The organism is Streptomyces sp. NPDC050759 (assembly GCF_044456945.1).
Classification (GTDB): domain Bacteria; phylum Actinomycetota; class Actinomycetes; order Streptomycetales; family Streptomycetaceae; genus Streptomyces.
This window is the reverse complement of sequence record NZ_JBITGI010000001.1, coordinates 229,318-286,988: the sequence shown is the minus strand read 5'-3', so window position 1 is coordinate 286,988 and position 57,671 is coordinate 229,318. Positions and strand designations below refer to the sequence as shown.

The 57,671-nt window shown below is 70.9% G+C and carries 49 protein-coding genes (1 of these 49 running past the window's edge); 22 read left to right on the top strand and 27 right to left on the bottom strand.

Annotation, left to right across the window (positions count from 1 at the left end):
• A protein-coding gene (locus tag ACIBJB_RS01285) for a LuxR C-terminal-related transcriptional regulator (protein WP_398925261.1) crosses the window boundary here: on the bottom strand, nt 1-410 show its 5' portion. 334 nt of this gene lie to the left of the window's left edge; the window shows 410 of its 744 coding nt (coding positions 1-410); the start codon lies at nt 408-410; the stop codon falls past the left edge of the window.
• Nucleotides 411-571: 161 nt separating this feature from the next.
• On the opposite strand from ACIBJB_RS01285, the gene ACIBJB_RS01280 reads away from it, so the two are divergent.
• Together ACIBJB_RS01280 and ACIBJB_RS01275 are read left to right on the top strand one after the other, a co-directional pair.
• Nucleotides 572-1,444, top strand: coding sequence for a hypothetical protein (locus ACIBJB_RS01280; RefSeq protein WP_398925259.1), 873 nt, complete (start codon nt 572-574; stop codon nt 1,442-1,444).
• A gap of 266 nt (nt 1,445-1,710) precedes the next feature.
• On the top strand, nt 1,711-4,698 hold the full coding sequence (locus ACIBJB_RS01275) for a bifunctional [glutamine synthetase] adenylyltransferase/[glutamine synthetase]-adenylyl-L-tyrosine phosphorylase (protein ID WP_398925257.1): 2,988 nt from the start codon (nt 1,711-1,713) through the stop codon (nt 4,696-4,698).
• Here the strand turns inward: ACIBJB_RS01275 and ACIBJB_RS01270 are convergent.
• Nucleotides 4,686-5,588, bottom strand: coding sequence for a DMT family transporter (locus tag ACIBJB_RS01270; RefSeq protein WP_398925255.1), 903 nt, complete (start codon nt 5,586-5,588; stop codon nt 4,686-4,688). The genes ACIBJB_RS01275 and ACIBJB_RS01270 overlap by 13 nt on opposite strands.
• 96 nt (nt 5,589-5,684) lie before the next feature.
• Here ACIBJB_RS01270 and ACIBJB_RS01265 point away from each other — a divergent pair, with 96 nt between their 5' ends.
• On the top strand, nt 5,685-6,566 hold the full coding sequence (locus ACIBJB_RS01265; protein ID WP_398925254.1) for a LysR family transcriptional regulator: 882 nt from the start codon (nt 5,685-5,687) through the stop codon (nt 6,564-6,566).
• 347 nt (nt 6,567-6,913) lie between these two features.
• Here the strand turns inward: ACIBJB_RS01265 and ACIBJB_RS01260 are convergent, their stop codons facing one another.
• The gene (locus ACIBJB_RS01260) at nt 6,914-7,774 is read right to left on the bottom strand and encodes a phosphatase PAP2 family protein (protein WP_398925252.1); all 861 of its coding nucleotides are present in this window, start codon (nt 7,772-7,774) and stop codon (nt 6,914-6,916) included.
• A gap of 131 nt (nt 7,775-7,905) precedes the next feature.
• Nucleotides 7,906-8,940, bottom strand: a complete 1,035-nt coding sequence (locus tag ACIBJB_RS01255) for a LacI family DNA-binding transcriptional regulator (RefSeq protein WP_398925250.1) — start codon at nt 8,938-8,940, stop codon at nt 7,906-7,908.
• Nucleotides 8,941-9,301: 361 nt separating this feature from the next.
• Here ACIBJB_RS01255 and ACIBJB_RS01250 point away from each other — a divergent pair, with 361 nt between their 5' ends.
• The 9 genes from ACIBJB_RS01250 (at nt 9,302) to ACIBJB_RS01210 (ending at nt 24,276) form a co-directional block, all read left to right on the top strand.
• A complete protein-coding gene (locus ACIBJB_RS01250) occupies nt 9,302-10,570 on the top strand; it encodes an extracellular solute-binding protein (protein ID WP_398925248.1) in 1,269 nt (422 codons plus the stop codon).
• Between the two features lie 133 nt (nt 10,571-10,703).
• Entirely contained in the window at nt 10,704-11,708 is a 1,005-nt protein-coding gene (locus tag ACIBJB_RS01245; protein WP_398925246.1) for a carbohydrate ABC transporter permease, read from the top strand.
• 13 nt (nt 11,709-11,721) lie between these two features.
• A complete protein-coding gene (locus tag ACIBJB_RS01240) occupies nt 11,722-12,630 on the top strand; it encodes a sugar ABC transporter permease (RefSeq protein WP_398925244.1) in 909 nt (302 codons plus the stop codon).
• 186 nt (nt 12,631-12,816) lie between these two features.
• Nucleotides 12,817-14,478, top strand: a complete 1,662-nt coding sequence (locus ACIBJB_RS01235) for a glycoside hydrolase family 13 protein (protein ID WP_398925242.1) — start codon at nt 12,817-12,819, stop codon at nt 14,476-14,478.
• Between the two features lie 127 nt (nt 14,479-14,605).
• On the top strand, nt 14,606-15,172 hold the full coding sequence (locus ACIBJB_RS01230; protein WP_398925240.1) for a dihydrofolate reductase family protein: 567 nt from the start codon (nt 14,606-14,608) through the stop codon (nt 15,170-15,172).
• A 125-nt stretch (nt 15,173-15,297) separates the two neighbouring features.
• Complete coding sequence (locus ACIBJB_RS01225; protein WP_398926795.1) at nt 15,298-16,677, top strand: alpha-amylase family protein; 1,380 nt, start codon at nt 15,298-15,300, stop codon at nt 16,675-16,677.
• 127 nt (nt 16,678-16,804) lie between these two features.
• Nucleotides 16,805-22,201, top strand: a complete 5,397-nt coding sequence (gene pulA / locus ACIBJB_RS01220; RefSeq protein WP_398925238.1) for a pullulanase-type alpha-1,6-glucosidase — start codon at nt 16,805-16,807, stop codon at nt 22,199-22,201.
• Nucleotides 22,202-22,274: 73 nt separating this feature from the next.
• Entirely contained in the window at nt 22,275-23,894 is a 1,620-nt protein-coding gene (locus tag ACIBJB_RS01215) for a SpoIIE family protein phosphatase (RefSeq protein ID WP_398925236.1), read from the top strand.
• 28 nt (nt 23,895-23,922) lie between these two features.
• Entirely contained in the window at nt 23,923-24,276 is a 354-nt protein-coding gene (locus ACIBJB_RS01210; RefSeq protein WP_352383121.1) for an isomerase, read from the top strand.
• Nucleotides 24,277-24,284: 8 nt separating this feature from the next.
• Here ACIBJB_RS01210 and ACIBJB_RS01205 read toward each other — a convergent pair whose 3' ends face one another.
• From ACIBJB_RS01205 to ACIBJB_RS01195, 3 genes are all read right to left on the bottom strand, one after another.
• A complete protein-coding gene (locus ACIBJB_RS01205) occupies nt 24,285-24,974 on the bottom strand; it encodes a TetR/AcrR family transcriptional regulator (RefSeq protein WP_398925234.1) in 690 nt (229 codons plus the stop codon).
• A gap of 96 nt (nt 24,975-25,070) precedes the next feature.
• Nucleotides 25,071-26,996, bottom strand: coding sequence for a hypothetical protein (locus ACIBJB_RS01200; protein WP_398925232.1), 1,926 nt, complete (start codon nt 26,994-26,996; stop codon nt 25,071-25,073).
• Between the two features lie 48 nt (nt 26,997-27,044).
• Nucleotides 27,045-27,590, bottom strand: a complete 546-nt coding sequence (locus ACIBJB_RS01195) for a tetratricopeptide repeat protein (RefSeq protein WP_398925230.1) — start codon at nt 27,588-27,590, stop codon at nt 27,045-27,047.
• A gap of 92 nt (nt 27,591-27,682) precedes the next feature.
• On the opposite strand from ACIBJB_RS01195, the gene ACIBJB_RS01190 reads away from it, so the two are divergent.
• Nucleotides 27,683-28,117, top strand: coding sequence for a hypothetical protein (locus tag ACIBJB_RS01190; protein ID WP_063803809.1), 435 nt, complete (start codon nt 27,683-27,685; stop codon nt 28,115-28,117).
• Nucleotides 28,118-28,176: 59 nt separating this feature from the next.
• Here the strand turns inward: ACIBJB_RS01190 and ACIBJB_RS01185 are convergent, their stop codons facing one another.
• The 3 genes from ACIBJB_RS01185 to ACIBJB_RS01175 form a co-directional block, all read right to left on the bottom strand.
• Nucleotides 28,177-29,772, bottom strand: a complete 1,596-nt coding sequence (locus ACIBJB_RS01185; RefSeq protein WP_398925228.1) for a DUF1996 domain-containing protein — start codon at nt 29,770-29,772, stop codon at nt 28,177-28,179.
• A gap of 182 nt (nt 29,773-29,954) precedes the next feature.
• A complete protein-coding gene (locus ACIBJB_RS01180; protein WP_398925226.1) occupies nt 29,955-30,608 on the bottom strand; it encodes a response regulator in 654 nt (217 codons plus the stop codon).
• Nucleotides 30,599-31,864: a sensor histidine kinase gene (locus ACIBJB_RS01175; RefSeq protein WP_398925224.1), complete on the bottom strand. Its 1,266-nt coding sequence runs from the start codon at nt 31,862-31,864 to the stop codon at nt 30,599-30,601. Before ACIBJB_RS01175 ends, ACIBJB_RS01180 begins: the two co-directional genes overlap by 10 nt.
• Nucleotides 31,865-32,121: 257 nt before the next feature.
• On the opposite strand from ACIBJB_RS01175, the gene glnII reads away from it, so the two are divergent.
• The 3 genes from glnII to ACIBJB_RS01160 all read left to right on the top strand — a co-directional run bounded on the left by glnII (nt 32,122) and on the right by ACIBJB_RS01160 (nt 35,163).
• Nucleotides 32,122-33,150: a glutamine synthetase gene (glnII, locus tag ACIBJB_RS01170; protein WP_398925222.1), complete on the top strand. Its 1,029-nt coding sequence runs from the start codon at nt 32,122-32,124 to the stop codon at nt 33,148-33,150.
• 345 nt (nt 33,151-33,495) lie between these two features.
• Nucleotides 33,496-34,056 (top strand): winged helix-turn-helix domain-containing protein, encoded by a 561-nt coding sequence (locus tag ACIBJB_RS01165; protein WP_398925220.1) that lies wholly within the window; start codon nt 33,496-33,498, stop codon nt 34,054-34,056.
• Nucleotides 34,057-34,116: 60 nt separating this feature from the next.
• The gene (locus ACIBJB_RS01160; RefSeq protein WP_398925218.1) at nt 34,117-35,163 is read left to right on the top strand and encodes an SDR family oxidoreductase; all 1,047 of its coding nucleotides are present in this window, start codon (nt 34,117-34,119) and stop codon (nt 35,161-35,163) included.
• Here ACIBJB_RS01160 and ACIBJB_RS01155 read toward each other — a convergent pair.
• Together ACIBJB_RS01155 and ACIBJB_RS01150 are read right to left on the bottom strand one after the other, a co-directional pair.
• Complete coding sequence (locus ACIBJB_RS01155) at nt 35,129-35,779, bottom strand: hypothetical protein (protein WP_398925216.1); 651 nt, start codon at nt 35,777-35,779, stop codon at nt 35,129-35,131. The genes ACIBJB_RS01160 and ACIBJB_RS01155 overlap by 35 nt on opposite strands.
• A gap of 107 nt (nt 35,780-35,886) precedes the next feature.
• Nucleotides 35,887-36,249, bottom strand: a complete 363-nt coding sequence (locus tag ACIBJB_RS01150) for an arsenate reductase family protein (RefSeq protein ID WP_398925214.1) — start codon at nt 36,247-36,249, stop codon at nt 35,887-35,889.
• 164 nt (nt 36,250-36,413) lie between these two features.
• Here ACIBJB_RS01150 and ACIBJB_RS01145 point away from each other — a divergent pair, with 164 nt between their 5' ends.
• Nucleotides 36,414-36,728 (top strand): hypothetical protein, encoded by a 315-nt coding sequence (locus tag ACIBJB_RS01145; protein WP_059205955.1) that lies wholly within the window; start codon nt 36,414-36,416, stop codon nt 36,726-36,728.
• A 47-nt stretch (nt 36,729-36,775) separates the two neighbouring features.
• Here ACIBJB_RS01145 and ACIBJB_RS01140 read toward each other — a convergent pair whose 3' ends face one another.
• A complete protein-coding gene (locus ACIBJB_RS01140; RefSeq protein WP_398925212.1) occupies nt 36,776-37,975 on the bottom strand; it encodes a winged helix DNA-binding domain-containing protein in 1,200 nt (399 codons plus the stop codon).
• Nucleotides 37,976-38,205: 230 nt separating this feature from the next.
• Here ACIBJB_RS01140 and ACIBJB_RS01135 point away from each other — a divergent pair, with 230 nt between their 5' ends.
• On the top strand, nt 38,206-39,552 hold the full coding sequence (locus ACIBJB_RS01135) for a DUF2252 domain-containing protein (protein ID WP_398925210.1): 1,347 nt from the start codon (nt 38,206-38,208) through the stop codon (nt 39,550-39,552).
• A gap of 9 nt (nt 39,553-39,561) precedes the next feature.
• Here the strand turns inward: ACIBJB_RS01135 and ACIBJB_RS01130 are convergent, their stop codons facing one another.
• On the bottom strand, nt 39,562-41,196 hold the full coding sequence (locus tag ACIBJB_RS01130; RefSeq protein ID WP_398925209.1) for an alpha/beta fold hydrolase: 1,635 nt from the start codon (nt 41,194-41,196) through the stop codon (nt 39,562-39,564).
• 106 nt (nt 41,197-41,302) lie between these two features.
• Between ACIBJB_RS01130 and ACIBJB_RS01125 the strand changes: the two genes are divergently transcribed.
• Complete coding sequence (locus tag ACIBJB_RS01125; protein WP_398925207.1) at nt 41,303-41,590, top strand: hypothetical protein; 288 nt, start codon at nt 41,303-41,305, stop codon at nt 41,588-41,590.
• Nucleotides 41,591-41,600: 10 nt separating this feature from the next.
• Here the strand turns inward: ACIBJB_RS01125 and ACIBJB_RS01120 are convergent, their stop codons facing one another.
• The 5 genes from ACIBJB_RS01120 to glnA form a co-directional block, all read right to left on the bottom strand.
• Nucleotides 41,601-42,185, bottom strand: coding sequence for a hypothetical protein (locus ACIBJB_RS01120; RefSeq protein WP_398925205.1), 585 nt, complete (start codon nt 42,183-42,185; stop codon nt 41,601-41,603).
• 2 nt (nt 42,186-42,187) lie between these two features.
• Nucleotides 42,188-43,111: a zinc metalloprotease HtpX gene (gene htpX / locus ACIBJB_RS01115; protein WP_398925203.1), complete on the bottom strand. Its 924-nt coding sequence runs from the start codon at nt 43,109-43,111 to the stop codon at nt 42,188-42,190.
• A 97-nt stretch (nt 43,112-43,208) separates the two neighbouring features.
• On the bottom strand, nt 43,209-44,552 hold the full coding sequence (locus ACIBJB_RS01110) for a hypothetical protein (RefSeq protein WP_398926793.1): 1,344 nt from the start codon (nt 44,550-44,552) through the stop codon (nt 43,209-43,211).
• A gap of 97 nt (nt 44,553-44,649) precedes the next feature.
• The gene (locus ACIBJB_RS01105) at nt 44,650-44,904 is read right to left on the bottom strand and encodes a hypothetical protein (protein ID WP_398925201.1); all 255 of its coding nucleotides are present in this window, start codon (nt 44,902-44,904) and stop codon (nt 44,650-44,652) included.
• A 113-nt stretch (nt 44,905-45,017) separates the two neighbouring features.
• A complete protein-coding gene (gene glnA, locus ACIBJB_RS01100; RefSeq protein ID WP_057611742.1) occupies nt 45,018-46,427 on the bottom strand; it encodes a type I glutamate--ammonia ligase in 1,410 nt (469 codons plus the stop codon).
• A 200-nt stretch (nt 46,428-46,627) separates the two neighbouring features.
• Between glnA and ACIBJB_RS01095 the strand changes: the two genes are divergently transcribed.
• Entirely contained in the window at nt 46,628-47,098 is a 471-nt protein-coding gene (locus ACIBJB_RS01095) for an RDD family protein (protein WP_398925199.1), read from the top strand.
• An 85-nt stretch (nt 47,099-47,183) separates the two neighbouring features.
• Here ACIBJB_RS01095 and ACIBJB_RS01090 read toward each other — a convergent pair whose 3' ends face one another.
• The 4 genes from ACIBJB_RS01090 to lipB form a co-directional block, all read right to left on the bottom strand.
• A complete protein-coding gene (locus tag ACIBJB_RS01090) occupies nt 47,184-47,885 on the bottom strand; it encodes a DUF4191 domain-containing protein (protein ID WP_398925197.1) in 702 nt (233 codons plus the stop codon).
• 65 nt (nt 47,886-47,950) lie between these two features.
• Complete coding sequence (locus tag ACIBJB_RS01085; RefSeq protein ID WP_398925195.1) at nt 47,951-48,163, bottom strand: hypothetical protein; 213 nt, start codon at nt 48,161-48,163, stop codon at nt 47,951-47,953.
• 278 nt (nt 48,164-48,441) lie between these two features.
• Nucleotides 48,442-49,407, bottom strand: coding sequence for a lipoyl synthase (gene lipA, locus ACIBJB_RS01080; protein ID WP_057611746.1), 966 nt, complete (start codon nt 49,405-49,407; stop codon nt 48,442-48,444).
• 73 nt (nt 49,408-49,480) lie between these two features.
• Complete coding sequence (gene lipB / locus ACIBJB_RS01075) at nt 49,481-50,281, bottom strand: lipoyl(octanoyl) transferase LipB (RefSeq protein WP_398925193.1); 801 nt, start codon at nt 50,279-50,281, stop codon at nt 49,481-49,483.
• A 243-nt stretch (nt 50,282-50,524) separates the two neighbouring features.
• Between lipB and ACIBJB_RS01070 the strand changes: the two genes are divergently transcribed.
• Nucleotides 50,525-51,958 (top strand): regulator, encoded by a 1,434-nt coding sequence (locus ACIBJB_RS01070; RefSeq protein WP_398925191.1) that lies wholly within the window; start codon nt 50,525-50,527, stop codon nt 51,956-51,958.
• Between the two features lie 97 nt (nt 51,959-52,055).
• Here ACIBJB_RS01070 and ACIBJB_RS01065 read toward each other — a convergent pair whose 3' ends face one another.
• Nucleotides 52,056-53,525, bottom strand: coding sequence for an NAD(P)/FAD-dependent oxidoreductase (locus tag ACIBJB_RS01065; RefSeq protein WP_398925189.1), 1,470 nt, complete (start codon nt 53,523-53,525; stop codon nt 52,056-52,058).
• A 171-nt stretch (nt 53,526-53,696) separates the two neighbouring features.
• Nucleotides 53,697-54,590 (bottom strand): TIGR01777 family oxidoreductase, encoded by an 894-nt coding sequence (locus tag ACIBJB_RS01060; protein ID WP_398925187.1) that lies wholly within the window; start codon nt 54,588-54,590, stop codon nt 53,697-53,699.
• Between the two features lie 71 nt (nt 54,591-54,661).
• Here ACIBJB_RS01060 and ACIBJB_RS01055 point away from each other — a divergent pair, with 71 nt between their 5' ends.
• The gene (locus ACIBJB_RS01055) at nt 54,662-55,150 is read left to right on the top strand and encodes a GNAT family N-acetyltransferase (RefSeq protein WP_398925185.1); all 489 of its coding nucleotides are present in this window, start codon (nt 54,662-54,664) and stop codon (nt 55,148-55,150) included.
• Nucleotides 55,151-55,305: 155 nt separating this feature from the next.
• Here ACIBJB_RS01055 and ACIBJB_RS01050 read toward each other — a convergent pair whose 3' ends face one another.
• Both ACIBJB_RS01050 and ACIBJB_RS01045 read right to left on the bottom strand, forming a co-directional pair.
• Entirely contained in the window at nt 55,306-56,490 is a 1,185-nt protein-coding gene (locus ACIBJB_RS01050) for a MarP family serine protease (RefSeq protein WP_398926791.1), read from the bottom strand.
• 930 nt (nt 56,491-57,420) lie between these two features.
• On the bottom strand, nt 57,421-57,671 hold a 251-nt coding region (locus ACIBJB_RS01045; protein ID WP_398925183.1), incomplete at its 5' end, for a hypothetical protein.

Here is a 57,671-nt window from a genome sequence, read left to right as displayed (position 1 = left end):
GCGGTCGGCAGGGCGATGGCCGCGATGGTCGGGTGCGGGGCGAGGAACTCCGTGTAGATGGGGAGTCTCCGCAGCTCGCGGACCGAGCGGAAGTCGGCCATCTGTGTCGTCTCGGGAGTGTCGTGCGGCCGAGAGACCTGGGTGCACTGGGTATGCTGGTGCCGCCAGCGCCAGTACGCGTCCATGTCGAGGTCCGCGTCCTCGTCGCCTATCTCCTGCGCGTTGAGCTGTCTCCTGGTGGAGATGTCCAGCTCGCTGAAGCTCGCGGCGTCGCACGAGACCAGCCGCATGAGCGCCGGCAGCAGGCACGTCGGCGGCACTCCACCGCTCGCGAGATCCTGCCGGGCTTCCTGCAGCACGTCCGCCATGCGGCGCAGGTGGGCCTCGGCAGTGGTGTGGGGTGGGGTCATGTCGGCCTCCCCGGGCCGATTCGGATGCCTGGACCGACGCTACGCCCGACCCGTCCGGGCCACCCCGGGATTCGCCAAATGACGAATGGGCCACTGGCCCGGAAGCGCGCACGCTCGTCTCGGGTGACCGGTCCGGCCGCCCGCAGACACGGAGGCAGCCCATGCGCTCACATCCGCACCGCCATGACGGCCGTACGCACCGCCCGGCGACCCTGGTCGCGGGCGCGGTCCCCCTGGCCCTCGCCCTGCTGGCCACCGGCTGCGAGGCGTCGACCACGCCTACCGCCACCGACGCACAGGCCGACGACACGTTCTCGTCCGTACGGTTCACGCTGGGCGCCCGCGGTGACATCCAGGTCGCCGGCGCGTCCCGTACGGCGGTCACCCGGGCCGGGGACCGCACGGTGACCGGCGGCCGCGCGTACCCCTTCGACCGGCCCCCGGGCAAACTGCTCGTCGTGCTGCGGCACTGGCCGCCGGGGGAGCGGGCCGCACGCGACGCGGTTCGCATGCTGCCGCCGCCGGACGACGTCGCGATCGAGAGCGCCTACCTCGTCGACACCGGCGACTGGGCGCTGGCCGAGCTCGACGGTCACCCGGTGCAGTGGCTGCGCCGCGACACGATCCGCGTCGACGCCACGAAGGCAGGCGCCGTGGGACGCACCCACCTCACCCTGTCCGGACCGCGCGGGAGCCGGCCCGGACAGGTCACGCCCCCGCCGGACGACCGCGCGTGCGAGGGCGTCGACCCAGCCGTGAACCGGTACGTGGTCCTCCCGGAGCTCGCGTCGGGCGCGGCCGTCCCGGAGGTCCTCGCGCGGCTGCGCGAGCGGTGCCTCGACGTTCAGTACGTCTCCATGCCCGGCGGTGGGCACCGGGGCACCGTGCGGTCGATCGAGATACCGGTCGCCGGCCGCACGGCCCCGGTGGCCGAGCTGCCACCCACCGACGGCAGTCCCGCCCAGGGCCGCCTGCCGGGCGACAAGATCCTCACGGACCCGTCCCGGCCGACCAGGGTGCTGGTGATCCGCTGACGCGCCCGCGCCGGGGCCCCCGGCGGGAGTCCGCCGTGCGTGGCCCTGCGGGGGCGCTGGGTCGGGAACCAGTCGGGCGTGCCCCGCCGGGACGTCCGCCCGGGATGACCATCGCCCCCGCCCAGCCGAAACCCCCACCCAGGATCACCCGCCCGCGCCCCCCGCCGAGACCCGCACCCACAAACCCCCATCCGCTCCCCGGCGCTCATCCCCAACTCTCCGGTTACGCTCAATCGATACGACCTTGATCGGACGGGAGGCCGGGGATGACGGCGGCGCCGGGGCGCAGGAGCAGTACCTTCACGCGGCTTCTGCGGCACGGTTTCACCGATCCGTCGGCCGCCGAGCGGCTGCTGGACAGCGCGGAGCTGAGCGGCGTACGCAATGATCCGGTGCTGCTGGAGGCGCTCGGCGCGACCGCCGACCCCGACCTCGCCCTGCACGGTCTCGTACGGCTCCTGGAGGCGCAGCCCGACCGGGAGCTGCTCGACACCGTGATAGCGGCGAAGCCGTTGCGGGACCGGCTGCTCGGGGTGCTCGGCGCGTCCGCCGCGCTCGCCGAGCATCTCGTCCGGCACCCCGGCGACTGGCACGCCCTCGTCACCTACGAGCCGCGCGATCTGCACCCCGGCGTCGAGGAGTTCCAACGCGGGCTCGCCGAGGCCACCGACCCCGTCGCCCTGCGCGTCGCCTACCGCCGCTGTCTGCTGTCGATCGCCGCCCGTGACGTGTGCGGCACCACCGACCTCGCCGAGACCGCCGCCGAACTCGCCGACCTCGCCACCGCGACCCTGCGCGCCGCGCTCGCCATAGCGCGGGCGGCCGCACCCGATGACGCCGCGCTGTGCCGGCTCGCGGTGATCGCGATGGGCAAGTGCGGGGGCCACGAGCTGAACTACGTCTCCGACGTGGACGTGATCTTCGTCGGTGAAGCCGTCGACGGGGCCGACGAGGGCAAGGCCCTGCGCGCCGCCACCAAGCTCGCCTCGCACATGATGCGGATCTGCTCCGAGACCACCGTCGAGGGGTCCATCTGGCCCGTCGACGCCAACCTGCGGCCCGAGGGGAGAAACGGCCCGCTGGTGCGCACCCTCGCCAGCCACCTCGCCTACTACCAGCGCTGGGCCAAGACCTGGGAGTTCCAGGCCCTCCTCAAGGCCCGCCCGGTCGCCGGCGACCTCGAGCTGGGCGAGGAGTACGTCGCCGCCCTCGAACCCCTGGTCTGGAAGGCCGCCGAGCGCGAGAACTTCGTCGCCGACGTGCAGAAGATGCGGCGCCGGGTCGTGGAGAACATCCCCGTCGCCGAGCTGGACCGGCAACTGAAGCTCGGCCCCGGTGGGCTCAGGGACGTCGAATTCGCCGTACAGCTCCTGCAGTTGGTGCACGGCCGCGAGGACCGTTCGCTGCGCAGCGGCACCACCCTCGACGCCCTGCAGGCCCTCGCCGCCGGCGGCTACGTCGGCCGTACCGACGCGGCACAGCTCGACGAGGCCTACCGCTTCCTGCGTTCCATGGAGCACCGCATCCAGCTCTACCGGCTGCGCCGCACCCACCTGGTCCCCGAGGACGAGGCCGACCTGCGCCGCCTCGGCCGCTCCCTGGGCCTGCGCGCCGACCCGGTGACCGAGCTGAACCGCGAGTGGAAGCGGCACGCCTCCGTCGTACGACGACTGCACGAGAAGCTCTTCTACCGGCCGCTGCTGGACGCCGTGGCCCAACTCGGCCCCGGCGAGATCAAGTTGAGCGCCGGCGCGGCGCGCGAGCGGCTGGTCGCGCTCGGATACGCCGACCCGGCCTCCGCCCTGCGGCACCTGGAGGCCCTGGCCTCCGGCGTCAGCCGCAAGGCCGCCATCCAGCGCACGCTCCTTCCGGTCCTGCTGGGCTGGTTCGCCGAGTCCGCCGACCCGGACGCCGGACTGCTCAACTTCCGCAAGGTGTCGGACGCGTTGGGCAAGACCCCTTGGTACCTACGGCTGTTGAGGGACGAGGGCGCCGCCGCCGAGAACCTCGCACGGGTCCTGTCCGCCGGGCGCCTCGCCCCCGACCTGCTGATGCGCGCACCCGAAGCCGTGGCGCTCCTCGGGGACGGCGACGGCGGCGGACTGGCTCCGCGCGGCCGGGCCGGTCTCGAGCAGGAGATACTCTCCGCGGTCGGCCGCGCGGACGGCGCCGTCCAGGGCGTCACGGCGGCCCGTGGCGTCCGCCGCCGCGAACTCTTCCGTACGGCCGCCGCGGACATCGTCGGCTCCTACGGCACCGAGACCCAGCCCGCCGAGCCGGACCAGGGCGCCCTGGTGGAGCGCGTCGGCGCCGCCGTGTCCGACCTGACCGCCGCGACCCTCGCCGGCACTCTGCGCGCGGTCGTCCGGGAGGGCTGGGGCGACACCCTGCCCACCCGGTTCGCCGTCATCGGCATGGGCCGCTTCGGCGGTCACGAACTCGGCTACGGCTCCGACGCGGACGTCCTGTTCGTGCACGAGCCGCGCGAGGGCGTCGAGGAGCGGGTGGCCTCCGAGGCTGCCAACAAGGTCGTCTCCGAGATGCGCCGCCTGCTCCAGATCCCGAGCGCCGACCCCCCGCTGCTCATCGACGCCGGCCTGCGCCCGGAGGGCAAGTCCGGGCCGCTGGTGCGCACGTTGACGTCGTACGCGGCCTACTACCGCCGCTGGTCGCTGGTCTGGGAGTCACAGGCCCTGCTGCGGGCCGAACCGGTCGCCGGGGACGAGGAGTTGGGCCGCCGGTTCGTCGAACTGATCGACCCCCTACGCTATCCGACGGCGGGCCTCGGCGACGACGCCGTACGCGAGATCCGGCGGCTGAAGGCGCGCATGGAGTCCGAGCGGATGCCTCGCGGCGCCGACCCCAAGCTGCACACCAAGCTCGGGCCCGGCGGGCTGTCCGACGTCGAGTGGACGGTCCAGCTGCTCCAGATGCGGCACGGTGCGGGGGAGCCGGGGCTGCGGACGACTCGCACCCGTGCGGCGCTTTCCGCTGCGCGCGGGGCCGGGCTGATCTCCGCGGAGGACACCCAGGTGCTCGACGAGGCGTGGGTGCTGGCTACGCGGGTGCGGAACGCGGTGATGCTGGTGCGGGGGCGGGCCGGGGACACGTTTCCGTCCGAGACGCGGGAACTTGCCGCGGTGGGGCGGTACTTGGGGTATGAGGCGGGGCATGTGGGGGACATGCTGGATGACTATCGGCGGACTGCTCGGCGGGCTCGGGGTGTGGTGGAGGAGTTGTTCTACGGGGCGTAGTGGGGTTCGGTTTTCGGGTGCGGCGCCGTTGTGGTTGCTCGCGCAGTTCCCCGCGCCCCTTTGGGGCGCGTCAGGGCCACGCCCGTCAGCACGATCGCCATGCCGATGAGCACCCGCAACCCCACCCGCTCGTCCAGCAGTACCGCGCCCAGGGTCACCGAGACGACCGGCAGCAGGTAGCCGACCGTTGCCGCCGTCACCGGGCCCTCGTCGGCGATCAGGCGGTAGTTGAGGTAGAAGGTCACGCCGGTGCCCAGGACGCCCAGGGCCGTCAGCGCTCCCAGCCCGATGAGGTCGGTGTCCACCGGGCCCGCTACCGGCACCGACAGCGTGGTCCACGCCGTCGCCATGAGGAGTTGGGCGGCGGAGTACGCCAACGGGGCCTGCCCGGACGTGAGTTTGCGGGCCATGTACGCGAAGGCCACGGCGTAGCTCGCGGCGGCGGCCAGGAGGGCCAGGGCGCCCCAGGTCAGCAGACCCGAGCGGTGCCAGGGGGCGAAGATCAGCACGGTACCTGCGAAGCCGAGGAGCAGGCCGGTCAGCCGTAGGGGGCGCAGGCCGCGGTCGGTGCCGAGTAGGACGCCGATCAGCAGGGACCACAGCGGGGTCGTCGCGTTCAGGACGCCCGCGACGCCGGAGTCGACGCTCTGCTCACCGACCGCGAACAGGGCGAAGGGGACGGCGTTGCAGAACAGGGCGGCGACGACCAGGTGGCCCCAGGTGGAGCGGGAGCGGGGCAGCCGCTGACCGGCCGCGCGGGCCAGGAGGAACAGCACGGCCGTGCCCAGCACGCACCGCGCGATCGTGATCTGGGCGGGGGAGAGACCGTGGTCGAGGGCGAGCTTGATCCAGAGGAAGCCGGATCCCCAGAGGAGGGCGAGGGCAGCCATACGGAGAGTGGAGGCGGGGGACATGTGATCCACCGTCCCCGACCAGACCCATCAGGACAAGTGAAAGATCCTGGAGTCATCATTAAGCTGGGGTACATGCTTGATGTGCGACGGATGCAGATGCTCGCGGCCGTGGTGAGCAACGGCTCCGTGACGGCGGCCGCGGCCCGGCTCGGCTACACGCCCTCCGCGATCAGCCAGCAAGTGGCCGCACTGGAGAAGGAGGCCGGGACCGAGCTCCTCGAACGGGTCGGGCGGGGTGTGCGGCCCACGGCAGCCGGACTGCTGCTCACGGAGTACGCGGACGCGATCGGCCGGCAGGTCGCCGAGGCGGAGACGGCCCTCGGGGACCTCCTCGCGGGCCGCACGGGCCGGCTCTCGGTGCGCTACTTCGCCACGGCCGGAGCCCGTCTGGTCGCCCCCGCGGTGGCGCGGCTGCGGGCCGAACACCCCGGCGTCCAGATCGATCTGAAGCTGACGGGACCCGACCCGCTGCCGGACGTGCGGGAGGGGCGGGCGGACCTGGCGCTGGTGGTGGGACCGTCGGACGAGGACGGCGTACGACTGCTGCATCTGCTCGACGACCCGTACCTGGCCGTGCTCCCCGCGGCGCATCCCCTCGCGGCCCGCCGATCGATCCACCTGACCGACCTGGCCGACGAACCCTGGGTCGGCAGCGAGTGGCCCGGCCCCTGCCTCGAGGCCCAGCTCACCGCCTGTGCCACGGCAGGGTTCCGCCCGCGCTTCGTCGTGGACAGCGAGGACTACGCCACGGCACAGGGCTTCGTGGCGGCGGGACTCGGGGTGACCCTGATCCCGCGGCTCGGGCTCGGGGGCCGCCATCCGGACGTGGCGGTACGGCAGATCCAGGCCCCGGAGCCGTCCCGGTCGATCCACGCGGCCGTACGCGAGACCGCACTGCCGCAACCGGCACTCGAGGCGTTCGTCGAGGCACTGCGGGAGGCGGCCGTCGGCTAGTGCCCGGGCGGACAGCGCCTGCCCGTGGGGGAGCGGCGAGTGGGGCACCGCCTCGGGTGGAGCGTGCCGGGCGTCGCGACGGGGCGCGCGGTGTCGGCCGGGGTACTGGCCAGGCATGGGCGGGCCGTGGCGTGCGGCCTGTCGGGGAGCGGCGCGCGGTGCGACGAGTGGGTCACCGCCTCGGGTGGAGCGTGCCGGGGGCCGCGACGGGGCGCACGGTGACGGCCAGGGCACTGGCTAGGCATTCACGGGCCGCGGCGTCCGGTGCGGCGAGTGGGAGCACCGCGCGTTCTGGGGGAGCGCCCCGGACGTAGACACGGGGCGCACGGTGTCTGGCGGAGCGGCGGCTAGGCCCTGACAGGCCGCGCAGTGGCCTTCGCCTTCGGCGGTATCACTTTCGGCAACGCGTACGGCAGCGCCCCGTACCAGACCCGCGCCACCAGGAAGCCGAACAGCAGGCACAGGATGCCGCCGACCGCGTCGAGCCAGAAGTGGTTGGCGGTGGCGACGATGACCAGGAGCGTCGCCGTCGGGTAGAGGAGGCCCAGGACGCGTACCCACGGCACCGACGCCAGTGCGAAGATCGTCAGGCCGCACCACACGGACCAGCCGATGTGCATGGAAGGCATCGCGGCGTACTGGTTGGACATGTGCTTCAGGTCGCCGGAGGCCATCGAGCCCCAGGTCTGGTGGACCATGACCGTGTCGACGAAGTGGCTGCCGTTCATCAACCGCGGGGGCGCGAGCGGATACAGGTAGTAACCGACCAGCGCCACACCCGTGGTCGCGAAGAGCACCAGACGCGTCGCCGCGTAACGGCCGGGATGGCTGCGGTAGAGCCAGACCAGGACGCTCAGCGTCACGATGAAGTGCAGCGTCGCGTAGTAGTAGTTCATGCCGACGACGAGCCAAGTCACGGAGTTCACCGCGTGGTTGACGGACTCCTCGACCGCGATCCCCAGATGGTGCTCCATCCGCCAGATCCAGTCGGCGTTGCGCAGCGCCTCCGTCCGCTGCTCCGGCACCGCGTTGCGAACCAGCGAGTACGTCCAGTAACTCACCGCGATCAGCAGGATCTCGAACCAGAGGCGCGGGCGGCGCGGGGTGCGCAGGCGGCGGAGGAGACCCGGCCGGTCCGCGGCCGTGAGGGAGTCCGGAGCGGCCGCGGTCCCGCGGTCTTCCAGGCTGGTCACGGTCGAGTCACCCATAGACACAAAGTCTGCCAGAAATGCCTTACCCCACCGATCATCCCGCGGTCGGGTTCGGGTCGCATGTCCTACGACGGGAAGACTGTCCCGTTCTCCTACCAGCGCACGGGTGAACGCCCGGCGTCTCCGCCCTACGGACGAGTGCGATCCCCGGGTGCCGAAGCCGTCGAACCCCGCACCACCAGCTCCGGCATGAACACGAACTCGCTGTGCGGCGCGGGCGTTCCGCCGATCTCCTCCAGCAACGTCCGTACCGCCGCCTGCCCCATGGCCGGCACCGGCTTGCGGATCGTCGTCAGCGGCGGGTCGGTGAAGGCGATCAGCGGGGAGTCGTCGAAACCCACGACCGAGACGTCCCGCGGCACGTCCAGCCCCCGCTGCCGGGCCGCCCGTATCGCGCCCAGCGCCATCATGTCGCTCGCGCACACCACCGCCGTGCAGTCACGGTCGATGAGAGCGGCGGCGGCCGCCTGTCCGCCCTCCAGGGTGTACAGCGAGTGCTGGACGAGGTCCTCCTCGACGGTCGCCGCGGCCAGCCCGAGCAGGTCCTGCATGGTGCGGACGAAGCCCTCGATCTTGCGCTGGACCGGCACGAAGCGCTTCGGGCCGAGGGCGAGGCCGATCCGCTGGTGCCCCAGCGACACCAGGTGCGTCACCGCCAGCGACATCGCCGCGCGGTCGTCGGGGGAGATGAACGGCGCCTGCACCTTCGGCGAGAACCCGTCCACGAGCACGTACGGCACGCCCTGCGCCCGCAGCTGCTCGTAACGCTGCATGTCCGCGGAGGTGTCCGCGTGCAGTCCGGAGACGAAGATGATGCCCGCCACGCCCCGGTCGACGAGCATCTCCGTGAGCTCGTCCTCCGTGGAGCCGCCCGGGGTCTGGGTGGCGAGGACCGGGGTGTAGCCCTGGCGGGTCAGCGCCTGGCCGATCACCTGGGCCAGGGCCGGGAATATCGGGTTCTCCAGCTCCGGGGTGATCAGGCCCACCAGGCCCTCGCTGCGCTGCCGCAGCCGGACCGGGCGTTCGTAGCCCAGCACGTCGAGTGCGGCCAGCACGGACTGGCGGGTGGTGGCGGCGACACCCGGCTTCCCGTTGAGGACGCGGCTGACGGTCGCTTCGCTCACCCCCGCCTGAACAGCGATGTCGGCTAGCCGTGTGGTCACGGCACCGGACTGTACCGGCCGTATCGTCATCGCGGTCCCTCTGTTCTGATCGGCGCCCCTTGTCCCGCAAGGGGATGATTCCCGCCCGGGACGGGGATGGCAAGAGCTTGCAGAGTCTTGCACACCCGGTAATTGTCCCGCTCAGCCCCGTAAAAGAAGGGTCTCGTGACGGTCGACGAGGGATCACGACGGGGTAACTTCCGCAGTCTCTTGCACTTTTTTGCTGCAAGCTCTTTCGCAAGCCTTGCATCGCTGTTACGTTCCCACTCGCCCGGCGGCCGCAAAGGCGCAGTCGGCAGACGGGGAGGGCAGACGGGACCCCTCCCCGCAGCACACGGGCTTTCACCCTCAAGGAGAACTCATGCGGCGTGGCATAGCGGCCACAGCGCTGGTGGCGTCTTTCGCCCTCGCGGCGACGGCCTGCGGCGGAAGTGACAGCGGCGACAAGGCCGACGGTCCGGTGACCATCACCTGGTGGGACACCTCCAACGCCACCAATGAGGCGCCGACGTACAAGGCCCTGATCAAGGACTTCGAGGCCGCCAACAAGGACGTCAAGGTCAAGTACGTCAACGTCCAGTTCGACCAGGCGCAGAACAAGTTCGACACCGCGGCCGGCGCGAGCGGTGCCCCGGACGTGCTGCGCTCCGAGGTCGGCTGGACCCCGGCCTTCGCCAAGAAGGGCTATTTTCTGCCCCTCGACGGCACCGAGGCGCTCGCCGACCAGGCCAAGTTCAAGCCGAACCTGATCGAGCAGGCCAAGTACGACGGCAAGGTCTACGGCGTCCCGCTGGTCACCGACACCCTGGCCCTGGTCTACAACAAGCAGCTCTTCGAGAAGGCCGGCGTCCAGGCCCCCAAGACCTGGGACGACCTGAAGGCCGCCGCCGCCACGATCAAGTCCAAGACCGGCGTCGACGGCTACTGGGGCTCCACCCAGGCCTACTACGCCCAGACCTTCCTCTACGGCGAGGGCACCGACACCGTCGACGCCGCCGCCAAGAAGATCACGGTGAACTCGGACGCCGCCAAGAAGGGCTACGCCACCTGGCTGAGCCTCTTCTCCGGCAAGGGCCTGCACAAGGCCGACACCACCGCCGACGCCTACGCCCACATCCAGGACGCGTTCGTCAACGGCAAGGTCGCCGCGATCATCCAGGGCCCGTGGGAGATCACCAACTTCTACAAGGGCTCGGCCTTCGCCGACAAGAACAACCTCGGCATCGCCACCGTCCCGGCCGGTTCCACCGGCAAGGCGGGCGCCCCGACCGGCGGCCACAACCTCTCGGTCTACGCCGGTTCGGACTCCGCCCACCAGAAGGCCGCGCTGAAGTTCGTCAACTTCATGACCTCCGCGAAGTCCCAGTCGACCATCGCGCTGAAGAACTCCACGCTGCCCACCCGTGACGACGCCTACACGACCGAGGTCAAGGCCGATCCGGGCATCGCCGGCTACGGCACGGTCCTCGCCGCCGCCCAGCCCCGCCCGGCCCTGCCCGAGTACAGCTCCCTGTGGGGCCCGCTGGACATCGAGCTGCCCAAGGTCGCCGGCGGCAAGGAGTCCCTGGACAAGGGCCTGAGCAACGCCGAGGTCGCGATCGCCAAGCTGGTGCCGGACTTCAGCAAGTGAGCCCGTGTGGCCGCCGGATCTCCCGTGCATGGGGGGAGAGATCCGGCGGCCACCGGCCTGTGCCCGGCCACAGTGGCCGGCCGCTCGGCCCAGCCACTTCTCAGAGCCGCAGAACTTCCAGAAGGTGTCGAACATGACAGTCGCCATCGACCGCGCCACCGGCAAACGCCACGGTGACCGCGCGCCGCGGCCCGGGCCGGGCCAACGCCTGAAACAGAGCTACCAGAAGCACTGGTACGCCTACGCGATGATCACCCCGGTGGCGGTCGTCCTCGGTGTCCTCGTGCTCTATCCCCTGGTCTACGGCGTCTACCTCACGCTCACCGACGCCAACAGCCTCAACACGGCCCGCACGATCGGCGTCAATCACATCGACGCCACCTACAAGTTCATCGGCCTCGACAACTACGCCGACATCCTCTGGGGCGACACCGCCTACGACCGCTTCTGGTCGCACTTCATCTGGACGATCGTCTGGACGGCCCTGTGCGTCGCCCTCCACTACTGCATCGGCCTCGGCCTCGCACTGCTGCTCAACCAGAAGCTGCGGGGACGGACGCTGTACCGGCTGATCCTGGTGCTGCCCTGGGCCGTGCCGACCTTCGTCACCGTCTTCGGCTGGCGTTTCATGCTCGCCGACGGCGGCATCATCAACACCGTGCTGGACGCCCTCCACCTGCCGAGTCCGGCATGGCTGGAGGACACGTTCTGGCAGCGGTTCGCCGCGATCATGGTCAACACCTGGTGCGGTGTGCCGTTCATGATGGTCTCGCTGCTCGGCGGACTCCAGTCCATCGACGCCTCCCTCTACGAGGCCGCCGAGATGGACGGCGCGAGCGCCTGGCAGCGGTTCCGGTACGTCACCCTGCCGGGACTCAGGAGCGTCAGCTCCACCGTCGTCCTGCTCGGCATCATCTGGACGTTCAACCAGTTCGCCGTGATCTTCCTGCTGTTCGGCAACACCGCGCCGGACGCGCAGATCCTCGTCACCTGGGCGTACTACCTGGGCTTCGGACAGCAGCCGCGTGACTTCGCCCAGTCGGCCGCGTACGGCATCCTGCTGCTGGCCATACTGATCGTCTTCACCTCCTTCTACCGCCGCTGGCTGAACCGCAATGACCAGCAGCTCGCGATCTGAGGCAGGAGTCCCCATGAGTACGACCACAGCTGAGAGCTCCGCCACGGTGTCCAGGACCGCCCCCGCGCAGGCACCCGGACGGATCCGCCGCCGCGGTGACCAGAGCCTCGCCGGCTCCCTCGTCTCGCACGGCATCCTGATCGTCGCGAGCCTGATCGCGCTGTTCCCGATCCTCTGGCTGGTCTTCCTGTCCCTCGGCCCGGACAAGGACGACTACCTCCACCCGGGCGGCATCTGGAAGAAGATGACGTTCGACAACTACTCGTTCGTCCTCCAGCACACGGCGTTCTTCGACTGGCTGAAGAGCTCGCTGATCGTCTCGCTCGGCACCACGGTGATCGGCGTGCTGATCGCCGCGACCACCGGGTACGCCGTGTCCCGAATGCGCTTTCCGGGCTACCGGAAGTTCATGTGGGTGCTCCTGGTCACGCAGATGTTCCCGGTAGCCGTACTCATGGTGCCGATGTACCAGATGCTCTCGGACCTCCAGCTCATCGACACCTATCTTGGACTCGTCCTCGTGTACTGCTCGACGGCGGTGCCGTACTGTGCGTGGCTGCTGAAGGGCTACTTCGACACCATCCCGTTCGAGATCGACGAGGCCGGACGCGTCGACGGGCTGACCCCCTTCGGCACGTTCGCGCGGCTGATCCTGCCGCTCGCCAAGCCGGGGCTCGCGGTCGCCGCCTTCTACAGCTTCCTCACCGCGTTCGGTGAGGTCGCGTTCGCCTCGACGTTCATGCTGTCCGACACGAAGTACACGTTCGCGGTCGGTCTGCAGAGCTTCGTGAGCGAGCACGACGCCCAGCGGAACCTGATGGCCGCGACGGCGGTGCTGATCGCGATACCGGTGTCCGTGTTCTTCTACCTCGTGCAGAAGAACCTGGTGACCGGCCTCACCGCGGGCGGCACGAAGGGCTGACGCCGGTTCGACAGCGCCCCTCAGGGGCGCGGGGAACTGCGCGACCAGCCACGACGGCGCCGCACGATACCAACTTGCCCACCGCCCCCATACCCGAGGCGGCCGCAGTGTCCATCCGACCCCGCTGTCACCGCGGCCGCCTCGCCACTTGACGACCCCATGACCCCCTTACGTTTCAAGGACGCCATGAGCCAGCAGCACTACGCCACCGCCCCGGCATCGACCCCCGCCAAAGCCCAGCGCAGCGACTGGTGGCGGGACGCGGTGATCTACCAGGTCTATCCGCGCAGCTTCGCCGACAGCAACGGTGACGGCATGGGCGACCTGGAGGGCATCCGCACCCGACTGCCGTACCTGCGCGACCTCGGCGTGGACGCCGTGTGGCTCAGCCCCTTCTACGCGTCCCCGCAGGCCGACGCCGGCTACGACGTGGCCGACTACCGGGCCGTGGACCCCATGTTCGGCAACCTCCTGGACGCCGACGCGCTGATCCGCGACGCCCGCGGACTGGGCCTCAGGATCATCGTCGACCTGGTGCCCAACCACTCCTCCGACCAGCACGAGTGGTTCAAGCGGGCGGTCGCCGAGGGCCCGGGGTCGCCGCTCCGGGACCGCTACCACTTCCGGCCCGGCAAGGGCGCGAACGGCGAACTCCCGCCCAACGACTGGGAGTCGATCTTCGGCGGCCCCGCCTGGACGCGCGTCGCGGACGGCGAGTGGTACCTGCACCTCTTCGCCCCCGAGCAGCCCGACTTCAACTGGGACCACCCCGCCGTCGGCGACGAGTTCCGCTCGATCCTGCGCTTCTGGCTCGACATGGGCGTGGACGGCTTCCGCATCGACGTGGCACACGGCCTGGTGAAGGCGGAAGGCCTGCCCGACCTGGGATCCCACGACCAGGTGAAGCTCCTGGGCAACGATGTCATGCCGTTCTTCGACCAGGACGGCGTCCACGAGATCTACCGCCAGTGGCGGCTGATCCTCGACGAATACCCCGGCGAGAGGATCTTCGTCGCCGAGGCCTGGACCCCGACCATCGAGCGCACCGCGAACTACGTCCGGCCCGACGAGCTCCACCAGGCCTTCAACTTCCAGTACCTGAGCACCGCATGGGACGCCGAGGAGCTGCGCGAGGTCATCGACCGCACGCTGGAGGCGATGCGTCCGGTCGGCGCCCCGGCCACCTGGGTGCTCTCCAACCACGACGTGACCCGGCACGCCACCCGCTTCGCCAACCCGCCCGGCCTCGGCACCCAGATCCGCACGGCGGGCGACCGGGACCTGGGCCTGCGCCGGGCCCGCGCCGCCACGCTGCTGATGCTGGCCCTGCCGGGATCGGCGTACATCTACCAGGGCGAGGAGCTCGGCCTCCCGGACGTCGTCGACCTGGCCGACGAGGACCGCCAGGATCCGGCGTACTTCCGCGGCGCCGGCCAGGACGGCTTCCGCGACGGCTGCCGGGTGCCGATCCCATGGACGCGCGAGGGATCGTCGTACGGCTTCGGCGCGGGCGGCAGCTGGCTGCCCCAGCCGTCGGAGTGGGCGGAGCTGAGCGTTCAGGCGCAGACCGGCGACCCCGACTCCACCCTGGAGCTGTACCGCACGGCCCTCGCCGTCCGCCGCGCCCAGCCCGGCCTGGGGGCCGGCGACGAGGTGGAGTGGCTCCGGGCGCCCGAGGGCGTTCTCGCCTTCCGGCGCGGCGAGTTCGTCTGCGTCGCGAACACTGGCGGTGAGGCCGTGACGACTCCGGCGTACGGCCGTCTGCTCCTCGCGAGCGGCGAGGTGGCCGAGGTCGACGGCGAGGCGAAGGTGCCGGCCGACACCACGGTGTGGTGGACGACGGCCTGAGCACAGGCAGGGATCACCGGGCCCGCACGGGGGCCCGGTGATTTTTTGTCGGGCGTGTCGATCGGCGGAACCCGCGATCGACGCTTGGGTGGAAGGGCGAACAGCGCCCCGCACCCGAGGAGAGACCATGCAGATCCGCGCCCGCCTGAGCATGAGTGCCGACGGCTACGTGACCACGCCTAACGGCTGGCCCGCACTGACCGCCGACCCGTCGTTCGTCTCCGGCCAGAGCCACGGCATCCGGGAGTTCCTGGCCGACTGCGAGGCCGCGCTCATGGGCCGTACGACCTTCGAGCCCGCGCTGACCAACAGCCGCTGGCCGTGGCCCGACCTCGACGTCTTCGTCCTCGGCTCGCACCGCCCGGAGGGCACCCCGGACCACGTCACCACCGACAGCGACCCGGTACGGCTGCTGGACAAACTCCGCGCGGCCAACCGGGGCGGCGACGTCCACCTCATCGGCGGCCCGCGCACGATCGGCACCTTCCACGCCCTCGGCGCTCTCGACCGCCTCGAACTGGTCGTCCTGCCCCTGCTGTTCGGCGGCGGCATGCAGCTGACCCCCGCGCTCAGCCCCGAGACCGGACTGACCTTCCAGAGCCAACGCGCCCTGCCCGGCGGGTCGGTGGAGATCGTCTACTCCTGCCGGGGCAGTCGCGGCGAGCTGCCGGGCAAGCCCGCCAGTCAGCGCTGAGCAGAGGAGGTGAAAGTTCTTTCTTCTGCTTTCAAGAGTCTTGCTGTAAACATTTCGCCAGCGGTACGTTCTCGCCGGCGCCGGGCAAAGACGCCTGGCCGTCAGGCAAGGAGAACCCCCACGTGATATCGAGACGGACCGCATCCGCTGTCGCCACGGCCGCCGCGTTCGCCGCGGCGGCCGTGCTGGCCCCCCAGGCCGCCCACGCCTCCCCGCCCGGCACCAAGGACGTCACCGCCGTCCTCTTCGAGTGGAACTTCGCCTCCGTCGCCAAGGAGTGCACCAACACCCTCGGTCCCGCCGGATATGGCTACGTCCAGGTCTCCCCGCCCGCCGAGCACATCCAGGGCTCGCAGTGGTGGACGTCGTACCAGCCGGTCAGCTACAAGATCGCCGGGCGGCTCGGTGACCGCACGGCGTTCCAGAACATGGTCGGCACGTGCCACGCGGCCGGCGTGAAGGTGGTCGTCGACACGGTCGTCAACCACATGTCGGCGGGCAGCGGCACCGGCACGGGCGGCTCGTCGTACACGAAGTACGACTACCCGGGCCTGTACTCCTCCTACGACTTCGACGACTGCACCGCCCGGGTCGGCAACTACCAGGACCGCTGGAACGTCCAGCACTGCGAACTCGTCGGCCTCGCCGACCTCGACACCGGCGAGGAGTACGTGCGCAAGACCATCGCCGGTTACCTGAACGACCTTCTCACCCTCGGCGTCGACGGCTTCCGCATCGACGCGGCCAAGCACATCGACACCGCCGACCTCGCGAACATCAAGTCGCGTCTGACGAACCCCTCCGTCTACTGGAAGCAGGAGGTCATCTACGGCAGCGGGGAGGCCGTCCAGCCCACCGAGTACACGGGCAACGGGGACGTCCAGGAGTTCCGCTACGCCTACGACCTCAAGCGCGTCTTCAACAACGAGAACCTCGCCTATCTGAAGAACTACGGCGAGGGCTGGGGCTATATGAACAGCTCGGTGGCCGGCGTCTTCGTCGACAACCACGACACCGAGCGCAACGGCAGCACCCTGAACTACAAGGACGGCGCCAACTACACGCTTGCCAACGTCTTCATGCTCGCCTACCCGTACGGCGCCCCGGACATCAACTCCGGGTACGAATGGTCCGACACGGACGCCGGACCGCCCAACGGCGGCCAGATGAACGCCTGTTGGCGGGACGGCTGGAAGTGCCAGCACGCCTGGCCGGAGATCATCCGCATGGTCGCCTTCCGCAACGCCACCCGCGGTGAGCCGGTCACCAACTGGTGGGACAACGGCGGCGACGCGATCGCCTTCGGGCGGGGCGCCAAGGGCTACGTCGCCATCAACCACGAGTCCGGCAGCCTGAGCCGGACCTATCAGACCTCGCTGCCCGCCGGGACGTACTGCAACGTGCAGAACAACACGAGCGTGACGGTCGGCTCCAACGGTCAGTTCACGGCCACGCTCGGGTCCAACACGGCACTGGCGATCTACGCGGGCAAGTCCAACTGCTGAGCAGTTCACAGGGAATCACTGAAAGTTCTTTCCATCTGTTTCAGGACTATTGCTGTAAGGCTTACGGCGGCGATACGGTCGCGCGGGGTCGGACCCACAGAGCCGTCATCGCAAGGAGTCCACGTCAGTGATACCGAGATGGCCGGTGCCGTCCAGGCGCCGTACCGCACACGCCGGACGGGTCGCCGCGGTCACCGTGACCGCGCTGGCCGCAGCGCTCGTCCAGCCGCTGTCCGCCCGGGCGGACACCCCGCCGCCACCGCCCTCCGACGCGAAGCTCGCCGCGGAACCGGCCCGGCACGACGACACCCGTGAGCAGTTCTACTTCGTCCTGCCGGACCGTTTCGCCAACGGCGACACCTCCAACGACCGGGGCGGGCTCACCGGTTCACGGCTGAGCACCGGCTACGACCCCACCGACAAGGGCTTCTACCAGGGCGGCGACCTCAAGGGCCTGACCCGGAAGCTCGACTACATCAAGGGCCTCGGCACCACGTCCATCTGGATGGCCCCGATCTTCAAGAACCGGCCCGTCCAGGGCACGGGTGCCAACGCCTCCGCCGGCTACCACGGCTACTGGATCACGGACTTCACCCAGGTCGACCCGCACTTCGGCACCAACAAGGACCTGGAGACCCTCATCTCCAAGGCCCACGCCAAGGGCATGAAGGTCTTCTTCGACGTCATCACCAACCACACCGCCGACGTCGTCGACTACGAGGAGAAGTCCTACGACTACCTCTCCAAGGGCGCCTTCCCGTATCTGACGAAGGACGGGGAGCCCTTCGACGACACGGACTACGCGTCCGGCGGCCGGAAGTTCCCGGCGGTCGACGCCGACTCGTTCCCCCGCACACCCACCGTCACCTCGCGGAGCAAGGTCCCGTCCTGGCTCAACGACCCGACGATGTACCACAACCGGGGCGACTCGACCTATGCCGGTGAGTCGACGACCTACGGCGACTTCTCCGGCCTCGACGACCTGTGGACCGAACGCCCCGAGGTCGTCTCCGGCATGGAGAAGATCTACCAGCGCTGGGTCAGGGACTTCGACATCGACGGCTTCCGGATCGACACCGTGAAGCACGTGAACATGGAGTTCTGGACCCAGTGGGCCACGGCTCTGGACGCCTACGCGGCCAGGCAGGGCCGCAAGGACTTCTTCATGTTCGGCGAGGTGTACTCCGCCGACACGTCGATCACCTCGCCGTACGTCACCCAGGGCCGCCTCGACGCCACGCTGGACTTCCCCTTCCAGGAGGCCGCACGGCAGTACGCCTCCCAGGGCGGCAGCGCGCGGAAGCTCGGATCCGTCTTCGCCGACGACTACAAGTACACGACCGACAAGGCCAACGCCTACGAGCAGGTCACCTTCCTCGGCAACCACGACATGGGCCGTATCGGGTACTTCCTGAACCAGGACAACCCGAAGGCCACCGACGCCGAACTCCTCGCCAAGGACCGGCTCGCCAACGAGCTGATGTTCCTCAGCCGCGGCAACCCCGTCGTCTACTACGGCGACGAACAGGGCTTCACCGGCTCCGGCGGCGACAAGGACGCCCGCCAGACGATGTTCGCGTCCAGGACGGCCGACTACCTGGACGATGACGAGATCGGCACCGACCGCACGCACGCGAGCGACGCGTACGACACGAGCGCACCGCTGTACGAGCGGATCAGCGCTCTGTCCGAGCTCCGCAGGGCCAACCCGGCGCTCACGGACGGAGTCCAGGAGGAGCGGTACGCGGCGGACGGGGCCGGGATCTACGCCTTCTCCCGTACGCGGGGGAACACCGAGTACGTCGTCGCCTTCAACAACGCGAGCGAGGCCAGGTCGGCGACCTTGGCGACCGGTTCGGCGAACATGACGTTCAAGGGGATCTACGGCACCGAAGCCACCGCGAAGGCCGACGCCGACAAGAAGATCACCGTCACCGTCCCCGCCGGCTCCGCGATCGTCCTCAAGGCGGCCGGCAAGCTCGCCCCGCCCGCCACCGAGCCGACGATCACCCTCAAGGCCCCCGCCACCGGAGCCACCGGCACCGTCGAGCTCACCGCCGACGTGGACGGCGGACCGCTCAACCGGGTCGTCTTCGCCGCCCAGGTCGGAGACGGCGAGTGGCGGACGCTCGGCTCCGCCGACCACGCGCCGTACAAGGTCACCCAGACCGTCGACAAGGCCGCACCGGCCGGAACCGCCCTGCGCTACAAGGCCGTTGTCATCGACTCGACGGGACGCACCGCGTCAGCGACGGCGGAGTCCGTCACCGGAACCCCGCCCGCGGCCGAGACCCCCACCGCCTCCTCCCGCGACTACGCGGTCGTCCACTACCAGCGCGCCGACGGCGACTACGACGACTGGGGGCTGTACGCCTGGGGCGACCTCGCCGACGGCGAGTCCACCACCTGGCCCGCGAGCCACCCCTTCGCCGGCCGGGACGTGTACGGCGCCTTCGCCTACGTCAAGCTGAAGCCCGGCGCCTCGAACGTCGGCTTCCTCGTCATCGACAAGGACGGGAACAAGGACGTCTCCGCCGACCGCACGATCGACGTCACCAGGACCGGCGAGGTGTGGATCGAGCAGGGCAAGGACGCCGTACGGACGCAGCGGCCCGACTACCCGGCGCAGGACAGGACCAAGGCCGTCATCCACTACCACCGCGCCGACGGGAACTACGCCGGCTGGGGTCTGCACACCTGGACGGGCGCCGCGCACCCCACCGACTGGTCGAAGCCGCTGGAGCCGGTGCGGACCGACGCCTATGGCGCGGTCTTCGAGGTACCGCTGACCGACGGGGCCACGAGCCTGAGTTACATCCTCCACAAGGGCGACGAGAAGGACCTGCCCACCGACCAGTCCCTGGACCTCACGGCGAACGGCCACGAGGTGTGGCTGCTGAACGGCCAGGAGAAGTACCTGCTCCCGCAGCCCGCCGGGTCCGCAGCCGCACTCGACCTGACCACCTCGAAGGCGGTCTGGATCGACCGGAACACGGTCGCCTGGAACGGCTCGGAGGCGGCCGCCTCCACCCAGCTGCTGTACTCCCACGACGGCTCGATCGCCGTCGACGCAGGAGCCCTGACCAGCGACGACGAGAGGTGGCTGCGGCTCACGAGGACGACCCTCACGGACGCCCAGAAGGCGAAGTTCCCGCACCTGAAGGACTACACGGCCTGGTCGGTCGACCCGCGTGACCGGGATCGCGTGAAGGAAGCCCTCGGCGGACAGCTCGTCGCCTCCCAACGAGCCGCGAACGGCGCCGTGGTGGCCGCGACCGGCGTCCAGATCGCCGGTGTGCTCGACGACCTGTACCCCGCCGCCACGAAGGCGGAACTGGGCCCGGCCTTCCACAACGGCCGCCCCACCCTGTCCGTCTGGGCGCCCACCGCGCAGTCGGTGAAGCTGGAGCTCGACGGGTCTCTGAAGGACATGCCACGCGACCCCGCCACCGGCGTGTGGTCCGTCACCGGCCCCAAGTCCTGGAAGGGCAAGCCCTATCGGTACGTCGTGAAGGTCTGGGCGCCCAGCGTCCGGAAGGTCGTCACCAACAAGGTGACCGACCCCTACTCGGTCGCCCTCACCACGGACTCCGGGCGCAGCCTCGTCGTCGACCTGGACGACAGGTCCCTGGCGCCGCGCGGCTGGTCGACGTACACCAAGCCGAAGGCCGTGCCCCTCAAGGACGCCGAGATCCAGGAACTGCACGTCCGGGACTTCTCGGTGGCGGACAAGACCGTGCCGTCCAAGGACCGGGGCACCTACCTCGCCTTCACCGACAAAAACGGCGACGGCTCCGAGCACCTGCGTGAGCTCGCGAAGTCGGGCACGAGCTACGTCCACCTCCTGCCCGTCTTCGACATCGCGACCATCCCCGAGAAGAAGTCCGATCAGGCGACCCCCGCCTGCGACCTCGCCTCCTACCCGGCCGGCTCGGACAAACAGCAGGAGTGCGTCTCGGCGGCCGCCGCGAAGGACGCCTACAACTGGGGCTACGACCCGTACCACTACACGGTCCCCGAGGGCTCGTACGCCACCGACCCGGACGGCACCGGCCGTACGGTCGAGTTCCGCCAGATGGTCAAGTCCCTCAACGACGACGGCCTGAGGGTCGTCATGGACGTCGTCTACAACCACACCGCGGCGAGCGGACAGGCCTCCACCAGCGTGCTCGACCGGATCGTCCCCGGCTACTACCAGCGGCTCCTCGCCGATGGTTCGGTGGCCAACAGCACCTGCTGCGCCAACACGGCCACCGAGAACGCCATGATGGGCAAGCTGGTCGTCGACTCGATCGTCACCTGGGCCAGGGAGTACAAGGTCGACGGCTTCCGCTTCGACCTCATGGGCCACCACCCCAAGGCCAACATCCTGGCCGTGCGCAAGGCCCTCGACGCGCTGACCCTCACGAAGGACGGCGTCGACGGCAAGAAGATCATTCTCTACGGCGAGGGCTGGAACTTCGGCGAGGTCGCCGACGACGCCCGGTTCGTGCAGGCCACGCAGAAGAATATGGCCGGCACGGGCGTCGCGACCTTCTCCGACCGCGCCCGTGACGCCGTACGCGGCGGCGGGCCCTTCGACGAGGACCCCGGCGTCCAGGGTTTCGCGTCCGGGCTGTACACCGACCCCAATGCGTCCACGGCGAACGGGACTTCGCAGGAGCAGAAGGCCCGCCTGCTCCACTACCAGGACCTCATCAAGGTGGGCCTGTCCGGCAATCTCAAGCAGTTCACGTTCACCGACACCGACGGCAAGGAGGTCACCGGCGCCCAGGTCGACTACAACGGTCAGTCGGCCGGATACGCGGACGCCCCCGGCGACGCCCTCGCCTACGCCGACGCGCACGACAACGAGTCACTGTTCGACGCGCTGACCTACAAGCTGCCCGTCGGCACCGGTGCCGCCGACCGGGCCCGGATGCAGGTCCTCGCCATGGCCACGGCAGCCCTCTCCCAGGGTCCGTCGCTCTCCCAGGCGGGCACCGACCTGTTGCGCTCCAAGTCCCTCGACCGCAACTCCTTCGACAGCGGCGACTGGTTCAACGCCATCCACTGGAACTGCCAGGACGGCAACGGGTTCGGCCGCGGACTGCCCATGGCGGCGGACAACGCGTCCAAATGGCCGTACGCCAAGCCGCTGTTGGGCTCGGTGACGGTCGGGTGCGCGCAGATCCAGGGGGCCTCGGCCGCCTACCAGGACCTGCTGAGGATCCGTACGACGGAGAAGGCGTTCTCGCTCGGCACGGCGGAGCAGGTGCAGTCGAAGCTGTCCTTCCCGCTGTCCGGGAAGGACGAGACGCCCGGTGTGATCACGATGGAACTGGGTGATCTCGTCGTCGTGTTCAACGCGACGCCGACGGCGCAGAGCCAGCGGATCGCGGCCCTTGCCGGGAGCACATACCAGCTGCATCCCGTGCAGGTGGCGGGCGCGGACTCTACCGTCAAGGGGGCGTCCTACGAGCCGAAATCAGGCACCTTCGCCGTACCGGCACGAACCGTGGCCGTTTTCCTCCGCCATCCGTAGCTGAAGGCATTACCTTGGTGGAGCAGAGCCCGAACCCCGCTCTGCTCCACCGGTGTTGCCCGAGGGCGGACAGATGGATGCGAAAGGCAAGCTGACAGGCACGACCGTGATGGTCGTGGACGACGTGGAGGCCAGCCGGTACGCCATGGGCACCGTGCTGAGCCGGGCAGGGCACCGCGTCGTACCGGTCGCCACCGGCGGCGAGGCCCTCGCCGAACTCGACACACGGCTGCGCAAGGGCACCCTGCCGGACGTGGCCCTCGTCGACGTGGGACTGCCCGACATGAGCGGCTTCGACCTGTGCCGGCTGTTCAAGGAACGCCCGCACACGGCCGGGATGCCCGTGGTGCACTTCTCCGCCTCCGCGGTGCCCCCGGCCGTGCACTGCGCGGGCATGGACACGGGTGTCGAGGCCTATCTGAAAGTGCCCGCCGAGCCCCTGGAGATCGAGGCGGTCGTGCGGGCCGCCGTACGCAACGCGCAACAGCGGGCCGGGGACCGGGCGTTGGTGCGACGGCTCACCCTGCTGTCCGAGACGATCGTCACCATCCAGGCGGCGCGCACCCTGCAGGAGCTCTCCGACGCGGCCGCCGAGGGTCTCTCGCGGCTCACCGGCACCCCCGGCGCCGTCTTCGTACTCGACCAGGACGACGTGCTCTACCGCGGTCTGTCCCGCGACCGCATCCCCGTCGCCCTGCCCGACGAGGAGGCCGACCGGGCCGTGGCCGCCCTGCTGCGCCGGCTCACCCGGGGGCAGGCCGGGGTGCAGCTCACCACCGTGCCCGCGCCGCTGTGGCCCGCCGGGTTCTTCCGGCCCGGCGTCGAGCACGACGCCCGGCTCGCACTCGTCGTCACCCAGGACGGCCGGGCACCGGTGTGCCTGGCCGCGCCCGCGCGCGGGATGCGCAGGGTGGGCCTGGAGGGCGAGACGCTGCTGGCCCAGCTCGCGCAGGCCACCGCGCTCGCCGCCCAGCCGCTGCTCATGTACAAGGTCGAGCGGCATGTCGCCCTCACCCTCCAGCACAGCTTCCTGCCCCAGCCGCACCGGCTGCCGGAACTGCCGGGCATCGACGTCGTGGTCCGTTACGTCCCCGCCTCCCGGCAGACCGAGATCGGCGGCGACTTCTACGCCGCCCTGCGCGTGGACGAGGGGGTGCTCACCGCGGTCGGCGACGTCGTCGGGCACTCGCTGGACGCGGCGACCGTCATGGTCGAACTCCGGCACGCGCTGCGCGCCTACGCCGTCGACGAGAGCGATCCGGCCGTGCTCGCCGAGCGCCTCGACCGCACGCTCCAGCGCTACCACCCGGACACCACGGCCACCGTCTGCCTGGCCCTGATCGACCCGGACACCGGGCGCACCCGGATCGCCAACGCCGGCCACATCCCGCCGCTGATCGTCCGCGACACCGGCACCGCCGACTACGCCAAGGCGGCGGGACCGCTGCTCGGCGTCGGCCTGCCCCATCCGCCGGCCACCGAGCTGTTCCTCGAACCCACCGACCGGCTCCTCATGGTCACCGACGGCCTCATCGAGACCCGGGGGACCGACCTCACGGCCTCCCTGGAACACCTCCGCGCGGCCTCCTCCGGCGCCCTGCCCGGCCTGGACGCCCTGTGCGACACCCTCCTGGACACCTTCGGCCATGACCGGGAGGACGACATCGCCATGCTGGCGCTGCGGCTAGGGTGACCTGTGCCGTCGTAGAACAGGAGTCCCCATGCCGCAGATCACCGTCGAACACTCCCCGTATCTCGACCACGTCGACTGGGAGGAGTTCGCCCTGGCGCTGCACCCGGTCGTCGTCGAGACGGCGGCCGCGAAGCTCGAGGCGTGCAAGACCCGGGTCCTGCGCACCGAGGACGAGGCGGTCGGCGGCGAGATCAGGAACCACGCGATCGTGAACGTCACGCTCGCCCTGCTCGCCGGACGGTCCGAGGAGACCAAGGCGAAGCTCACCGAGGCCGTCGTGGAACTCCTGCGCAAGCACGTCGGACCCGCGGAAGGCCTCACCGTGCACCTCTCCGCCGAGGTCCGCGACCTGGACGCCTCCTACACCAAGGCCGTGCTGTAGGCCCTGTCCTAGGAGGCCAGCGTGATCAGCCGGGCGGCGAGGTCGGTGAACGGGCCGTCGTTCGGCTCGTCCTTGAGCATGTGGCGCAGCAGCGCGGTCATCTCCTCGTCGTAGGCCGCGCCGACCGCGGCCAGCGCGGCGAAGCTGTGCACGAGCTGCGTCTCGAGTTCGGCGCGCGGGATGCGCCGGCCGTCCAGCCAGATCAGGGCGGTCGACTCGACGAGCGAGATCCAGGAGCGGATGAGCAGTTCCAGCCGGGCGGGCGGGTCCGTCACCCGCAGATGCGACAGGATCTGCTCATAGGCGACCTGCCGTACGGAGTCGATGAGCGCGTTGGTCGCCGAAGAGCCGACCGCGGGCCCGCCGCGCATCAACGCCGAGAAGCCCGGCCCGTGTTCGTCCACGAAGTCGAAGAACCGGCGCATCACGCGCAGCAGTCGGCCGCCCAGCGACCCCTCGTGCGGTTCCTGGAACCGGCTCGCCAGGTCCTGCGCCGCGCGCTGCAACGCGGCCTCGTACAGGCTGAGTTTGCCGGGGAAGTAGTGATAGACCAGCGGCCGGGAGATACCGGCCGCCGCCGCGATCTCGTCGATGGAGACCTCGTCGGGCGAGCGGCGGGCGAACAGTTCGAGGGCGACGCCGATCAACTGCTGACGCCGTTCCTCGACGCCCATTCTTCGGCGGACCCCGGTAGTCATACGAACACCTTACCGATCGGATCCGGCCTGAAGCGGGCTGGATCGACCAGCGGTGTTCACCGCTCTACCGGAGCCCGCCTCTACCGGAGCCCGCTTCTACCGGAGCCCGCTGACCGCCCGCCCGTCCTCCAGGGTCCCCTTCAGCTCGGCCTGGGCCCCCTGCTTCGCCTTCGCGGCCAGCAGATTGCCGTTCGCCGTCGCCCGGACCCCGCCCGACGCGGTGATCGAGGACGTCCCCCGGCTCCCCGCCGCCAGCAGGTACCAGGTACCGGCCGCCGACTTCCACAGCACCCCGGCCAGCACCTGCGGATCCTTCGCGCCGCACGCCGGCACGTTCTCGGCCTTCGCCGCGACCGCCCCGTACGGTCCGCCCGGCGTGTGGAACTGGGACAGCACCCGCTCCCCGCCGCCCTGCCAGGTCTCGGCCCGGGTGCATACCCAGCTCGCCGTCCCGCTAGCGTCCGGCAGCGGCTGCGCCGCGTAGGCCCAGGCGTTCACACTGCGCACGCCCGCGGAGCGCATCGCGCCCAGCGAGCAGGCGTACGGCGCCCAGGCGTGCAGCGCGCCCGCCCCGGACGCGTCCTTCACGGACCCGGGGCGGCCGGTGGTGAGGCGGGCCGGGACCAGTTCGCCGAGGTCGGTCAGCAGCCGGGTGCCGGAGGCGTCCGTCAGCTGGAGCACGTTCCAGGAGGTGCAGGGGCCGCTCTGCGCGGGCCCGGACATCGGCGCGGTGGTGCCGCCGGTCAGCGCGAGGTCCGTGGCGTCGGAGCCCGGCTTCAGCAGGTCCCGGTCGGCGGCCCTGGTCACCCAAGGGGCCGTCAGATAGCGGACGTTGCCGTCGGCCCGGCCCAGGACGACCGCGCTCGCCTCCGCCCGGTCGGCTCCGTCGACCCGCGCGAAGTCGAGGGCGGCGCCCTTGGTGCCGTCCCGCGGCTCGGCGTAGCGGACGATGCGCAGACCGTCGTAGAGGATCACCACGCGCGCGTTGTCGACGGTCCCGGCGTACAGCAGCTGCGGCGGGCCGGAGGGGCCGCCGGAGGGGGTGCCGGGGGTCGCGGAGACCTGGACGGTCTCGCCGGGGCGGGCCCAGACGGCGAGGGCGCGGCGCAGGAGGGCCGAGTCGCCGGTGAGGTCGCCGCGCGCGGGCCACACGGAGAAGTCGGTGCGGGCGGAGGACTCCCACGCGGCGGCCGGGACCTTCAGCAGCAGGGCCGGGTCCAGGGCTGCCTTGGCGGCGGGGTTCTGCGCGTAGGGGGGCGCGGCGGCGCCGTCCGGGCCCCAGCCGTCGCCCGGCATGCCGAGCAGCGCCCCGCACACGGCGACGGCCGCCGCGGCGGCGAGCGCGGCCTTCATGTGCTGCCTGCGCCGCATCAGGTCGGTGGGCCGGGCCTGCAGCGAGCAGGGGTCGAACTCGGGGGAGTCGAGGAGGGCGTACTGGGCCTGCGCGGAGTCGGCCTCGTCGAGGGCCGCGTCCACGTCCGCCACGCCCGCCGCCGTCAGCAGACCGCGCACGTCGCTGTCGGGGAGCTTCTCCAGGCCGCGCAGGACGTAGGCGGCACGGGCCGGTCCTGTCAGGGCCGACAGGCGCTGGTCCAGGGCCAGTTCGTCGGCGCCGCCGGAGCGCGGGAAGAGCCTCAGGCCCCACACCTGGGGGAGCAGCGGCGGGAGCTGGGAGCGCTTGGGCCACGCCTTGCGCCTCAGCGGCAGGCCCGCCTCCAGTGCCGTACGCACCACCTGGAGGCGGACGAAGGCGTAGCCGGGGTCGCCCTCACGGCCGTCGGACTGGGCCGGGATCACGGGCGTCGCCGTGCGGCCCCGGGGCAGGGCACGCTGGGTGAGGGCGTGCGCGGTCAGGACCCGCCGGTTGCGGCCGAGGCCCGGCGGCAGCACCAGGTAGGCGAGCCGGACCAGCCGGGGGTAGTGCTCGACGAGCGCGGCCTCGGCCTGCTCGACGTCGACGACGGGTCCGGAGGCGGAGCCGGAAGCGGGTGCGGGGCGCGGGGCGACATCCTGTGACTGCACGTTCAGCAGAACGAGCGAATCGTTGGTTGGTCACCGCCCCCGGGTGAATCAGTCCTCCGGGGCGAGGAGCGCGCGGGCGTAGCGGGCCATCGAGCGCTGGTAGCGCGGCAGATGGGGGGCGAGGGCACCCAGGACCAGCGACAGCCCCTCGCGGTCCCGGCCGAGGCTGGACAGACACAGCGCCAGGGTGGCCCGTACGGCATCGTCCAACTCGTCGGAGGGGCCGTCCAGTTCGGGAGTGAGCAGCTTGACGCCCTCCTCCGCCTGCCCCGTGTTCCGGAGCGAACTGGACAGCTGGATCTTGGCGCGCCGCCCCTTGTAGCCGCTTTCCCGGCTGAGCCCCCTCGCGAGCGCCTCCCGGTACAGCGGAACCGCCTTGTCCGAGTGCCCCGTCGAGTCCCAGGCGGAGGCCTGCTCGAACAGACCGAGCGGGCTGCCGTCCGGCAGCTCGGCCACGAGCGCGTCGATCACGGCACGGAACTCTGCCGCCCGTTCCTCCGGATAGTCGTCCAGCGTCGCCCAGGCGGCGAGCACGCGCTTTTCCCAGTCCTCGTTCACCGGCACACTTTCGCACAGCCGTACCCGTGGTGACATCAGGATTTGAGCGTCCCGCGCCTCGCAGCCGTATGGGAGGAGACGGACCCCCGCCGGGGCCCGTCCGAGGTGACCCGTGACCGGAGGAACAGATGAGGTTGACCCGACCGATGCTCGCGCTGACCGGCGCGGCCGCGGTGCTGGCGCTGGCGGGCTGCGGATCCGGCGGTGACGCGAAGGCCGCAGCGGTGCCCTCCGCGGCCACCGGCAGTCTGGAGCACCTGGCCGCCGAGGTGAAGTGCACGCCCAACATCCAGATCGACGCCGACGAGCTGCGTCAGGCGGTGTGCAAGAAGTCCAAGGACGCCGACGGCAAGTTCATTCTCGCCACCTTCGCCACCGACCGCGGCCAGCGCGAGTGGATCAACGGCGCCAAGGACTACGGCGGTCACTTCCTCGTCGGCCGCAAATGGGTCGCCGTCGGTGACACCACCAAGACGGTGACGGTGCTGCGCAAGACGCTCGGCGGGGACATCGAGGAGGGCACGGACCACTCGAAGATGGGCGCCACGCACTCGGCCCACTGAGGACGCGAACACGAGAAAGCCGGCGGTGAGAGATTCTCACCGCCGGCTTTCTCAGTGCGTCACTGGCACTTCTTGCCGGTGTTGATGCAGTTGACCATCTGGTTCATCGTGTTCGTGGAGAAGAAGTTGATGAAGTCATTGTGGTCGGTGATCGGCTTGTGCAGGTTCTCCGGGAAGGTGTCCACCGCGTAGGGGTTGACCACCGTGCCGTTCTGCAGCTTCGGGGCCGGGACGTTGTAGACGAGCCGGACCTGGAGCTGCGGGATCGCCTTGAAGCCGTTGGCGCAGGTGCCGTCGGCCTGGGCGAACGCCACGTGGGTGCGGTGGTTGGCGCTGTCGATGTTCTGACCGTCCCAGCAGCTCTGGAAGTTGGTCGTGCGCACCACCTGGCTGCCCTGCGGGCAGATCGGGTACTGGGTCTCCAGCTGCACCTTGTTCTCGAAGCCGGTGCAGCTCCAGTTCACGTTGGCGTTGGCGTTGCCGTTGACGAAGGCCTTCGCGTCACCGGTGATGATGCGCAGGGCCGTCGGCATCGCGACGACGTTGCCCTTCTTGTTGCCGACGAACTTCAGCTGCGCCTGGGCGGGCTGGAGGATCTTGCCGACGTTGCCCTCCTTGCCACCACCGTCGTTGTTCTGGTCGAAGTCCTGCGTGCCGTCCTGCACACGCAGCACCGGCCAGAAGTACGAGGACTTGTCGCCCTGGTTCTGGCAGCTGGTCTGGGCCGCCGCCAGTTCCTGGTCGCTCGCGAAGGCGTCGTTGCTCTGGTTGCCGACGTAGTCGTGCAGGTGGTGGGCGCCGTTGGCGACACCCGGGGCGACGATCACGTTGTCCGTGTTGTGGTTGTCGTTCCCGTTGGTGCCGCACTTCGTGGTGAAGCTGCCCTTCGAGCCCGAGTTGCCGTTGGCCGGGAGGCCGTTGGCGCCCACACCGAGCTGGGCGTTGCCCTGGACCTTGGTGATGTCCACGAAGTCGGCCGCCACCGGGCCGTTGCCGCCCTGACCGCCGTTGCCCTGCTGCTGGCCGCCGTTCTGCTGGCCGCCGTTCTGCTGGCCACCCTGCTGCTGGCCGCCCTGCTGCTGGCCACCGTTCTGCTGCTGGCCACCGTTGTTCTGCTGGCCGCCCTGCTGTTGGCCGCCGTTCTGCTGCTGACCGCCGGTCTCGCCGGCGTTGGTCTGCGCGTTCTGCGTCGTGCAGGCGGCCAACTGGCTGAGCGACGTGTTGAACTGGCCACCGACCCGCTGGATGTCGATGCGGATCCGGTCGATCGTGGCCGCCCGCTTCTCCTTCAGGGGGCCGACGATGGCGTTCTGGACGAAGCCCGAGTCACCCGCCTGAGCCTGTCGCGTCGAGGCGAGCCTGGCGTAGGCCTCGGTGATCTGCTTGTCCAGGTTGGCCAGCTCCGTGGCCACCCCCTGACGCGCGTTCTGAGGCACGTTCGTCAGCTTCTGACCGACGTCGGGGCACGAGATGGTCGCGACCTGCGCGGCGGCGGCCTTGGTCTGGTTCTGGGACCAGCCGTTGTTGTTGGACTCGTGCGCCGAGGCGTAGAAGTTCGCCCAGATCAGCCCGCCCCCACCGAGCGCTAGGGCCGCCGACGCGGCTATGGCCTTGTTGGCCATCGACGAGCGGCGTTTACGTGTATTGCGTCCCATGGAACTCCTCTGACTTCCTTTTCCGGGCCATCGAGGCGCCCGACAGGAGTGAAGCGGCTCCCTCCCTTACGGATGCCGTCCCAGGGGTGTTCAGCCGCCCCACAAACAAATCAGAGGTTTGCCTGGCACCGGGCCGACAACAGCCCGTTGAGCAGCAGGAGTTACAGAGAATGAGGACTCGCTCACCGGCCCTGGTCGAGATACGCGAGCACCGCCAGAACGCGCCGATTGTCGTCGTCCGACACCTCAAGGCCCAGTTTGGTGAAGATGTTGGCGGTGTGCTTGGCGATCGCCCGTTCCGTGACGACGAGCTTGCCGGCGATCGCCGCGTTCGACCGCCCCTGCGCCATCAGCTCGAGCACCTCCCGCTCGCGCGGTGTGATCCGGGCGAGCGGCTGGTCGTCGGCCGCCCGCCGGGTCAGCAGCTGCTGGATCACCTGCGGGTCCATCGCCGTACCGCCCGCCGCGACCCGTCGTACGGCATCGACGAACTGCTCCGCGTCGAACACCCGGTCCTTGAGCAGATAGCCCACCCCGCCGGTGCCGTCGGCGAGCAGCTCGCGCGCGTACAGCTGCTCCACATGCTGGGAGAGCACCAGCACCGGCAGCCCGGGTCTGTCCCGCCGGGCGTTCAGCGCGCACTGCAGGCCCTCGTCGGTGTGCGTCGGCGGCAGCCGTACGTCGACCACGGCGACGTCCGGTTCCAGCTCGGCCAGCGCGCGGGCCAGCTCGGGCCCGCTCTCGACGGCCGCGGCGATCTCGAAGTCGTGCGCCTCCAGGAGCCGTACGAGGCCGTCGCGCAGCAGGAACAGATCTTCGGCCAGGACTACGCGCAAGGGATCTCCATGGTCACCATGGTGGGACCGCCCGCGGGTGAGCCGACGGCCAGGACGCCGTCGAATGTACCCAGCCGCCGCTCCACCCCGGCCAGTCCCGAACCGGCCGTGATCAGCGCGCCGCCCCGGCCGTTGTCGGTGACCGTGATCCGCAGCATCCCCTCGGTCTGATGCAGGTCGATCCAGATCCGGTCGGCGCCGGAGTGCTTGACCGCGTTGGTGAGGATCTCGCTCACCGCGAAGTAGGCGGCCGACTCCACGGGCGCCTCCGGACGGCCTTCCAGCTCCACCGTCACCTCGGTGGCGACCGGCAGCCGCAGCGCCAACGCCCTTACGGCGTCGCCCAGTCCACGCTCGGCCAGCACCGGCGGATGGATGCCGCGCACCAGGTCGCGCAGTTCAGTGAGCGCGTCCACCGAGGACTGACGGGCCTGCGCCAGGAGCCGCTTCGCCTGCGCGGGGTCCTTGTCGAGGAGCATCTCGATGGTGCCGAGGTCCATGCCCATGGCGACCAGCCGGGCCTGCGCCCCGTCGTGCAGGTCCCGCTCGATGCGCCGCAGTTCGGCCGCGGAGGTGTCCACGGCGTCCCGCCGGGTCTCGGTGAGGACACGGACGCGTTCGGCCAACTCGCCCTGACCGGCGCCGAGTACGGCGCGGGTGAGCCGGAAGTGGGCGGTCAGCAGGCGCGGGGCGAGCGGGGCGAGGGACAGCAGGGCGATACCCAGGGCGCCGGCGGCGAGCGCCGAGGCCTGGTCGGTGACATGCACGAAGCCGTACCAGTAGCCGCCGCCCAGCTCCGCGAGCGGCCGCCACAGGCCGGCCGCGACGGCGAGCCCCTCCAGCGGGTAGAGGACGAACACCGCCGGCAGCAGCGCCGTCACGAACCCCGCCGTCATGTCCACCTGCAGCCACCGCAGATCCCGCCAGGTCGCCGGGTCGCGCAGCATCGCGTAGGTGCGGGCCCAGGGGTTGGCGTTCTTCGGTATCGGCCGGTACGCCGACGGGATCCGCACCCCGCACCACTCGGCCGCGAGCACCCGCCGCCAGTCCGCGAAGGCACGCACACCCGTCAGCACCCAGGGAGTCGTGACGACCCCGATCCCGACCGGGACGAGGGCGATGGACACCAGGCCGAGCGTGAAGCCGAGCAGTGCCCCCGGCAGCGTCACCAACGCCAGTGCGAGCCCCCGTACGGCCGCGAGCCCGATGCCCCGCGCCCTCGTACCCCAGCTGCCGTTCCCCGTCTGCATGGTCATACGGTCAGTCTCGCCGAGGGGGCGACGCGGGTCACTGGGCCTGGCCGCCCCGTCCGGGAGTGGTGCCAGATACACCCTCTGCCGCGCTCACACCGTGAATCGCGCCACAGCACCACCCGGTAACACGGGGTTCACACTCGAGCAATGACCGGGAAATCGCCTGTTGACAGGCTCGCGGGCATCAAAGAGGCGGCGTTTCAGTGCCGCAGCGCCGCAGCACCCGCAGTGCGTAGACACATCCCCGAAGGAAGTGGCCCGTGACCTTCAAGGCTGAGTACATCTGGATCGACGGCACCCAGCCGACTGCCAAGCTCCGTTCCAAGACGAAGATCATGGCAGACGACGCCAAGGGCGCGGAGCTGCCGATCTGGGGCTTCGACGGGTCCTCCACGAACCAGGCCGAGGGTCACTCCTCCGACCGTGTCCTCAAGCCGGTCTTCTCCTGCCCCGACCCGATCCGCGGCGGCGACGACATCCTCGTGCTGTGCGAGGTCCTCAACATCGACATGACGCCGCACGAGTCCAACACCCGTGCCGCGCTCACCGAGGTCGCCGAGAAGTTCGCCTCCCAGGAGCCGATCTTCGGCATCGAGCAGGAGTACACGTTCTTCAAGGACGGCTACCCCCTCGGCTTCCCCAAGGGCGGCTTCCCGGCCCCGCAGGGCGGCTACTACTGCGGTGTCGGCGCCGACGAGATCTTCGGCCGTGACATCGTCGAGGCCCACTTGGAGAACTGTCTCAAGGCCGGTCTCGCGATCTCCGGCATCAACGCCGAGGTCATGCCCGGCCAGTGGGAGTTCCAGGTCGGCCCGGTCTCCCCGCTGGAGGTCTCCGACCACCTGTGGGTGGCCCGCTGGCTGCTCTACCGCACCGCCGAGGACTTCGGCGTCGCCGCGACCCTGGACCCGAAGCCGGTCAAGGGCGACTGGAACGGCGCGGGTGCGCACACCAACTTCTCCACCAAGGCGATGCGCGAGACCTACGACGCGATCATCACCGCCGCCGAGTCGCTCGGTGAGGGCTCCAAGCCGCTCGACCACGTCAAGAACTACGGCGCCGGCATCGACGACCGCCTGACCGGTCTGCACGAGACCGCCCCGTGGAACGAGTACTCCTACGGTGTCTCCAACCGTGGCGCCTCGGTGCGCATCCCGTGGCAGGTCGAGAAGGACGGCAAGGGCTACATCGAGGACCGCCGTCCGAACGCCAACGTCGACCCGTACGTGGTGACGCGGCTGATCGTCGACACCTGCTGCTCCGCGCTGGAGAAGGCCGGCCAGGTCTGATCCCCGCCGTCAGCCTCCCGAGGGGCGCTCACCGGCCACGGTGGGCGCCCCTCGGCGTGTCGCCGGTGGGACGGGCACGCCGGGGAAGTGTCCGAGCAGTGAGAGAAGGCTCCTGTCGCGGGCCAGTGTCTGCTTCAATGGGCCCATGGCCAGCTTCCAGAAGTGCAGCGCGACGGGTCGCCAGGACCTCGAGCCCTTCTGGCCTTCCCGTCAGCACCACGACTTCGACCGGGTGTGTTGCCGCGCGATGAACGCGCCGGCCCTCTAAAGCCGTATACCCCGGCCTTCGGCCAGCGCGCAGACGTACGTCTCCCGACGACCCTCTCGCGCGAAAGAGCTGATCTCATGGCGACCACTCGTTCTCTCTCCACCGCCCCCCTCACCACCCCGTCCGAGAACGGCGCACGGCACCGACTCCGAGCCGTCCGCCCCGACGAGGTTCCCGAGGCGCCGGAGTTCCTTCCCCCGGGCGCCACCTGGCTGCCCGCTCCCCAGCACACCCTGCCCGTCCTGCCGGGCCAGCCCCCGATGATCGGCTACCTCGTGCTCGTCCCGGCCGACCAGCACCAGCCCTTCCGGCCGGAGCCGACGGTCACGGACGCGGAGGGCGACGCCCCCCTCGTGCGGATCGACACCGTGCAGCGCACCGCCGAGGTGAACGGCAGGGAACTCGACCTCACCTACCTGGAGTTCGAGCTCCTCGCCCACCTCGTCCAGAATCCGCACCGGGTGCACACCCGCGACCAGTTGGTCACCACGGTCTGGGGCTACGGCCACGTGGGCGACGGCCGTACCGTCGACGTCCACATCGCCCGGCTGCGCCGCAAGCTGGGCGCGGAGTTCCGGGGCGCCATCCAGACCGTGCGCCGGGTCGGCTACAAGTACACCCCGCCGACCGGCGGCTGACTGTCTGCCCAGGGCAGATCCGGGTTCCCTCGTGGCGCTCCGGCGGGCACAGTCACCGGCATGAGACTTCTTCTGCTGGGTGGTACGGAGTTCGTCGGCCGGGCCGTCGCCGAGGCGGCCCTGGAACGCGGCTGGGACGTGACCGTCTTCCACCGGGGACGGCACGCGCCCGTGGCCGGGGTGCGGTCGCTGCACGGCGACCGCACCGTGCCCGGCGGTCTCACGGCCCTGGCCGAAGGGGGCCCCTGGGACCTGGTCGTCGACACCTGGTCGGCGGCGCCCCGCGCGGTCCGGGACGCGGCGCGGCTGCTGCGGGGCCGCGCCGACCGGTATGCGTATGTGTCGAGTCGCTCGGTGTACGCCTGGCCGCAGCCGGCCGGACACACCGAGGACGCGCCCCTGGTCGAGGGCGCCGCGGCGGATGCGGAGGAGACCGACTACGCACGGGACAAACGGGGTGGTGAACTGGCCGCCGTCGACGCGTTCGGCACGGACCGCTCCCTGCTCGTACGGGCCGGGCTGATCCTCGGCCCGTACGAGAACATCGGCCGCCTGCCGTGGTGGCTGGGCCGTATCGCCCGCGGCGGCCCGGTCCTCGCGCCCGGGCCTCGGGACCTCCCTCTCCAGTACGTCGACGTCCGCGACCTGGCGCAGTGGACGCTGAGCGCCGCGGAGGCGGCGCTGAACGGCCCGTACAACCTGGTCAGCCCGCCCGGCCACACCACCATGGGCGAACTCCTCGGCGCCTGCGTGGCCGTGACCGGGTCGGACGCCGAACTGTGCTGGACCGACCCGGACATCGTCCTCGACGCGGGCATCGAACCCTGGACCGGCCTGCCGGTGTGGGTCCCGCCGGACACCGACCTGCACACCACCCTCCACGGCGCGGACACCTCCCGGGCCGCCGCGGCGGGCCTGCGCTGCCGTCCGGTCACCGAGACGGTGTCCGACACCTGGCGCTGGATGCGGGACCTGGGCGGGGTGGCTCCCCAGCGCCCGGACCGGCCGGTGGTCGGCATCGATCCGGAGACGGAGGCGAAGGCGCTGGCGGGCCTTCAACCCGCGGACCGCCTCACCCGACCTTCTCGATCAGGGCCCGGCGGATGAGGAACTTGCCGGGCTCCCGTACCTGTTCGAAGGCCGCGTTGTTGAGCAGGGCACAGCTGCCGGAGACCGAAGTGACCTCCACCGTCGTGGACTTGTTGTTGTCCAGGTTGGTGACCTTCAGCTTCGTGCCGGCCGGGAACTGGTTGCTGGACGCGGCGGGCGCACCGGCCTCACCGGAGAGCGTGACGGTGGAGCCGTTGCACACCTGCTGCCCGGAGGCGGCGTTCCCCGCGGGGGGAGCCTGGGAAGCGGGTGCGGACGCGGATGCGGCCTGTGAGGGCTGCCCCGTGGCGGCCTGGGAGCCCTGAGCCGACTCCCCGACCACACAACCGGACGCCTTCTGCTGCACCTTGATCTGCGCGATCACCTCTTCCCGGTTGGCGATCCGGGCCGCCGACTGGGCGTCGGGAGTGGCGCGTTGCCCCTCGATGAACCGCTGGTTGTTGCCGAGCGCGGTGGCGAGCCCCTGGCAGACCGTCGATTCCGCCGCCGTCTGCGGACTCTGCGCGGCGTTCGAGGTGCCGGCCATCACAAAGGCCCCACCACCCGCCACCGCCGCCGCGCTCACCAGCAGCGCGATCTTCTTCTTCGTACCGAGTGTTCTCCTGCGCGACATCCGCGCCTCCTGAGAGCTAGGGGAGCGTACGCCGCTATGTACGAGATACCGAACGAGGTTACTCAGCGGTTACAGGAGTCATCAGACGTAACCTGCGTCACACTCCGCTATTTCCTGGCCAGGGCGTCCCGTACGGCGTCCTCGGTGCGCCCGACCACCGCGGAACCGTCGTCCGCCGTGATGATGGGCCGCTGGATCAGCTTCGGGTGTTCGGCGAGCGCGGTGATCCAGCGGTCACGCGAACTGTCCTCCCGGGCCCACTCCTTGAGGCCGAGCTCCTTGGCGGCGGCCTCCTGGGTGCGGGTGATGTCCCACGGTTCGAGCCCGAGCCGGTCGAGCACCTCGCGGATCTCGTCCTCGCTCGGGACCTCCTCCAGATAGCGGCGGACGGTGTACTCGGCACCCTCCGCGTCGAGCAGACTGATTGCGCTGCGGCACTTCGAACAGGCCGGATTGATCCAGATCTCCATGGCCCCACGGTACTTCGAAAACCCGTCTTCCACCTGCGTCACAGCACCCCCGAAAGCCCTTGTGGCCAGGGGCTTTTGTCAGTGGCGGACGGTAGAATAAAACCAGTGTTCGAGGGCGCCGCCGGGCCCCCGGTGGCCGCCCTTACCGCGACAGGAGGATGCCTGTGCCCGCTGCCGCACTGAAGCAGAAGCCGTTCCCGACCCAGTCCACCGCGAAGCATCCCGTGCTGCTCGATCTGCCGTACACCCCCGTGGAGAAGCGCCCGTTGCCGCCGGGCCGTCCCCGTGAGTGGTACGTCACCCACAACCGCCGCCTCAAGGCGATGCGGCTCGCGATCGCCCTGCTCGACTCCGGCGTCTATGTGCCGAACCAGGCCCGCAACGAGACGATCCGGGACACGGCGGAGATGATCGGCGTCCACCCACCGTCGGACACGACGTGCCACATGGTGCGGGCGCTGATGCGCTACTCGCGGTAGGCCGTGGCGCCGGGCGCCCTCCTGCTCTTGGGCGCCCGGCGTTCCGGTCAGCCGGTGGCCCCGGCCAACTCCCTCTCCAACGGCACCCGGAACCGTGGTGTCACGCGTGTCGCCCCCACCCACCCCCGCAGCCGCTCCGCCTCCACCGCGATGGCCGCCTCGGCTTCGCTCCCCACACCCTCCGTGTCCAGCAGCCGCCAGACGATCTCCCCGTCGGGCCGCTGTCCCCAACCCCCCACCACCCGCCCGTTCCACCACACCGTCGGTCCCACATTGCCGCTGCGGTCGAACAGGGCGGGCCGCAGCGACGGCGCCAGGTACCAGTCCCGTTGCTGCCAGCCCATCGCCGTCGGATCGAGGCCGGGCAGCAACGCCGCCCAGGGCCCCACGGGTCCCGCGACCGGGCCGGCGTCGCCCTCGACGACGTAGGCCGGGCCCTCGTCGACGGACACCCGGACCGCGCGGATCGCCGTGAGCGCGCGGCGGACGTCGGTCACCTTCCAGCCCGTCCACCACTTCAGGTCGGCCTCGGTGGCGGGACCGCACACGCCGAGCCAGCGCCGCAGCAACGCGGCCTGCGCCTCTGCCACGTCGAGTTCGGGATGCGGGGGCGCCACCGCCCAGCGGAACTGCGTGGAGATCCAGGAGCCGAGCGGCCGGCCGCGAACCACCTTGCCCTCCACGCCGAGCACCCTCAGCAGGCGGCTCGAGACGGAATGGACGCCCTCGTAGCTCTTCCCGGCCGCGTACACGAACTGCTCCCGCAACCGCGGCTCGTCCTGGGCGAGCTCCGCCGCCGTCGCCTCGCCGCGCCGGGCGAGCGCGGCCAGCATCGCCTCCTCGACCTCCTTCAGCCAGGTCGCGTCCGGGGCACCGGCCTTGGCCATGTCCTTGAGGAGATGGGCCCGTTCCCGCGCGGCGACCGTGAGGCCGGTCGAGGCGTGCACGATGGCGGTGAGCTCGGTCGGGAACGCGAACACGGTGTGCCGCATCCCGTGCATCCGCACCAACGACCGGTCCTCGTACAACGCCCGCTCGGTCTCGGCGACGGTCCCCGAGGGATCCCTGAGCCGCGCGCCGACCGCCAGATACACGGTCGCGGGGTCGGACCCGTGCAGCGCGACCAGAGCCCCGGCCACCTCCTCGGGACTCCCCACCCGAGCCGCCCCGGCAAGCTGCTGCCGCAACGCCAGCCGAGCCCGCCGCTCGTCCACGCCGATGTACCGCACTGCATCATCCAAGCTCATACGGCCCATCCTGACCCAGCCCACTGACAACGCGCCCCAAAGGGGCGCGGGGAACTGCGCGACCAGCCACGATGGCGCAGCAGACGCACGACGACCCACCGCACCCCCGATGCACACGTCACCCGATCGCCGTACCCCGCATGCGCACCTTCCCCTCCGGCCCTTCACTGCGATGAGGAGGTGACGGACACCGGCGACCAGGAGACGAGCGTGACCCAGAGACAGGGCCCATGAACACCCCCGCCACCCGAGCGGAGCGCGGCCGAGCCGCCCGAAAACGCGTCCCCCGTTCCGCCCACGCCGTCTGGATCCCGTCCGTCGACCGCCCCGACCCCGTCGCCGTACTGGAACGGCAGGGCCGCGACCGGCTCACGGAGCTGCTGCCGATCCGGTACGGCAGGATGTCGGCCTCCCCGCTCGCCTTCCTGCGCGGCGCGGCCGCCGTGATGGCCGCCGATCTCGCCGCCCAGCCCCACACCGGCCTCACCGTGCAGCTCTGCGGCGACGCCCACCTGCTCAACTTCGGCCTGTACGCCTCCCCGGAACGCTCCCGTTCCCTCCACTTCGACCTCAAGGACTTCGACGAGACCTTCCCCGGCCCCTTCGAGTGGGACGTCAAACGGCTCGCCGCGAGCGTCGCCGTGGCCGCCCGCGAGAACGGACACGACGAGGCCAAGGCCCACCGGGCGGCGGGGGAGGCCGTCACCGCGTACCGCACGGCCATGCGCCGGCTGGCCCGCATGGGTGAGCTGGAGGTCTGGTGCGCGAGCGCCGACGCCGACAGCCTGCTGCCGCTCGTGCGTTCCGCCCGTCAGCGCCGGCACGGGGAGGCCAGCCTCACCCGGGCCCGCCGCCGCACCAGCATCCAGGCCCTCGGCAAGCTGACGGAGGTCGTCGACGGCCGCCGCCGCATCGTCCACGACCCGCCGCTCCTCGAACCGGCCGGCGCGTCCGACATGGCCGGCCTGCGCAAGACCTTCAGCGACTACCGCTCCACGCTCTCCGAGGAACGCCGGCTGCTCCTGGAGCGCTACCGCTTCGTCGACGCGGCCCGCAAGGTCGTCGGCGTCGGGAGCGTCGGCGTGCGCTGCTTCCTCGTGCTGCTGGAGGGGCGGGACGTCGACGACCCGCTGTTCCTGCAGATCAAGGAGGCGCGGGAATCCGTACTGGAGGAACATCTGCCCCATGGCCCGTACGTCCATCCCGGCCGCCGTGTCGTCGTGGGCCAGCGGCTGCTCCAGGCGGCGAGCGACATCTTCCTGGGCTGGATGAGCGGTCCGCAGGGGCGCGCCTTCTACTGGCGCCGGCTGCGGGACATGAAGGGCTCCGCGGACGTCGCCGGCATGACCCCGGCCGACCTCAGGGCCTACGCCCGCCTGTGCGGCACCACCCTGGCCCGCGCCCACGCCCGCTCCGGCGACCGCATGGCCATCGCCGCGTACCTGGGCACCGCCGACACCTTCGACCAGTCGGTCGCCGACTTCGCGCTCACCTACGCCGACCGGACCACGAACGACCACGCGGCCCTGTCCGCCGCCATCGCGGCAGGCGTCGTCACGGCGGCCCCGGGCGAGTGACCCGCCCGCTCATCCGTACAGCTCCACCAAGCCCCGCACATACGCCTCCAGCCGCCCGCCCAGCACCCGCGGCGTCAGCTCGGTCCGCCCGAGTTCACGCCACGGTCCGGCGAGCTTCGCCGCGTCGGGGCAGTAGGCGAGCGCGTCGAGGAGCCGCCAGTACAAGTGGTCCGGCCCGTCGGCGAGCCGGTGCCCGCCGTGCGCCTCGTACCGCTGCCGGAAGGCGAGGCCGTGCTCGGGGCCGTGAAGCAGGGCGAGGGCTGTCGAGCAGTGTGCGATGTCCAGGTCGGCGGGGCCCCAGGATGTCTCGACCCAGTCGACCACCCCGCTGATCCTGAGGTCGGCGCCGGCCCCGGTGAACAGCACGTTCCCGGGGTGGAAGTCCCGATGCAGGAAGCATCCTTCGTACGGCGGCGGGTCCTGGCGGATCACGTCCACGGCCCGCTCCCACAGCGGGCCCCGCACCCCCTGGACCTTCTCCGGCCGGGTCCACGCCTGGTAGGTGCGCGGACGCTCGTCGGGAACGACCCGGTGGATCCGTACGAGTTGGGCCGCCAGCAGGTCCAAGCGCCGTTCGAGGTCCTCTTCGTCGACGCGGACCCGCCCCGGCAGCCGGGACATCAACAGCGAGGGATGGTCGCAGTGTTCGCCGGTCGCGTCGACGGCGACGGGCTCGGGGGCCGGAACACCGTCGGCGTCGGCGAGCAGTGCCAGGACCGAGGCCTCGCGGCCCAGCAGACCGGGGGCGTGATGCCGGAAGAACGGCTTCACGAACGACCGCAGGACCAGCTCGGTGTCGTCGTCGAGTGTGAGCCGCCGCATCTGTGAGCTCCAACCTCCCGACAGAAAGCCCGAGTCGACGACCGACCGGCCCTCGGGGAGCTGCTTGGCCACCCAGCCCCGGGTCGCCGTCCAGCCCCGGTCGCCGAGCCCGGTCAGCAGCGAGGTCACCAACTCCCGGCGCCCGTCCGCGTGGTCGCGCAACCACCGGCCCAACTGGTGGTCGGCCTCCGGCAGTTCGAGGCGCGTGAACTGGGACCGGAAGGCCAGCGCCTCCTGCACGGCCTCGGTCACCTCCGGCGGGATCACCGCGTCCGTGCCCGGCACGGCGAGCACCGCCCGTCCCTCGAACGCCCGCAGCACCTCAAGCGCCGGAGACCGCCGCCAGCTGTCCGGCCGCCGGATGATCCCGCTGAACCGCCCGTCACCGTTCCCGAACGGCACGTCCCAGGCCTCGGCCGCGTACACGGCGGGCGCGCACAGCCCCAGCGCCACCACCCGCTCGCCGTAGTACCGGACGAGGTCCGCCACCGTCTGGCCACTCATGCTGAACCCGACCAGAACCAGCGGCCCGTCCGCCGGGGCGTGTGCGTCGATCACGGCGACCGCCTGCTCGAACCGGCGGCGCAGACTCAACTCGGCGAGTTCACCCGAGCTTTCGCCGTGCCCCGAGAAGTCGAAGGCGAGCGCGCGGCAGCCGTGCGCCACGAACTCGTCGAGCAGCGGCAGGAGTCGCTCCTTGCTGCCGTGGCCGGCCCCGTGCAGCAGTACGGCGGTGACAGTGGTGGGGCCACTGTCTACGCTGCCGCCGTAGACGCCACGTAGGCGCTCACCGGCGTGTTCCTGTGTGAAGGACCCGGGCATGCCGTCAACTCCAGAGTGCGGGGAAAGAGCTTCGCGCAGGGCAGGCATCACCCCGCCCCTCCGGGGCTACTCTTCTACACCACACCCACGCACACGGAGGCCCGTCATGGGCACCATCGTCATTTCCGGGACCGTCGTCCTGGTCATCCTGGGCTTCGGGAACCACATCTGGTGGCTTGTCGCCGTCGCCCTGCTCTTCGTGTACATGCAGTACGGCCGGGGCGGTACCTCGGCGTCCTCGCCGGGCGGCTCGTCCGGCGGCGCTTCGGGGGCTACGCCCGGCAGTTACCGGGCGTACCGCGACCGCCGTGACAAGCAGGCCAGGTGGGACCGCCGTTACCGCCGCGAGCACCCCCTGGAGTCCCGTCGGCAGGCGCGCGAGAGAAAGGGCTAGGGCCGGGGCCTCAGAGGCCGGGGGCGCCCCACAGGGGGAACCAGCGGTTCAGGTCCTGTTCGATCCGCAGATCGTTCGTGAGCGCGGCCTTCACCCGCAGCTCCAGCGGGTTGTCGCGCCGCTGTCCCTCGCCGGGGAGCGGCGCGAACGGGTAGAAGCTGCCGCGCTTGTAGAGGTACACCAGCGCGAGGGAGCGGCCCTCGGTGTCCTGGAACCCGGCGAGCGAGCACAGCAGTTGCGGCCCGAAGCCGTTGACCTCCATCGAACTGTTCACCGCGTGCAGGTCGTTGACCAGCTGCGGCAGCTGGTCCGGGGTCCGCTCGGAGACCAGCCAGGAGTACCCGAAGTCGTCCCGCCGCAGTTCCACCGGCGGGCCGTCCCGGTCGGCGTCCGCGTCCAGCAGGGCCTGGACCTCCCGGTGCGTCTGCTCGAAGGCCGCCCCCTCGACCGTGGCGAAGCACACCGCCCCGCGTCCGGTCGGCGTGAAGGAGGCGGCCGCCTCCAGCGTGACGGCCGCCGACGGCAGCGCGAAGAGCTGGTCGAGATCGGGCGCGACGGGCTTCGTGCGCCCGAGCAGGATGTCCAGCAGCCCCATCCTCAGCCCGCCTCACCTTTCCCGGGCGTCGCCGCCTCACCCAACTCCGTCGAGATCCTGCCCAGTTGCTCCAGCCGCTGTTCCAGGGACGGGTGGGTCGAGAAGATCCGCTCGATGCCGGGCTCCTTGCCGGTGGCGGGGGTGAAGTAGAAGGCGTTGAAGGCCTGTGCGGTGCGCAGGTCCTTGGTGGGGATACGGGCGAGCTCGCCGGAGACCTTGGTGAGCGCGGAGGCGAGTGCCGAGGGCCGGCCGGTGAGAAGGGCCGCGGCCCGGTCCGCCGCCAGCTCCCGGTACCGGGACAGCGCCCTGATCAGCAGGAAGCTGAGCGCGTACACGGCCGCCGAGACACCCATCACGGCGGCGAAGATCACGGCCGTGTTCTGGTCCTTCCGCCCGCCGAACAGCTGGCTGTAGAAGGCGAACCGCACGATCAGCCCGGCGATCACGCCCAGGAACGAGGCGATGGTGATCACGGCGACGTCCTTGTGCGCCACGTGCGACAGCTCGTGCGCGAGCACACCCTCCAGCTCGGCTGGGTCCAGCCGCCGCAGCAACCCCGTGGTCACACACACCACGGCGTTGTCCGGGTTCCGGCCGGTGGCGAACGCGTTGGGCATGTCCATCGTGGACACCGCGATCACGGGCTTGGGCATGTCCGCGATGGCACACAGCCGGTCGACCACCGCATGCAGCTCGGGATACTCCTCGCGCCCCACGACCTTCCCACGCATCGCGAACATCGCGATCTTGTCGGAGAACCAGAACTGCGCCACGAACATCACGGCGATCAGGGCCACGACAAGCAGCCAGGACTTCAGCAACACGATCAACGCGGCGAAGAAGGCCACGTACAGCAGTCCGAGCAGGAACATCGTGACCGTCATCCGCACGGTCAGCCGCCGGTCGCTCCGGAAACGACTCCGCATCTGCACCACCCCGCAGTCAGGCACTCGTCCCATCGTCCAGTGTGCACCCGGCCCGGCCCATGAAGAGGTCGCGATCAGCCCTGGGGCCGGCAAAGGCTCAGGCTTTGAGACCGGCCTCCCACTTGAGTCGCTTCAACCCGTACGCGTCGAACAGACCTGCCCGCTCCAGCAGCTCACCCACCTCCGCCGACCCGCGGGGCACCTCCGCCGTCGGCTGCCAGCGCAGCACGGACTGCCGGGCCCACTGCCGCAGCTTGTCGTCCGGATCGTCGACCAGCGCGACGGCGGCCCGCAGCCGTACCAGCCCGCCGTACGCGTTGAGCAGCCGGAACGCGGAGACCCGCGTCTCCCGGGCCCGCTCCACGGTCAGCCGCTCCAGCAGCCACCCGTCGTCCAGCATCCGCGCGGACGGCACCAGCGCCAGGGTCGCCTCCCGCACCACACCGGGCGCGGGATCGTCGAGCAGCGCCCGCAGCCGCCGTACGTCCAGCACGTCCAGCGCCCGCAGCCCGCCCACGGCGCGCGCCCTGACCACCGGATCCGGATACGAGGTGAACGCCCACAGCGTTTCGGCGTCACGCCGGTCCCCGCACTCCGCGAGCCCGCTCACCACGCCCGCCGACAGCGCGGCATCGCCGGCCTCCGCACACCGCCGCCGGTACCACTCCACCGGCTCGCCCCCGGACTGCCGTACGACATACCGCGCACAGGCCCGCACCACCGCGGCCCGGTCACCGAGGAACCCGACCGCCCGCTCCCCGCGCCCGGCCCGCCGCAACGCGGTCACCCCGGCCGACCGCGCCCGCGGATTGCGGGCGGCGAGCAGCGGTTCGAGTACGTCGTCGTCCGCGTCGCCCTCCGCCACGGCGGCCAGGGCGGCCTCCGCGCAGAGGCCCTGGACGACCGTGTCCTCGTCCCGGGCGGCGCTGCGGGCCAGCTCGGCGGGGGAGAGGAAGCCCTCCTCGACGGCGAGCCGGTGGGCGAAGCGGCGCACGGTGCGGTCGGCATGGGTGAGGAGCGGAAGCAGCGCCTCGCGGTCCGCCGAGCGCAGCACCTTGTCGATCAGGCCGAGGGCGAAGTCACCCCGGTGCCGGATGCCGATCCGCAGGGCGAGCGGGACCAGCGCGACCGCGGTCTCCACGGTGACCGCCTCGGCCCACCGCGTCCGGGCCCGGTCCCGCACCGGTTCGGCCCAGTCCGCGCACCGGATCACGACCAAGGGCAACAATTCCGGTCGCCCCGCGACCTCCCCCAGCGCCCACTCGCGGACCCTCCCGTCCCGTTGGCACAGGCCGAGCGCGAGCTGGCCGTCGGTCAGCGTCCACCCCTGTTCGGTCCGCTGCCAGGCCGGCAGCCAGGTGCCGTCGGCCGAGGAGCGGACACTGTGCCGCACCGCCTCGTCCAGCGCGATCCAGACAGCGGGGTCGGCCACGTCGAACATGGCCTCCCTGAGTACGGCCCCCTTCGCGAGGCGTACCGCCGCCTGCGCCCCGTTCCAGATGCTGTCCCGCACGTCCGTCCCTTACCTGCTCAGCGCGCTAGAACGGACGGAAGTCCGCATACCCCAGCACCAGAATGATCACTGCCACGGTCCCGAGGACGATGGCCGTCGACCTCCAGGACGAGCGGCGTGGTGCCCTCGGCTCCGGGTCGGCACGGAACGGCTGTGGCTTCGGCGGGTTCTCCTTCCAGCGGGCGGCGAGCATCCGGGCCCGCGCAGAGGGCTCCTTGAGCTCGGCCCCGTCGGCCCACTTGATGTCGAACTCCCGCTCGCTGTCGTCCTGTTCGGACATCTCCGTAGCCCCCGTCACGCTCTCGAACAGTCGTACAAGAATACGACGGCGCCCCCGTCCCGAGAAACCGGAACGGGGGCGCCGCCGTACGGACTACGCGTCGACCAGGTCGATCACACGTCGAAGTACAGCTCGAACTCGTGCGGGTGCGGGCGCAGCTGGAGCGGGGCGATCTCGTTCGTCCGCTTGAAGTCGATCCACGTCTCGATCAGGTCCGGCGTGAAGACGTCGCCCTGGAGGAGGAACTCGTGGTCGGCCTCGAGGCGGTCGAGGACGGCCGGGAGGGAGGTCGGGACCTGGGCGACATTCGCGTGCTCCTCGGGAGCCAGCTCGTACAGGTCCTTGTCGATCGGCTCGGCCGGCTCGATCTTGTTCTTGATGCCGTCGAGGCCCGCGAGCAGCAGCGCCGAGAACGCCAGGTACGGGTTGCCGGAGGAGTCGGGCGCGCGGAACTCGACGCGCTTGGCCTTCGGGTTGGAGCCCGTGATCGGGATACGCATGGCCGCGGAGCGGTTGCGCTGCGAGTACACCAGGTTGATCGGCGCCTCGAAGCCCGGGACCAGGCGGTGGTAGGAGTTCACCGTCGGGTTGGTGAAGGCCAGCAGCGACGGGGCGTGCTTGAGGATGCCGCCGATGTAGTAGCGGGCGGTGTCCGACAGGCCTGCGTAACCGGCCTCGTCGTAGAAGAGGGGCTGGCCGCCCGTCCACAGCGACTGGTGGACGTGCATGCCCGAGCCGTTGTCACCGAAGATCGGCTTCGGCATGAAGGTCGCGGTCTTGCCGTTGCGCCAGGCGACGTTCTTCACGATGTACTTGAAGAGCTGGAGGTCGTCGGCCGCGGCGAGCAGCGTGTTGAACTTGTAGTTGATCTCGGCCTGGCCGGCGGTGCCCACCTCGTGGTGCTGGCGCTCGACCTGGAGGCCGGACTTGGCCAGCTCCAGGGAGATCTCGGCACGCAGGTCGGCGAAGTGGTCGACCGGCGGGACCGGGAAGTAGCCGCCCTTGTAGCGGACCTTGTAACCGCGGTTGTCCTCCAGCGCACCGGTGTTCCAGGCGCCCGCCTCGGAGTCGATGTGGTAGAAGGACTCGTTCGACGAGGTGGCGAAACGCACGCTGTCGAAGACGTAGAACTCCGCCTCGGGGCCGAAGTAGGCCGTGTCGGCGATGCCGGTCGACGCGAGGTAGGCCTCGGCCTTCTTCGCCACGTTCCGCGGGTCACGGCTGTACTGCTCGCCGGTGATCGGGTCGTGGATGAAGAAGTTGATGTTCAGCGTCTTGTCGCGGCGGAAGGAGTCGACCCGGGCGGTCGACAGGTCCGCGCGCAGCGCCATGTCGGACTCGTGGATGGCCTGGAAGCCACGGATCGACGAGCCGTCGAACGCGAGCTCCTCGTCCGGGTCGAACGCCTCGACGGGCAGCGTGAAGTGCTGCATGACGCCCGGCAGGTCGCAGAAGCGGACGTCGACGAACTTGACGTCCTCGTCCGCGATGAACTTCTTGGCCTCGTCGGCGTTCTGGAACATCCAGCTCCTCCTACTCCCGACCGTTCCTGGACCGGGGTGGTAGTTCGTTCGTGCGGCCAGTGCGGTGGCACACGCTGTCCACGACCCTAGGGACGGGTGGTTTCTCGGGCGTGACCCATTTGTTTCGCACAAGTTAACCGGACATCGTGGGTCCCGCCCCACCTGTCCGTATCCCGAAACGCCGGCAGTACGGTGGACCCGTGGACAAGAGGGATGCAATCGGATCGTGGCTCTCGGGGCCCCGCGCGGCCGCCGAGGATGCCGGTGTCGACTTCGGATACCGCGGACAGCAGCTCGGCCTGCCGGAGGAGGGACCGGGCTCGATCGCCCGCCCCGGACGGCGGCTGGGCGCACTCGCCGTGGACTGGGCGATGAGCGTCCTGATTGCATCCCGGTTGATCACTCAGAGCTACGGCGACCCGTCGACCTCGAACTGGTCGCTGCTGGTCTTCTTCGTGATGGGCGTCCTCACCGTCGGCACCATCGGCTTCACCCCCGGCAAGCGCCTCTTCGGCCTGCGGGTGATAGCCCTCGACACCGGCCGCGTGCACCCGGCGCGCGCCCTCCTGCGCACGGTCCTGCTCTGCCTCGCCCTCCCGGCCCTGATCTGGGACCGCGACGGCAGGGGCCTGCACGACCGGCTGGCGAAGACCGTGGAAGTACGTATCTGACGAGGCTGATCCGCTACGACAATCCGCTACGACGATGGGGGCGCCCGGTGTGACACCGGGCGCCCCCATCGTCGTACGAGAGGATTCAGCGGGCCTTGGGCCCACCCTTCGGGAGTTTCATGCCCTTGGGCATGGGGCCCTTCGGCAACGGCATGTTGCTCATCAGGTCGCCCAGCGCCCGCAAGCGGTCGTTCGTGGCGGTCACCTGGGGGCCGGTCAGCACGCGCGGCAGCTTGAGCATGGTGGTCCGCACCTTCTTGAGCGGGACCTGGCCCTCGCCCGTGCCGACGAGGATGTCGTGCACCGGCACGTCCGCGACGATACGGTTCATCTTCTTCTTCTCGGCGGCCAGCAGGCCCTTGACCCGGTTCGGGTTGCCCTCGGCGACCAGGACGATGCCGGCCTTGCCGACGGCCCGGTGCACCACGTCCTGACTGCGGTTCATCGCCACTGCGGGGGTCGTCGTCCAGCCCCGGCCGATGTTGTCCAGCACGGCCGCCGCGGCGCCCGGCTGCCCCTCCATCTGCCCGAACGCGGCCCGCTCGGCCCGGCGTCCGAAGATGATCGCCGTCCCGAGGAAGGCGAGCAGGAAGCCCAGGATGCCGAGGTAGACCGGATGCCCGATCAGGAAACCGATCGCGAGAAAGACACCGAGGATGAGGATGAAGACACCCGCGAGTACCAGGCCGATCTTCTTGTCGGCCCTGCGGGTCATCTTGTACGTCTGGGCGATCTGCTTCAGTCGCCCGGGGTTCGCGGCATCCGCCGCACTGTCACTTCTCGCCATGCCCCGAAGTCTACGTGGCCCCGCAGGCGCCGACGACGGCAGTGTCCACCGTCGAAGGGGACGATTCAGGAGCGGGCGGTGACCGTCTCGCTGAGCGTCTGCTCCAGGACACGCTGCGCCTCGACCCTGTCCTTGGCGCGGCGGCGGTCCTCCAGGACGGACGTCCAGGCGTTGCGGCGAGCGGTCCGCTGACCGCTGCTCATGAGCACGGACTCGACGGCACGGAGTGCATCGGTGAACGACGGGATGGCGGTGGCGCGAACCGGCGCGGCCTGCATGATGGGGGTCCCCCTCGGGAGTGACGGCTCTGGTGAGTGGTGCACGGGCTGTACAGCCAGGGTCACTGAATGGTGTTACCAGGGCGTGACCGACCGGTCAAACACCCATGAAGCCTGGATGTGCCGCCCGAAAACACGGACGCGGCCCCGATGACCCCCCTATCTGCGGGGATGTCCGGGACCGCGTCAATCGGCCGCTACCGAGCGGTAGTTGCTTGTGCTCGGATTCACACGTTTGGAGTGGCACTCCGTGCCATCCGGAGATGCTCAGGCAGTGCTCAGACGGCCTGCGAAGCGACGTAGGAACCGCGCTTCTCGACCGCCATCTGGTAGAGCCGGCCCGCCCGGTAGGAGGACCGGACGAGGGGTCCGGACATCACACCGGAGAAGCCGATCTGCTCGGCCTCGTCCTTCAGCTCCACGAACTCCTGCGGCTTGACCCAGCGTTCCACGGGGTGGTGGCGCACCGACGGGCGCAGGTACTGGGTGATGGTGACGAGCTCGCAGCCGGCGTCGTGCAGCTGCCGGAGCGCCTCGCTGACCTCCTCGCGGGTCTCGCCCATGCCGAGGATCAGGTTGGACTTGGTCACCAGGCCGAAGTCGCGGGCCTCGGTGATGACCTTCAGGGAGCGCTCGTAGCGGAAGCCGGGGCGGATGCGCTTGAAGATCCGGGGGACCGTCTCGACGTTGTGCGCGAAGACCTCCGGACGGGACTCGAAGACCTGCTGGAGCAGCTCCGGCACGGCGTTGAAGTCCGGGGCCAGCAGCTCGACCTTGGTGCGCCCGGCCTCACGGCCCGCGGTCTGCTCGTGGATCTGCCGGACCGTCTCGGCGTACAGCCACGCGCCGCCGTCCTCCAGGTCGTCGCGGGCGACGCCGGTGATGGTGGCGTAGTTCAGGTCCATGGTGACCACGGACTCGCCGACGCGGCGCGGCTCGTCACGGTCCAGCGCCTCGGGCTTGCCGGTGTCGATCTGGCAGAAGTCGCAACGCCGGGTGCACTGGTCGCCGCCGATGAGGAAGGTCGCCTCACGGTCCTCCCAGCACTCGTAGATGTTGGGACAGCCGGCTTCCTGGCAGACCGTGTGCAGGCCCTCGCTCTTCACGAGCTTCTGCATCGCGGTGTACTCGGGACCCATTTTCGCCCGGGTCTTGATCCACTCGGGCTTGCGCTCGATGGGGGTCTGGGCGTTGCGGACCTCCAGGCGCAGCATCTTGCGTCCGTCGGGTGCGACTGCGGACACGACCGGCTCCCTAGCGTTGATTCTTCGGCGTGCTCAAGGGTACGCCCGTGGATTTGAAAGCCCGAGGCGGTGTTCAGGCTGCCGGTGTCTTCTCGATCACTCTCGGCTTCAGCTCCGCGTTCTCGAGTACGTCCTTCAGATGCCGCTCGACGACCGGCAGGACCTCGTCGATGGTCACGTCCCGGCCGAGCTCGCCCGCGAGGGAGGCGACGCCCGCGTCACGGATACCGCACGGGATGATCCGGTCGAACCACTTGTTGTCCGGGTTCACGTTCAGCGCGAAGCCGTGCATGGTCACGCCCTTGGCGACCCGGATGCCGATCGCCGCGATCTTGCGGTCCTCGCGGCGCTGCCCGGCGTTGGACGGGGCGTACTCCGGGCCGTTCATGCGCGGGTCGAACTCCTCGTCCGTGAGCCGGGGATCGAAGTCCAGGGAGAGCCCGCCGAGCGCCGGACGCGTCTCGACCGGGTCACCGAGCACCCATACGCCGCTGCGGCCCTCGACGCGGCTGGTCTCCAGGCCGAACTCCGCGCACGTGCGGATCAGGGCCTCCTCCAGGCGCCGTACGTGCGCCACCACGTCCACCGGACGCGGGAGCTTCTGGATCGGGTAGCCCACCAGCTGGCCCGGACCGTGCCAGGTGATCTTGCCGCCGCGGTCCACGTCGATGACGGGGGTGCCGTCGAGGGGGCGCTCGCTGTCAGCGGTGCGCCGGCCCGCCGTATACACAGGGGGGTGTTCGAGCAACAGGACGGTGTCGGGGATCTCGTCCTCGAACCGCGCCGCGTGCACCCGGCGCTGTTCGTCCCACGCCTCCTGGTACTCGACCGCGTCCGCACCGAAGCCCATACGGACGAACCGCAACCCACTCACGGCAAGCGCCTCCCCAGAAAGTCGTAAGGCACGAAGGGTGCCCACGCCACTGTACGTCCGGCCCGCGGGCGTCAGCTCCGGGGACAATCCTCACACGATCGGATGAACGAACGTCGAAGTGTGCGATCGTCTGCTCACTCTCCGCTACATTCGCCGTTCGCACAGGCCATAAGGGCTGCTCACAGGCAATCCGGGCACCACGTGACCACGTGACGGCCCGAAAGGCAGGAGACCGCACCGCAGATGACGGAACGACCCGCGCAGCGCACTCCCAACCGACAGCTCGCCGCGCTCATCGCAGAAGCGGGGTTCTCCAACGCGGGTCTCGCCCGACGCGTGGACCAGCTCGGTCTCGAACACGGGCTGGATCTCAGATACGACAAGACGTCCGTGACCCGGTGGCTGCGCGGGCAACAGCCCCGGGGCACCACGCCCGCCCTCATCGCCGAGGTCTTCACCCGGCGTCTCGGCCGCCGGCTCTCCGCGCAGGACCTGGGCCTCGACGCCTGCGCGCCCGTCTACGCCGGCCTGGAGTTCGCCTCGGGTCCCGAGGAGGCCGTCGACATCGTCAGCGGGCTGTGGCGCAAGGACTCCGGCAGCCACGCCGAACTGCGCAAGATCGCCTTCACCCCCGCCGGACTGGTCGTGCCGAGCCGTGACTGGCTGATCGGCCGCCCCGACGACAGGGTCGCCCGCGGCGAGCCGGTCCGGGTCCCTCCCCAGGGGCGCCCGGCGGTGCCACGGCAGCGCGGCCAGGGCGAGCGCGCGCCCGGTCAGAAGGTCACCGGGGGTGACATCGCCGCACTCGGTTCGGTCGGCGAGCTCTTCCGCACCCTCGACGACCAGTACGGCGGCGGCCACGCCCGGCAGGCCCTGGTGCGCTATCTGGAGCACGAGTGCGAGCCGATGCTGCGCGGCACCTACGGCGAGACGACGGGCCGCAGGCTGTTCGCCGCGGCGGCGGACCTGACCCGGCTCGCGGGCTGGACGTCGTACGACATCGCGGCGCACGGTCTCGCCCAGCGGTACTTCGTGCAGGCGCTGCGGCTCGCGCAGGCGGCGGGGGACCGGGCGTACGGGGCGTATGTGCTGGTCACCATGAGCCGTCAAGCCGTGTATCTGGGGCACGGACGGGAGGCGATCCAGCTCGCGCGAGTGGCCCAGCAGGGCGTCGGGACGACGGCACCGCCGGTCGTACAGGCACTGCTGCACTCGGCCGAGGCGCGGGGGCACGGGGTGCTCGGAGAGGTGCGGGCGTGCACGGCCTCACTGGTCCGCGCGGAACGGGCCCTGGAGGCGGCCCGTCCCGGTGACGAGGTCCCGCACTGGGCACGGTTCTTCGACGAGGCGCAGCTGGCGGACGAGTTCGGGCACTGCCACCGGGATCTGCAGCAGTTCCGGGCGGCGGCGCAACACGCTGAGCGCTCGCTTCAGTTGAGGGCGCCGGCGTATGCGCGGAGTCGGTTGTTCTGCCGGGTGGTGCTGGCTTCCGCGAGGCTGGGGCTGGGGGAATTGGACCAGGCGTGCGCGTTGGCTGCGGAGGCGGCCGGGCAGGCGGCGGAGATGCGGTCGGTTCGGGCGGTGGAGTATGTGCGGGACTTCGAGCGGCGGTTGGAGCCGTATAAGGATGCTGCGCCGGTTCGTAGTTATCGCGACAAGGTCGCTGCGCTGGGGTAGCGCCGCCTCGCCGTAACTCCGCACCCGAGTATGGCGTGTGCGACTGCGTCGTGGCTGGTCGCGCAGTTCCCCGCGCCCCTTCGGGCGCGGGTGATCCTCACGCTGCCTGAGCTGTGGGAGTCGGGTCTGCTCGGTGCATTGAACCCGCCGCCCCCAGGTCTTTCAGGATGGCCGTTGTCGCCCTGTGCGCCGAGTGGAGTGCGCCCTGGACCGTGTTGGTGTCCCGGTGGTCGCCGCAGACGTACAGGCCGGTCAGCAGGCGTACCGGGCGGCGCAGGTCGTGGGGGGCGGGCATGGCCGGGACCGCCTCCCGCGTGTGGTGGACCGCGAGGGTCTCCCAGCGCTGGGTCGGCGTGCCGTACAGGCGGGCCAGGTGGGTGCGTACGGCCGTCTCCAGGTCCGGAGGAGGGGTGCCCAGGACCGTCGAGGAGATCAGGGCCCGGCCGGAAGGGGCCCGGCTCGGGTCGACCTCGCTGATTACCGCCGTGTGGGCCACCGGGCCGCCCCGGTCGGCGTCGAGCAGCAGCGCGGGGCCCGTGCGGGGCGGTTCGTCCGTCGTGTGGTGGACGACCGTCACCGGGTGGAAGTCCGGTACCCGCAACCCCGGCAGCAGCTCGGCCGCGGCCCGCGCGTCCGTCGCCAGCAGCACCGCCCGGCACCGGATCTCGCCGTGCTCGGCCGTGGTCACCGACGTCGTCGCGACGGACGTGACCCGCACCCCTGTGTGCACGGTCCCCGCCGGCAGCGTCTGCGCGAGCAGCTCCGGAAGCGCCTCCGCGCCGCCCTCGGGCACGCACAGCCGCCCACCCGCGAAGGCCCGCAGCGCGAGGTCGGCGCATCGGCTGGACGTCGTCAGCGCGGGGTCGCACAACAGCGCGGCGAGCAGGGGACGCAGGAAGCCGTCGACCGTGCGCGCGGGCAGCCCCCGGGCCGCGAGCGACTGCCCGGCGGGCAACTCCGGACGGGCGAGGAGGCGTTCGACGGGCACGGTGGAGAACCGGGTGAGCGCGGCACCGAGCCGGGCCTGGTCGACGGCACCGCCGAGCGGCGCGGCGGCGCGGGCGGCCCTGGACACGGTCCCCTGACCGGCACCGGGCAGCACCCGGAACGTGGCCCTCTGGGATGCGGTCCTCCGGGATGCGGTCCTCCGGGATGTGACCCTTCGGGATGCGGCCACCAGCCTCGGCCCCGGCATCCCCCGAGGGGCGCTCGCCAGGGCGCGCACCGCATGGAGTGCGCCCCTTGCGCTCCGGGCGCCCGCCGGAGCGTCCACGCGGTGGTGGCGTCCGTCGCCGTGCAGCAGGACGCCCGGCGCGAAGGGCCGCAGCACGAGCCCGTCGAGCCCGGGCGCGAGCCGTAGTTCGGGATACGCCGTGGACAGCAGCTGTCCGATCCGGTCGAGCCGGAAGCCGTCGACCTTCTCGGTCGACATCCGGCCGCCCACACAGGGGGCGGCCTCCAACACCGCGACGGTCACTCCTTGGCTGGTCAGCCGATGCGCCGCGGAGAGTCCGGCGACCCCGGCTCCCACGATCACGACGTCCGCCTGGTACGCGGGCTCAAGCACGTGCCCCTCCTCGAGGTTGCGCGGCCGGTGGAGACGTCATGCCCCCAACAGGCTCCGGGGATACCCGAGTTCGGGTCGAGGGTAGGGCGGTGACCGGTCAGGAACAGTCGCGCATCAGCAGGGCACGGTCGCACACCGGTCGCATGTCGTCACAGACGGCCATGTGAACCCTCACGCCGCCCGGATCGCCCCCTCGATGTCCGGGAACGCGAACGTGAACCCCGACTCCAGCAGTCGCGTCGGCCGCACCCGGGCGCTGCCCAGCACATCCCCGGCCATCTCGCCGAGCACGGCCCGCAGTACCGGCGCGGGGACCGTGAAGAGGGTCGGCCGGTGCAGCACGCGGCCCATGGCCTCGGTGATCTCACGGTTCGTCAGGGGCTCCGGGGCGGTGAGGTTGAAGGGCCCGGACAGGCCGTCGGTCGCCAGGAGATGGCGGATCGCGGCCACCTCGTCGTGCAGCGCGATGAACGACCAGTACTGCCGCCCGTCGCCCATCCGCCCGCCGAGCCCCGCCCGGAACAGCGGGAACAGCTTGCCCCAGGCCCCGCCCCCGCGGCCCACCACGAGCCCGGTGCGGGTGAACGCGGTCCGTACGCCGGCCTGTTGAGCGGGCGCGGCCGCGCCCTCCCACTCCACGCACAGCTCGGGCAGGAAGCCCTGTCCCGCGGGGGAGTTCTCGTCGACGATCCGGTCGCCGGTCTCGCCGTAGTACCCCATCGCGCTGCCGTTCACGAAGACCCGGGGCGGCTTGTCCAGGGAGGCGACGGCCTTGGCGAGGGCGGTGGTGCCGTTGACCCGGCTGTCGTGGATCCGCTTCTTGTACGCGTCCGTCCAGCGGCGCGAACCGACGCCCGCCCCGGCGAGGTTGACCACGGCGTCGCACCCGGCGAGCCCGGCCGTGTCGACCCGCCCGGCCTCGGGGTCCCACCGGACCTCTGTCTCCTTTCGGGGCTCCCGGCGCACCAGCCGCACCACCTCGTGCCCGTCCGCGGTCAGGGACCGCGTCAGGGCCGAGCCGATCAGTCCGGACGCGCCGGCCACCGCGATTCTTGAAAGTTGCATGAACTCATCCTGCCTGGTGGGTGCGTAAGAGCGATGTCTGGTTCCGGTACCTCCACCGTAGGGTGGCGGTCATGTCCCAGCTGTCCATACGCCTGGCCCTCCCCGACGACGAAGAGGAGCTGGCCCGCCTCGAGCGTGCGACCTGGTCGCCCCTGCACGCGGTCACGCCGCGGCAGCAGCCTCCCTACCGACCGTTCTTCGGCGAGCACCATGTTCCCGACGACTGCCTGGTCGCCGAGACCGACCGCCGCATCCTGGGATACGTCCTTCTCGGTTTCCCGACCCCGATCGAAGCGAACGCCCACGTACGCCAGATCCAGGGCTTGGCCGTCAGCGAGGAGGCCCGGGGCCGGGGCGTCGGCCGCGCCCTGATCCGCGCGGTCACGGACGAGGCCCGCCGCCGCGGCGCCCGGCGGCTCACCCTGCGCGTCCTCGGCCACAACACCCCGGCCCGCAAGCTCTACGAGTCCGAGGGCTTCGCGGTCGAGGGCGTGCTGCCCGAGGAGTTCCTGCTGGCGGGGGAGTACGTCGACGACGTGCTCATGGGGCGCCGTCTCTGAGGACCTGGTCGGCCGCGGCGGTCGTACGGCGTCTGCGCACCACGAGGCAGAGCGCGACCCCCGCCACCAGCAGCGAGATCAGGAAGAACACGGACACGGGAGCCTCCGGGGTGCCATGCGGGACTGTGGTCCTGATCATCCGGGAGGCCGCGGCTTCAGGACGTGACCAGGTCGCCCGTGTCCACCGGTGACGTGGCGTCCGCCGCCTTCTCGGCGTCGCCTGCGACCTCGTCGACCGTCAGGACATAGCCCGTCTCGTCGTCGGAGGTGGAGCGCGCGAAGACCACGCCGTAGACCTTGCCGGAGGCGGTCAGCAGCGGGCCGCCGGAGTTGCCGGGGCGGACGGTCGAGCGGATCGAGTAGATCTCGCGGGTCACGGTGGCGTCGCTGTAGATGTTCTGGCCGGTCGCCTTCACCCGGCCCGCCACCGTGGCCGCCTGGAGGTTCAGGTCACCGTCCTGCGGATAGCCCGCGACCACCGCGGAGTCGCCCCGCGAGGCGCTGTCCTCGAAGCGCAGCACCGGCGCCCGGAGATCCGGGACGTACAGCACGGCCACGTCCCGGTTCGGATCGAACAGCACCACCCGTGCCCTGTACGGCTGCCCGACCCCGCCGACCCGGACGCTCGGCTCGTCGATGCCGGCCACCACATGGGCGTTGGTCATCACGTGCTGCGGGGCGTACACGAAGCCGCTGCCCTCGCGGCCCTGGGTGCCGGAGGCGCCCTCGATCTTGACGGTACTGAGCTTGGCCGCGTTGGTGGCGGCGGCCGTGACGCTGTCGCCGGTGGGCCTCGCGACCTCGGCCGTCGACTCGTTCTCGAACGGGTTGAAGACCTGTGGGAAGCCCGCCTCGGTGAGCGCGGAGGTGGCCCGGGAGAACCAGTTCGGCGTGGTCTCCGGCATGGAGTCCTGGACGGCGCCGAGCAGGGCGGAGTCCCGGATGGCGGTGGTGACCAGCGGGGACGAGGACGCGCCGAGCACGCTTGCGGCGACCCAGGCCACGATGAGTACGGCCACGGAGTTGGCGGCGGCCCCGCCGACTCCGTCCGCGACTCTCAGCGGCCCCTGGTCCAGCTCCCGGCGCAGCCTGAGCGCCAGGCGGCCCGCCAGCTCGTGCCCCACCGCGGCCGGGACCAGCACGGTCAGCACGGCGGTCACCGTCGCGGCCGTGCTGCCCGGTGCCACCAGGTCCATCATCCACGGCAGCACCCACACGCCCACGACCGCACCGCCGACGAACCCGGCGAGCGAGACGCAGCCGGCCACCAGGCCGCGCCGGTAGCCGGAGGCCGCATAGGCGGCGATCACCAGCAACAGCAGGATGTCGAGTACGTCCACGGAGCCGCCCTTCTCTCTCGGAACCTTCAGTACGCAGGCGAGGCGTCCAGTGATCAGCGGCACGCGTGCGTGCACCTGGGAAAACGTCGCGGACCAGGACGATGGTTCCACCGGGTGGCACAGCACACATCGCGGACGGAGCGGATCCGGCCGAGAGTGGAACCATGCGTGTCCGAAGAGCGCGGGGGATGCGAAGACGGCGGACGTCCCGAATACGCGACGCGAGCCGAACAGGACTCGCGGCCCGAATACGCGACGCGAGCGGAATCGCTCTCGCGCTCCAAAACCGCCTACCCCCCAAGCACCGGGCGGCGCCCGCTGCTGGCGAGGGGGCGTCTGCCGGCTCTACGGCCCCTGCCGGGCCGGAGGTCCCTGGCGGCCCTGCGACGCGGGCCGGACCCTCCGCTCCGGTCGCCCCGAGGGCGTCTGCCGGGGAGGCGGAGGTTCCTGGCGGCCCGGCGACGCGGGCCAGACCCTCCGCTCCGGTCGCCCCGAGGGCGTCTGCCGGGGAGGCGGAGGTTCCTGGCAGCCCTGCGGCGCCGACCGGACCCACCGCCCCGACCGCCCCGACGGCATCTGCCGGTCCTGTGGCTGCTGCCGGGGAGGGGGTGTCTGCCGGGCCTGCGGTCCCCGCACGTCCGGCGTCCGCTGCCGGGCCTGCGGTTTCTGCCGGGCCCGCCGCTCCTGTCGGCCCGACGGCGTCTGCTGGGAATACGGCTTCCCAGCCTGCCGGGGCCGAGGCGTCTGCTGGTCCTCCCGCCTCCTCCCGCCCGACGCCCTCCGCCGGACCCTCCGCTCCGGTCCGCCCGACGACCTCTGCTGGGCGTACGGTCCCCGCAGGGGTGGAGGCGTCTACCGGGTCTGCGGCCCCCGCAGGTCCGGCGGCCGCCGACGGACCAGTGGTTTCTGCCGGCCCCGACGGGGTGGAGGCTACCGGCGGATCTGCGGTCTCCCCTGGGGCTGCCGCTTCCGTGCGGCCGACGGTCCCCGCCCGTCCCGCGACTCCCGTACGGTCGGCGGCTCCCGCCGGGCCCGAGGGTCCTGTACGGTCGGCGGCTCCCGCCGGGCCCGAGGGTCCTGTACGGTCGGCGGCTCCCGCCGGGCCCGAGAGTCCCGTACGGACATCGACTCCCGCCGGGCCCGCGACTCCCGTCCGACCTGCAGTTCCCGCTGATCCAGCG

Bases quoted from the DNA above. Each gene is read 5' to 3' on its own strand.
- ACIBJB_RS01280 (WP_398925259.1), top strand. From the start codon at position 572: ATGCGCTCACATCCGCACCGCCATGACGGCCGTACGCACCGCCCGGCG.
- ACIBJB_RS01275 (WP_398925257.1), top strand. From the start codon at position 1,711: ATGACGGCGGCGCCGGGGCGCAGGAGCAGTACCTTCACGCGGCTTCTG.
- ACIBJB_RS01270 (WP_398925255.1), bottom strand. From the start codon at position 5,588: ATGGCTGCCCTCGCCCTCCTCTGGGGATCCGGCTTCCTCTGGATCAAG.
- ACIBJB_RS01265 (WP_398925254.1), top strand. From the start codon at position 5,685: ATGCTTGATGTGCGACGGATGCAGATGCTCGCGGCCGTGGTGAGCAAC.
- ACIBJB_RS01260 (WP_398925252.1), bottom strand. From the start codon at position 7,774: ATGGGTGACTCGACCGTGACCAGCCTGGAAGACCGCGGGACCGCGGCC.
- ACIBJB_RS01250 (WP_398925248.1), top strand. From the start codon at position 9,302: ATGCGGCGTGGCATAGCGGCCACAGCGCTGGTGGCGTCTTTCGCCCTC.
- ACIBJB_RS01245 (WP_398925246.1), top strand. From the start codon at position 10,704: ATGACAGTCGCCATCGACCGCGCCACCGGCAAACGCCACGGTGACCGC.
- ACIBJB_RS01240 (WP_398925244.1), top strand. From the start codon at position 11,722: ATGAGTACGACCACAGCTGAGAGCTCCGCCACGGTGTCCAGGACCGCC.
- ACIBJB_RS01235 (WP_398925242.1), top strand. From the start codon at position 12,817: ATGAGCCAGCAGCACTACGCCACCGCCCCGGCATCGACCCCCGCCAAA.
- ACIBJB_RS01230 (WP_398925240.1), top strand. From the start codon at position 14,606: ATGCAGATCCGCGCCCGCCTGAGCATGAGTGCCGACGGCTACGTGACC.
- ACIBJB_RS01215 (WP_398925236.1), top strand. From the start codon at position 22,275: ATGGATGCGAAAGGCAAGCTGACAGGCACGACCGTGATGGTCGTGGAC.
- ACIBJB_RS01210 (WP_352383121.1), top strand. From the start codon at position 23,923: ATGCCGCAGATCACCGTCGAACACTCCCCGTATCTCGACCACGTCGAC.
- ACIBJB_RS01205 (WP_398925234.1), bottom strand. From the start codon at position 24,974: ATGACTACCGGGGTCCGCCGAAGAATGGGCGTCGAGGAACGGCGTCAG.
- ACIBJB_RS01195 (WP_398925230.1), bottom strand. From the start codon at position 27,590: ATGTCACCACGGGTACGGCTGTGCGAAAGTGTGCCGGTGAACGAGGAC.
- ACIBJB_RS01190 (WP_063803809.1), top strand. From the start codon at position 27,683: ATGAGGTTGACCCGACCGATGCTCGCGCTGACCGGCGCGGCCGCGGTG.
- ACIBJB_RS01185 (WP_398925228.1), bottom strand. From the start codon at position 29,772: ATGGGACGCAATACACGTAAACGCCGCTCGTCGATGGCCAACAAGGCC.
- ACIBJB_RS01175 (WP_398925224.1), bottom strand. From the start codon at position 31,864: ATGACCATGCAGACGGGGAACGGCAGCTGGGGTACGAGGGCGCGGGGC.
- ACIBJB_RS01165 (WP_398925220.1), top strand. From the start codon at position 33,496: ATGGCGACCACTCGTTCTCTCTCCACCGCCCCCCTCACCACCCCGTCC.
- ACIBJB_RS01160 (WP_398925218.1), top strand. From the start codon at position 34,117: ATGAGACTTCTTCTGCTGGGTGGTACGGAGTTCGTCGGCCGGGCCGTC.
- ACIBJB_RS01155 (WP_398925216.1), bottom strand. From the start codon at position 35,779: ATGTCGCGCAGGAGAACACTCGGTACGAAGAAGAAGATCGCGCTGCTG.
- ACIBJB_RS01150 (WP_398925214.1), bottom strand. From the start codon at position 36,249: ATGGAGATCTGGATCAATCCGGCCTGTTCGAAGTGCCGCAGCGCAATC.
- ACIBJB_RS01140 (WP_398925212.1), bottom strand. From the start codon at position 37,975: ATGAGCTTGGATGATGCAGTGCGGTACATCGGCGTGGACGAGCGGCGG.
- ACIBJB_RS01135 (WP_398925210.1), top strand. From the start codon at position 38,206: ATGAACACCCCCGCCACCCGAGCGGAGCGCGGCCGAGCCGCCCGAAAA.
- ACIBJB_RS01130 (WP_398925209.1), bottom strand. From the start codon at position 41,196: ATGCCCGGGTCCTTCACACAGGAACACGCCGGTGAGCGCCTACGTGGC.
- ACIBJB_RS01125 (WP_398925207.1), top strand. From the start codon at position 41,303: ATGGGCACCATCGTCATTTCCGGGACCGTCGTCCTGGTCATCCTGGGC.
- ACIBJB_RS01120 (WP_398925205.1), bottom strand. From the start codon at position 42,185: ATGGGGCTGCTGGACATCCTGCTCGGGCGCACGAAGCCCGTCGCGCCC.
- htpX (WP_398925203.1), bottom strand. From the start codon at position 43,111: ATGCGGAGTCGTTTCCGGAGCGACCGGCGGCTGACCGTGCGGATGACG.
- ACIBJB_RS01110 (WP_398926793.1), bottom strand. From the start codon at position 44,552: ATGTTCGACGTGGCCGACCCCGCTGTCTGGATCGCGCTGGACGAGGCG.
- ACIBJB_RS01105 (WP_398925201.1), bottom strand. From the start codon at position 44,904: ATGTCCGAACAGGACGACAGCGAGCGGGAGTTCGACATCAAGTGGGCC.
- glnA (WP_057611742.1), bottom strand. From the start codon at position 46,427: ATGTTCCAGAACGCCGACGAGGCCAAGAAGTTCATCGCGGACGAGGAC.
- ACIBJB_RS01090 (WP_398925197.1), bottom strand. From the start codon at position 47,885: ATGGCGAGAAGTGACAGTGCGGCGGATGCCGCGAACCCCGGGCGACTG.
- ACIBJB_RS01085 (WP_398925195.1), bottom strand. From the start codon at position 48,163: ATGCAGGCCGCGCCGGTTCGCGCCACCGCCATCCCGTCGTTCACCGAT.
- ACIBJB_RS01070 (WP_398925191.1), top strand. From the start codon at position 50,525: ATGACGGAACGACCCGCGCAGCGCACTCCCAACCGACAGCTCGCCGCG.
- ACIBJB_RS01060 (WP_398925187.1), bottom strand. From the start codon at position 54,590: ATGCAACTTTCAAGAATCGCGGTGGCCGGCGCGTCCGGACTGATCGGC.
- ACIBJB_RS01055 (WP_398925185.1), top strand. From the start codon at position 54,662: ATGTCCCAGCTGTCCATACGCCTGGCCCTCCCCGACGACGAAGAGGAG.